This window comes from Nocardia aegles (assembly GCF_052545135.1).
Genome location: NZ_JBQWRI010000005.1, coordinates 339734 through 395668, shown reverse-complemented (window position 1 = coordinate 395668; position 55935 = coordinate 339734). Strand labels below are relative to the sequence as shown.

Sequence of the window (55935 nt, the reverse complement as noted above, 5' to 3'; positions counted from 1 at the left end):
CCGGCGGGATGTACACCGGGTCGGGTTTGCCGACACCTAGATTGCTGAGCGTGACGCCGATCTGCTGATCCACCGACAACCACGTGTTCACGCTGCCGCCGAAGGTGCTCTCCAGCGCCGAGTCGGGGAACGGGTAGGTCGGGATCAACGGAAGGGCGGTGACCAGATCCGGCGCCGACCGACCCAGCTCCTGCAGCGTGGGCCGCAGCGAGGTCAGGTCGCGGATCAGGTCGTCCTTCGCGGTGTTCAGCACGTCGAAGCCGGCTTCGCCGAGCCGGTCCAGCTGGGCGAGCAGGGCGACCAATTGCGGGCGCTGCTGTTCCAGGATCTGGATACCCTTGGGCAGCTCATCGAGGATCTTGCCGATCTGACCGGTCTGCTTGCTCACCCGGCTGCTGAGCACGTCGAGGCCGTCCAGTGCGCGAGTGATGTCGTCGACCTGCTGGTTCAGGCCGTCGATCAGCGTGTTCGCCTGCTCGATCAACGAGCGCACCCGGTCTTCACGACCGCCGAGGGTCTTGTTCAGCTCGGTCACGATCGGCTGCAACTGCGCGACGCCACCGCCGTTGAGCAGCAGCGACAGCGCGCCGAGCACCTGCTCGACCTCGGTGGCGTGCCGGGTTCGGTCGACCGGGATCACCGAGCCGTCGGCCAGCCGCTCGGGTTCCGGATCGGCCGCGGGTTTGGCGAGCTCGATGAACTTCTCACCCAGCAGGTTCGACTGCCGGACCTCGGCCCGCGCGTTCGCGGGCAGGTTCACCGACGAGTTGACCACCGTGCGCACCGTGGCCGTCCACTGATCCTTGCCGATGCTGATCTTCTCGACCCGGCCGACCGGCACGCCCTCGACCTTCACCGCCGACTGCGGCACGAGGTCGAGGACATCGTCGAACTGGATGTCGATGTGCATCGGATGCTCGCCCACGTCGGCGCCACCGGGCAGCGGCACGCTGTAGATGCCGTCGGAGGCGCACGATGTGATCAGCGCGCCGGTCAGGCCGAGCGCCAGCGCCGCGCCGAAACCGCGTGCGAGCGAACGGTTTCGAATGCTCATCGCGGTCCTCCCTGGGACGGCGGAAGCCGGTCCGACGGCGTGCCAGGCACCGTGCCCGGCACCGGGTCACGCTGCTGATTCTCGCCGCTGAGGATGCCGAAGGGCAGGTTCAGGGTCGGGGTCCGCACCCCGGCGGTGATCTGGTCGGTGATCTCCTTGCAGTGGTCGAGGACCGGCCGCAGCTGCCTGCCGAGCGCCTCGAACTCGGGATCGCCCGGCATCAGCTTGGACAGGTCGAGCATCTTGCACACCACGCCGAACGGGTCCTGCAGTTCGGGGAAGTTCGCGCGCATGTCGAGGGTGCCCGATTCGGCGTTGTGCACGTTGATCAGGTTGCTCAACGCCAGCGGCAGGACCGGCAGCAGCGCGGCAACGTCGTTGCGCTGATCGGACAGCGTCTTGGTGAGCTGGGTCAGCTTGTCGGCGTTGCTCGCGATCAGGTCCCGGTTGTCGTCGATGAAACGGGCGACGTCACCCAGCGCGATCGACAGCAGATTCAGCGCCGCGCCCAGATCCTGCCGCTCGGCGGCGAGGAACGTCGACAGGTCGGCCAGCTGAGTATTGAACTGCCGGACCTGCTGGTCGTTCTGGGCCAGCATGGTGATGAAGACCTGCAGGTTCTTGACCGTGTCGAAGATGTCGCCGCGCGCCTCCGACAGATAGCGGGCCGCCCTCGACAGCTGGGTCAGACTGTTGGCCAGCGCCTCGCCGTTGCCCGACAGGTTCGCCGCACCGGTGCGCACCAGTTCGTTCACAGCTCCGTCGGCGTTGGCCCCCTTGGGCCCCAGCGCGTCGGAGAGTTCGGTGATGCTCTTGTACAGCTGGTCGACTTCCACGGGCGTCGCCGTGCGCTCGCGTGGAATGGTCGCGTTGCGCGCCATTTTCGGGCCGCCGGTGTAGACCGGGGTGAGCTGGATGTAGCGGTCCGACACGATGGACGGCGTGATCTGGGCGGCTCGCGCGTCCGCGGGCACGTCGAACTTGCGGTCCACGCTCATCACGATCTTCACCTGATCGCCCTGCGGCTCGACCGACGCCACCGAGCCGACGGGAACGCCGAGAATGCGCACGTCCGAGCCCTCGTAAATGCCGACCGAGCGATCGAAGTACGCGGTGATCTTGGTGGTGGTCAGCCGGTTGAACAGCCACCACAGCACCACCGCCACCAGCACGGCGAGCACGACGACCAGCGCGATGCCCACCTTGGCGCCGCGGCTGGAGCCGCGCACCGCACCATCGCTACGCCAGTTGTCCGCCACGTCAGTTACCTCCCAGGGTGCGGATCGGCTGACGGTAGCCGGGGATTTCGGGCAGTGCGGGCGGCAACACGTTGACGATCACCGCGTCGAACCAGCGTCCGGTACCGAGCACGCTGGCATAGAGGCCGTAGAACGGCGCCGCGAGTTCCAGCGTCTTCGAGACGTTCTGCTGATTGTCGTTGAGCAGATCGATGGCGGCGCGCAGGTTCTTCAGCGCGGGTCCGATCTGCTCCTCGTTGTCGTGCACGAGCGCGCTCAACTCCGCGGAGACCGTCTGGGCGCCCGACAGCAACTGCTTGATGGATTGCTGCCGGATGTTGAGTTCGGCGAGCAACTGGCCGCCGTTGGCGAGCAGCCGCTCGAACTGGGCGTTGCGGTCGGCGAGGATCTGCGTGGTCTGCCTGGTCGCGGCGAACAGCCTCTTCAGCTCCTGATCGCGTTTGGCCAGCGTCTCCGACAGCCGGGCGACGCCGTCGATGGAGCCGCGGATCTCCGGCGGCGTCGTCTCGAAGGCGTCCGACAGCACCTGCATGCTCTTGGCCAGCTGCGTGGTGTCGATCTGATCGATGGTCCGCGCGGCGTCGGTGAACGCGTCCACCACGTCGTACGGGGAAACCGTGCGCGAGAGCGGAATCCGGGAACTGGGATCGGCCGGCCGCGAGCCTCTCGGGTCGAGTGCCAGATACTTCTGGCCGAGCAGCGTCTTGATCTGAATGGACGCGGTGGTCTCGTTGCCGATCCAGGTGTCCTTGGTGCGGAAGTCCACGACCACGCGGTCACCGTCGAGCCGGACATCGGACACCGAACCGACCTTGACGCCCGCCACCCGGACCTCGTTGCCCTTCCTCAGACCGGCCGCCTCGCGGAATTCCGCGGTGTACTTGGTCCCCGCGCCGATGATCGGCAGCCGATCCAGGAAGAACGCCGACACGGTCACCAACAACACGACGGCGATGCCGAGCGCGCCCAGGAACGCCGGGCTGCGCTTGCCGAGCAGAACGCGATCCTCCATCAGCGAGCCTTCCCATGGCAGCGCGGCGCGGCGTTGGTGTACAGCGGCTGGTTGATCGTCGGCAGGCCCGCGGGCAGGTTGAGCTGCGGCGCGTCGACGGCACCCGGCCCGACGACGATGTCGATGCCGCACAGATAGAACTGGAACCAGGAGCCGTAACTCGCGGCGCGCCCGAGCTTCTCCATTTTGAGCGGCAGGTTGGTGAGCGCTTCGTTCACCTCGTCGTGGCGCTCGTCGAGCGTGCCGGTCAACTGGCTCAGACCCGCGATCGACCCTTGCAACGTCGGACGCACCGGGACCAGCAGATCCGAGGTCGCCGAGGTCAGGTCGGCCAGCGAGGTCACCGAGCGGCCGATCGTGTCACGATCGGCGTTGAGGCCGCTGATCAGCGCCTCGGTGTTCACGATCAACTGATCGAACTGGTCGTCGCGCTGGTTGACGGTGTCCAGCACCGCGGTCAGATTGCGGGTCAGCTCACCGATCACGGCGTCCTTGTCGGCGATCTTGTTGGTCAGGTTCGCCGTGGTCGCGACCAGATCGTGGATGGTGCCCTGCTCGCCCTGAAAGACCTGGATGATCTCGAAGGAGAGCCGGTTCACGTCGTCGGCGGTCAAGGTGCGAAACAGCGGCCGGAAGCCGTTGAACAGCGTGGTCAGGTTGAGTGCGGGCCTGGTGCGCTCGAGCGGGATGGTGCCGCCCTCGTTCAGCTTCTTGCCCTGTTCCCCGGTCCCCTGCTCCAGCGCGATGTAGCGCTGGCCGACCAGGTTGCGGTACTTGATCGTCGCGGTGGTCGAGGCCGGCAGCCACTCCCGGTCGGTGAGCTCGAATTTCACCTCGGCCAGGCGCTTGTCGACGATCGATACACCGGTGACCTTGCCGACCCGGACCCCCGCAATCCGGACTTCGTCACCGGGATTGAGCGAGGTGACGTCGGTGAACCTGGCCTTGAACTTCGTGCCGCCACCGCTGTAGTTGGCGATCGAGAGCGCGAGCACCGTGGTCACGAACAAGGTCACCACGACGAAGATGACCAGTTTGGTCAGCGGCCCGCCGAGGCCGCGTAGCTGCTGCCTCACCGCACGCTCACCTCGCTTCCGCGGAACGCGGGCGCGCCGGCCCTGGTCACCCAGCCGGGCACCTGATCAGGGGCGACGCCGTTGGCCGCGCCGTAGATCGCGCCGAGTGACTGCTGCTCCATCGGGGAACCGGCGATCGTCGGCATCTTGCTCGCCGGGTGGACGCCGAACTGCGGCGGCGCCAGATGACCGGTCTGCTGGTCACCGGGGTTGCGACTCGGGACGGCGTAGGAGCCGTCGTTGTTCGGGCCGCCGGTGTACTGGCCGGGATCGACGCCCAACGGCATCTCGGGGATGCACCACGGCCCCCTGGTGTCCAGCCAGCGCGGTTCGTCCTGATTGGGCAGGTATTTGCCGCGGGTGTTGGTCAGCTCGATGCTCACTCGGGAACCCGGGGTATCGGTGCCCTTGCCGAAGAGCCGGTCGATACGTGGCTTCACCTGCGCGAAGTTCGCCAGCGCACACGCGTAGTTCGGCGAGTAGTAGGCCAACGGCTCCAGCGCGGGACGAGAGTCGGCGGCCACATCGATGATGTTGTCCCGGTTGGCGATCAAGAACTCGGTGGTGGTGGCCGAGGTCGGCGTCAACGTCGCGTACAGGGCGTCGATGTCGGTGCGACGCTGCACGATCGTGGCGTTGGTGGTGCGCAGGTTGTCCAAGGCCTCGATCAGCTGCGGCGCCGCGTCGGAGTAGGTGGCCGCCACCTCGGCGAAACTGCGCAGGTCGGCCCGCAGGTCCGGAAGCACTACGTTGACCTGGCGGAAGATGTCGTCGAGCCGGTCCAGGCTCTCGCCGAGAACGGTGCCGCGCCCGGACAGCGCCTGGGACAGCGCGCCCAGGGTGGCCGCGAGATCCTGCGGCGGGATGGCCTGTAGCAACGGCAGCACGTCGTCGAGCAGTTTGCTCAACTCGATGGCGTTCCCGCTGGCGTCCTGGTGCAGGGTCACGCCGTCGGTCAGATGCTGCGGGCTGCGGTTCTCCGGGATCACCAGGGCCACATACCGCTCGCCGAACAGCGTCTTGGGTAGCAGGCGCGCGGTCGCGTTGCTCGGGATCTGCTGCGCCTTGTCGGGGTCGATGGCCAGGTTCAAGGTCACCTCGCCGCCTTCGGAACTGCTCGAGCGCACCTCGCCGACGGTGATGCCGCGCACCTTCACGTCCGCGTTGCGGGTGAGCGCGTTACCCACGCTGTCGGTGATCAGATTTACGTGCACCGTTTTCACGAATTGCTTGTTGTAGATCGCCACGGTGGTCCACAGGAACAGCGCGACCACGACGAAGAACGTGATCCCCAGCGCTCGAGTTCGTAGCTTCGCGGTCGAGCGCCAGGCTTGGGTGCGGCTCATCCGGCCACCCGCACGGTGGTGGTGGTGCCCCAGATCGCGAGGCTGAGGAAGAAATCGAGCACGTTCACCAGGACGATCGCGGCGCGGACCGCGCGACCGACCGCGACGCCGACGCCCGCGGGCCCGCCGGTGGCGTGGAACCCGTAGTAGCAGTGCACCATGATGATCACGAACGCGAAGACCAGCACCTTGAGAAACGAATACAGCACGTCCTGCGGTGGCAGGAACAAACTGAAGTAGTGGTCGTAGGACCCGCTGGATTGCCCGTTGAACCAGATGCTGATCGTGCGCGAGGCGATGAACGTGCCGAGCAACCCGACGATGTAGAGCGGGATCACCGCGAGGAACCCGGCGATCACCCGGCTGGTCACGAGGAACGGCACGCCGGGGACCGCCATCACCTCGAGCGCGTCGATCTCCTCGGAGATCCGCATGGCGCCCAGCTGCGCGGTGAAACCGCAACCGACCGTAGCCGAGAGCGCGAGCGCGGCGACCAACGGCGCGATCTCCCGGGTGTTGATATAGGCGGTGAGGAAGCCGGTGAGCACCGAGCTGCCGAGCGCGTCGAGGGCCTTGAAGCCCTGCAGGCCGACGACGACGCCGACGGAGCCGGACATGAACACGATGACGCCGATGGTGCCACCGATCACCGCCAGCGCGCCGGTGCCGAAGGTGACCTCGGCCAGCAGCCGCATGACTTCCTTGCGGTAGTGCACCGCGGTCCGCGGGATCCATGCGATGGCCCGCGTGTAGAACGACATCTGCTCGCCCGCGCGATCGATGACATCGAGCGGCATCCGAGCGACCCGGCCCGCCCGGCGCATGGACTTGGCGACCGGGCTTCGGTATGACGTGGCCATCCGTCAGGCACCCTTGGCCGGGACGACCTGTAGGTACACCATGGTCAGGATGAGGTTCACGAAGAACAGCACCATGAACGTGATCACCACGGATTGGTTCACCGCGTCACCGACTCCTTTCGGGCCTCCCTTGGGATGCAACCCCTTGTACGCGGCGATGACGCCGGCGAGCAGACCGAAAATCGCCGCCTTGATCTCGCCGATCCACAGGTCGGGCAGCTGGGCGAGGGCGGAGAACGACGCCAGGTAAGCGCCCGGGGTACCGCCCTGCAGCAAGACGTTGAAGAAGTAGCCGCCCGCGATGCCGACCACCGACACCAGGCCGTTGAGCAGCAGTGCCACCAGCATCATGCCGAGTACGCGCGGTACCACCAGCTTTCGCACCGGATCGATGCCGAGCACTTCCATCGCGTCGATCTCCTCACGGATGGTGCGCGAGCCGAGATCGGCGGCCACCGCCGACCCGGCCGCGCCCGCGATGATCAGAGCCGTCACGACGGGAGCCGCCTGCTGGACGGTCGCCAGCACACTGGTCGCGCCGGTGAAGGACTCCGCGCCGAGTTGCTTGATCAACGAGCCCGTCTGCAATGCCACGACCGCGCCGAACGGAATCGCGACCAGAGCGCTGGGCAGGATCGAGACACTCGCGATGAACCACGACTGCTCGATGAATTCCCGCAACTCGAAGGGACGGCGGAATGTCTTCCGCAAAACGTCGAGCAGCAGCGCAAATATGTTGCCGGCCTGGGCAAACCCCGACTCCAGGGGAGTTCGCAATCGCGCCAGGGTCGAATTCACGGTCGCAGACGTTACCCGTTAGTTGTGTTGTGTCGCACGGTGCTTTCGAACGCACCACCTTGATAATTGGCCAGGTCGCCGCCGTTGTATGCCATCACCTGCGTATCGTCGTTGTCGGCAAGTGATTCGCGGATCGCGACCTGCGCGGCGTGCGGCAGCGTGTGCATGATCTCGCGCACCCGTTCCTTACGCCGCAACACCGCCTGACGCACCGGCATCCCCGGGGTCGCGCGCATCTGCGGGATGATGCCCTCCACCTCCTCGGCGCCACCATGATGATGCCCGGCGTCCACCAACGCCTGCTCCCGCGCCATCTGCGCCTCGTCCTTCTCTTCCGACATACCGATCGGCCCGATCATCCGGCCGTTCAGGAACTGCTTGACCACCGGCTCCTCCGAAGTCAACAGCACCTCCCGCGGACCGAACATCACCAACTGACGACGGAACAACATCCCGATGTTGTCCGGCACCGTCCGCGCCAGGTTGATGTTGTGCGTGACGATCAGGATCGTCGCATCGATCTGCGCGTTGATATCGATCAGCAACTGCGACAGATACGAGGTACGCACCGGATCCAGACCCGAGTCCGGCTCATCCACCAGAATGATCTGCGGATCCAGCACCAACGCCCGCGCCAACCCCGCCCGCTTGCGCATACCACCGGAGATCTCACCGGGCAGCTTGCCCTCGGCCCCGAGCAGACCGGTCAACTCCAGCTTCTCCATCACGATCTTCTTGATCTCGGATTCGCTCTTCTTGGTGTGCTCCCGCAGCGGGAAGGCCACGTTGTCGAACAGGTTCATCGACCCGAACAACGCACCATCCTGGAACAACACCCCGAACAGCTTCCGGATCTCGTACAGCTCCTTGTTCGAGCATGTCGTGATATCCGTGCCATCGATGAAGATCGAACCACGTTCCGGACGCAGCAGACCGATCAGCGACTTCAAGAACACCGACTTACCGGTACCCGACGGCCCCAGCAACGCGCTCACCTCACCCGAAGGCAACGTCAACGACACGTCCTGCCAAATGCGCTGGGAACCGAAAGACTTGGTCACACTCTCGGTCCTGACCTCGACGCCCACGCCAACCTCCACGATTCTCCGCGAACTGCCCCACCGGCGAACCACGCGCTCGGTCATCGCGGTCCGTCACGTGTGGGTTCGGTCACTGTAACGCATGGGACAGATCGGGCACACCCCAACTTGACGACGTGGTAACTCCGCAATCCTTTCGGTATCGGCGATAGCGGCGGGTTTGCCAGAAACGCAAACGGGCGATCCCCCATAGGGGATCGCCCGCTCCGCGTGTTCGGTCGTGAATTACTTGACCGAGACCTTGGCGCCGGCCTCTTCCAGCTTCGCCTTGGCGGCCTCGGCGGCCTCCTTGGCGACCTTCTCCAGGATCGGCTTCGGGGCGCTCTCGACCAGGTCCTTGGCTTCCTTCAGGCCCAGGCCGGAGACGATCTCGCGGACCACCTTGATGACCTGGATCTTCTTGTCGCCGGCACCCTCGAGGATGACGTCGAACTCGTCCTGCTCCTCGGCGGCCTCGGCCGGAGCGGCGGCACCGCCGACAGCGGCGACGGCGACCGGAGCAGCCGCGGTGACCTCGAACTTCTCCTCGAACTTCTTCACGAAGTCCGACAGCTCGAGCAGGGTCATGTTGCCGAAGGTCTCGAGCAGTTCGTCAACGTTGGCCATGGTTGTGTTCCTTTCGGTAGTTGATGTCTATGCGGGCGCGTCGTGCCGCCCGGGTATTACTCGGCGGCCGCTGCGCCTTCTTCGGCCTGCTTCTTCTCCTGCAGCGCGGCGGCCAGGCGGGCCACCTGCGAGGCGGGAGCGTTGAACAGACCGGCGGCCTTGGTGAGGTTGCCCTTGAGCGCGCCCGCCAGCTTGGCCAGCAGCACCTCGCGGGTCTCCAGGTCGGCGATCCGCTCGACCTCGGCCACGGACAGCGGAGCGCCGTCCATGTAGCCGCCCTTGATGATGAGCGCCTTGTTGTCCTTCGCGAAGGTCTTCAGGGCCTTGGCCGCGTTGACCGGCTCACCCGTGATGAAGGTGATCGCGGTCGGCCCGACGAACAGATCGTCCAGACCTTCCACGCCCGCCTCAGCGGCGGCACGCTTGACCAGGGTGTTCTTGGCGACGGAGTAGGTGGCGTCGGAGCCGAGCGCACGCCGCAGCTCGGTGAGCTTGCCGACCGACAGGCCACGGTATTCCGTGACGACGGTGGCCGTCGAGCTCTTGAACTGCTCCGTGATCTCCTCGACCGCGGTGACCTTCTCGGGTTTTGCCATACTTCGCCTCCTCTCTGATTGGTCGGTTCGTATACGCGAACTACCGATCAGGGGCCGGCGACAAAACAAACGCCCCGAACGCAGAGCGTTCCGGGGCGCAACAGAAAACCGACCCGGTGCGTACCCGGATCAATTCCCAGCCTCGGCTCTCCCTGCGTGGGCCGCCGGCAATGTCGCCGGACCTTCGACCGAACCCATGCGGGGTCGGCGACCAACGGTCTTCGGTAGAACGGATTGGGTAGCGATCGAACTCGTCGATAACTGACATCCAATGTACCCGCACGGGTTCCCATCTGCCAAAACGGGGCTCGGCCGCAGGCCGGACCGAAACCGTCCGGCCGCCGAATCGTTGTGCGGCGAATGGTATTCGGTATTCCGCTACCCGGCCCAACCACCGAATGGAGGGCGGTCTCGGAGGGCGTTTCTCACGGCGTCGCGCTCTCGGCATGCCGGACGAGCTCGCGCAGCACGGCCACGGCACCGGACCGGAACTCGGCGTCGGCGATCAATCCGTCCGGGCCGACGTCCTCGCGCAACACCGGCAACCGCCGAACGGCAGCGGAAGCGATGTCGGCTCCGACATAGCCGAGCACGCTGCGCAGTGTCTCGGTCGCGCCGTCACCACGCCCGGGATGCGCGACAGTGATCCAGGCGGCCGGTTTGCCATGGAGATCGCCCGCGCCGACGGTCCAGTCCAGCAAGTTCTTCAGGGTGCCCGGCAACGTGCCGGCGTATTCGGGAGTGCAGAACAGCACCGCGGCGGCGCGCGAAAGGTGTTCGCGGAGCGCGGCGACGGATGGATGAGCGGTGCCGTCGTCGTCCGGGTCGAAGGCGGGCAAGTCCGCGAGGCCGTCGTACCAGACCGTTTCGACACCCTCCGGGGCGATAGCCGAGACGGTCCGCAGCGCGGCGGAATTGGTGGAGGCGGCGCGGGTGCTGCCGGAAATCAAGAGAACGACGGTCACATCGAACCCAACCGCGCCACAGGGCGGAATAGTCCGCGAACGCACTACGGCGGGAACGCGTAATGCGTTCCCGCCGTAGTGGTCGGCTCAGCCGCTACTTACGCGTCCTCTTCGAGGAGGTTGCGGGTGCGGTTCGGGTCCACCGGGATGCCCGGTCCGGTGTTCGTCGAGACCGTCACCTTCTTGACGTAGCGGCCCTTGGCGGTCGACGGCTTGACCCGCAGGATCTCGTCCAGCGCGGCGCCGTAGTTCTCCACCAGTTTGCTGTCGTCGAAGGACGCCTTGCCGATGACGAAGTGCAGGTTGGCCTGCTTGTCGACGCGGAAGTTGATCTTGCCGCCCTTGATGTCGTTGACGGCCTTGGTCACATCGGTGGTGACCGTGCCCGTCTTCGGGTTCGGCATCAGGCCGCGCGGGCCGAGAACGCGCGCGATCCGGCCGACCTTGGCCATCTGGTCCGGGGTGGCGATCGCGGCGTCGAAGTCCAGCCAGCCGCCCTGGATCCGCTCGATCAGGTCCTCGGCGCCGACGGCGTCGGCGCCGGCGGCCTCGGCCTCGGCTGCCTTCTCGCCCGCCGCGAACACGATGACGCGGGCGGTCTTACCGGTGCCGTGCGGCAGGTTGACCGTGCCGCGAACCATCTGGTCGGCCTTGCGGGGATCCACACCGAGACGCACGGCGACCTCGACGGTCGCGTCGGTCTTGGTGGTGGCGGTCTCCTTCGCCAGGCGCGCGGCGGCCAGCGGGGAGTAGAGCTTGGTGCGATCGACCTTCTCGGCCGCGGCGAGGTACGCCTTGCTTCGTTTTGCCATGATTCTCTGTCCTGTTCGATCGGCAGCGCGCCCGGGGCTCTCCGTGGTCACGCAGGCTTCCGCCTCCGAGCCCGTCGCTCGCGCCGCTGTGTTGGTAGTTCAGACGTGGTTATCGGGCCTGGCCGGCCCTCCCACCGGGGAGCGATTCCGCTCAGCCCTCGATGGTGATGCCCATCGAACGCGCGGTGCCCGCGATGATCTTGGCCGCCTGATCGATGTCGTTGGCGTTCAGATCTTCCTGCTTGGTCTTGGCGATCTCGCGCACCTGGTCCATGGTCACCTTGGCGACCTTGTTGCGGTGCGGCTCCGCCGAGCCCTTCTGCACGCCTGCGGCCTTGAGCAGCAGCTTGGCGGCGGGCGGGGTCTTCAGCTTGAAGTCGAACGACCGGTCCTCGTACACCGAGATCTCGACCGGGATGACGTTGCCACGCTGCGACTCGGTCGCGGCGTTGTACGCCTTGCAGAACTCCATGATGTTGACGCCGTGCTGACCGAGCGCGGGGCCGACCGGAGGGGCCGGGTTCGCCTGGCCGGCCTGGATCTGGAGCTTGATGATCCCGGCGAGCTTCTTCTTCTTGGGGGGCATCTTTCTTTCCTAGGTGTTGGTGTCCCTTGCTCTTTGCAAGTCTGGTGCCGGCGATCGTCGGCCGCGCGAATTCACCCGGCCGCTGATAGCGCCGGTCTAGATCTTCGCGACCTGAGTGAACGCCAGCTCGACCGGGGTCTCGCGGCCGAAGATCGACACGAGCACCTTCAGTTTCTGCTGTTCGGCGTTGACCTCGGAGATGCTGGCGGGCAGCGTCGCGAACGGTCCGTCCATGACGGTCACCGACTCGCCGACCTCGAAGTCGACCTCGATGACCGGCTTCGGCGCGACCTCGCCCGCCGCGCTCTCGGGGGTCGCGGCGGAGGCCGCCGCTGCGGGCTTCTTCTGCTGCTGCGCGGCCGGAACGAGGAACTTCACCACGTCGTCGATGGACAGCGGAGACGGCCGCGAGGTGGCGCCGACGAAGCCGGTGACACCGGGAGTGTTGCGCACCGCGCCCCACGACTCGTCGTTGAGCTCCATACGGACCAGGATGTAACCGGGCAGCACCTTGCGGTTGACGTGCTTGCGCTGTCCGTTCTTGATCTCGGTGACCTCTTCGGTGGGCACCTCCACCTGGAAGATGTAGTCCTCCAGGTCCAGGTTCTGCACGCGAGTCTCGAGGTTGGCCTTCACCTTGTTCTCATAGCCGGCGTAGGAGTGGATGACGTACCACTCACCGGGGGCGCGCCGCAGCGCTGCCTTCATCTCGGCGACCGGATCGGCGGGCTCGGCATCGACGGCGGCGGCAGGGGCGGGCTCAGCGGGCTCCGATTCCTCGAGCGCGGGCTCGTCGGTCGCGAACTCCTCGACGGAGTCGGTGGGCTCGGCCACCGCGTCGTCGGCCGGGAACTTGTCCTGTGTGTCGTTCTCCGGGGTGCTCACTGGGGCACTCGCTTCCTGTGTCGTCACGTACATCCTCTGCGTGCCGGGCCGGGCGCGCGGCGAAATAACTTCCACCCGTGTCCGCCCCGGGATCGGCTACCGGCGTCGGCGTCGTTCAGCTAGCCGAACAGCCAGTTGACACCCTTGATGAACGCCAGATCCAATCCGCTGATGAACGCGACCATGAAAATCACGAACACCAGAACAACGCCCGTATAGGTGACCATCTGCTTCCGGTTGGGCCAGATCACCTTCCGCAGTTCCGCGATGACCTCACGCAGGAACTTGATCAAACGCTTGAACGGATTACCCGACTTCTTGCGTTCGGCCCGATCGGTCGCCTTGGTTGCCTTCCGCGACGGACGGTCGAGCGTGGCGATAGCGCCCGTGTCGACCTGCGAGGACCCGGTGCGAGTCCGCCGCGCGGACCGCTTTCCGCTCGGCCGTGTCGCTGCGGCGGTGTCATCGCCTTCGTCGGCGGCATGTGCGCCGCGGCGAATGTCCCGCTCGTCGCTCACGCCATCTCCTCGCTACGCTCGGTGCCGTCGTGCGCGATGCGCGCTGTGCCAATGGCTCGCTCGCTACGCTCGCTCACGTCGATCCTCTCTCGTCGCTGGCATCCAGGGCAGGGGCGACAGGACTTGAACCTGCAACCTGCGGTTTTGGAGACCGCTGCTCTGCCAGTTGAGCTACGCCCCTTTGGTCGGACGATGTCGGCCGTCCAACCACTGTTCGATATTCAGTTGTGGTCTGGTGTCACACAACACGCGCGCCGCTCCGGCAGTTGCCGGCCCCGTCGGCGATCCATCCGGACCGCCTGGAACCAGCCTCTCAGAGCAGCGCGCAGCGGCTGGCGACCCCAGAAACCTGAGTGTACGTTACCGTGCGCGCCATTAGCCAATCCGGGTCGCTGTAGCAGGTCAGGCCAGTTGCACCGTCGCGGTGGCGCGGCCGAAGATCTTCCTTCCCCCCGCCTTCGCCACAATGGCCACGACCGCGGTCCTGGTCTCCGGATCGACCGATTTCACCTTACCGGTGTACTCGACTTCGGCGGCCTCGTCGGAGCCGACGTAGACCGGACTGGTGAAGCGGACGTTGTACTCCTTGATCGCACCGGGATCACCGAGCCACGAGGTGACGAAACCACCGCCGAGGCCCATGGTCAGCATGCCGTGCGCGACCACGTTGTCCAGGCCGACCAGCTTCACGACCTCGTCGCTCCAGTGGATCGGGTTGGCGTCACCGGAGACGCCCGCGTAGTTCACCAGATCGCCGCGGGTGAGCCGGACGATGCGTGCGGGCAGCTCGTCGCCCACCGAGACGTCCCCGAACCGGATGGCCTGCTTCGTGCGCACCCCGTTCGCGGGCGGCACGACCGCCACGGGCGCCTGGGTCACCGCGAGCGAGCGCGGGCGGTGCCCCGGCGCGTCCTCGCCGATGCCGTGCATGAGCACGTTGCGGACGGCGGCGTTGAGGTTCGGGTCGATATCACCGCCGCTGCGGCCGACGAGGGTGGTGTAGGTGGTGAGCACCAGTTCGTCGTTCTGCGCGGTGACGATGTTCTTGGTGACGATGATGTCGCCGCCGAAGGCCTGCCGGAACGAGTGCAGGTGGACATCGCAGGTGAGCTGGTCGCCGACCTTGATCGGACGATGGAACTCCAGGATCTGGTCGGTCTGCATGATCTGGCTGAGGTCATAGCCGGTGACGACCTCTTCGAACAATTTGCGCTGGGCCAGAATCCCGACCAGAGAGATGAAGGTGACCGGCGCGAGCAGGTTGTCGTACCCGTACTCCTGTGCCGCGTCCTCGTCCCAGTGCACCGGGTGGTAGTCCTGCACGGCGCGGGCGTATTCACGCACCTTCTCGCGGCCGACCTCGTAGTAGTCGTCGACGCGGTAGTGGTGACCGACCATCGCCGCGGCGTTCGTCGCAGGGTCGAGCGCCTCGCGCGTCTGGACCGCTTCGTCTGTACCGGTGTTGATTGTCACGGGAGGACTGTACCTATCTGACCCCGTCACCCGGAGTCCGCGGAGCGCTCACCACCGCACCCACACCGTGAAATGCGTCAGGGCCGGACAGTTGTCCGGCCCTCGCGGTGCCACGGCCCGAGATACCGGGATGCGACTCCCGGTGCTACATCACGCGGTAGTTCACGCGTGGATGACTAGCGGGATTCGCGATGCGCCCGGTGCGTGCCGCAGTTCGGGCAGAACTTCTTCAGCTCCAAGCGGTCCGGATCGTTGCGCCGGTTCTTCTTGGTGATGTAGTTGCGGTGCTTGCACTGCTCGCAGGCCAAGGTGATCTTTGGCCGGACATCGGTGGACTTCGCGGCCACGATATGCCTTCTTTCCGGTACCTGATGGGCTTGTATCGGTTGTGGTAGCGATGGCCGGACTTGAACCGGCGACACAACGATTATGAGTCGTTTGCTCTACCGACTGAGCTACACCGCCACGGCGTCGCATTGCCATGGTGCCGAGCCCGCACTACGGGAGCGATGCCGAGTCGGTCACCACCGGCAATCCGGCGAGCCCCCTAACGGAATCGAACCGTTGACCTTTTCCTTACCATGGAAACGCTCTGCCGACTGAGCTAAGGGGGCATGACTACTTCCGCACCGGGCCTCGAACGCTCGACCTCAGCGCGGTGAAGTCTTGAACGAGGTTACACACTCACCGCTCTCAGCACCAAACCGCGTGGTCAGAGCCATGTTTTTCACCATAGCGGCCGAGCGATCTCCTACGCGAAGTGACCGAAGCGCACGAGCGACGGCACACATGTGACCGACACACCTGTGATCGACACACACGCCTGGTCCGGCAGTCACGACGCTCGCTGACGCCCAACGAAACTTCCGCACGAACGCAACCACTGAAAGGGGGTCCGGGGGGCGAAGCCCCTCCGGGCGGGGCGTGGGGGGGGTTGCACCCCCACAGGACATTACGAAGCGAGCCCTGTACGCGCTTTCTGCGTACAGGGCTCGCTTGGTGAGCGGAGTGGCAGGTGTAGGATTCGAACCTACGTAGGCTTTCACCGACAGATTTACAGTCTGCTCCCATTGGCCGCTCGGGCAACCTGCCGTTCGCGCTTTATTCGGCGCGCTGAGCAGAATACATCGAACCCGCACCCTGAATGCAAACCGGCTGGCTATCGGCCGTGCGACGGGACTACCCTCGGGTCTCCGGGTAGAACAGACGGGGGCTGGAAGCGTCCGGTTCAGCTCACCCGTCGGACCGTCAGAACAGGAGCGCAGTGTGGCTGATTCGTCTTTCGATGTTGTGAGCAAGGTCGACCGGCAGGAGGTCGACAACGCCCTGCATCAGGCGGAGAAGGAGCTCGACACCCGCTACGACTTCCGCGGCACCGGCGCGTCGATCGAATGGTCCGGCGAGGACAAGATCGTGCTCACCGCGGAGGCGGAGGAGCGGGTCAAGGCCGCGCTGGAGGTGTTCAAGGAGAAGCTGATCCGCCGCGACATCTCGCTGAAGGCGTTCGACGCCGGTGAGCCGGTCTCCTCCGGCAAGGTGTACAAGATCACCGGTTCGCTGGTGCAGGGTATCGACTCCGAGCACGCGAAGAAGATCTCCAAGAAGATCCGGGACGAAGGCCCCAAGGGCGTGAAGGCGCAGATCCAGGGCGATGAGCTGCGGGTGAGCAGCAAGAAGCGCGACGATCTGCAGGCCGTCATCGCCCTGCTGAAGGGCGAGGATTTCGGGATAGCACTGCAGTTCGTCAACTACCGCTGAACGCCTGCGGCAGCGCGACCGGGTCGGTGGCGTGCACCGCGCGCCGCCATCGCGCCTGCGCACGAGCAATCCGTGCACGAGTGGCCGCGGCGCCGCGCTCGTGCCCGGCGCTTACGAAGACCAGCGGGCCTCCGACGACCGAGACCGCCGGACTCAGTACCGGCGCGGACCGCCCGCCATCTCCTCCAGCCGGGCGATGCGTTCGTTCATCGGCGGATGGGTGGCGAACCAGCGCGCGACCCGCTCACCCGGACGGAACGGATTGGCGATCATCAGGTGCGACTGCGACGCCAGTCGCGGTTCGGGCGGAAGCGGTGCGGTGTGGACGCCGCGCTCGATCTTCCGCAGCGCGGAGGCGAGGGCCAGCGGGTCGCCGGTCAGTTCGGCGCCGGATTGGTCGGCCTGGAATTCGCGCGAGCGCGAGACGGCCAGCTTGATCAGCGTGGCCGCGATCGGGCCGAGCAGCGACACCAGCAGCACGGCCAGCACGTTCGGTCCTTCGCCGTTGCGGTTGCCACCGAACATGGTCGCGTAGACGGCGAGGTTCGCCAAGCCCGAGATGACGGCCGCGAGCGCGCCCGCGATCGAGGAGATGAGAATGTCGCGGTTGTAGACGTGCGACAGTTCGTGTCCGAGCACGGCCCGTAATTCCCGCTCATCGAGGATTTGCAGGATGCCGCTGGTGCAGCAGACCGCGGCATGGCGGGGATTGCGTCCGGTGGCGAAGGCGTTGGGGGCGTTCGTGGGGCTGATGTACAGCCGGGGCATCGGCTGGCGCGCGATGGTGGCCAGCTCACGCACGATCCGGTACATGACCGGAGCCTCCAGCTCGCTGACCGGCTGCGCGTGCATGGCCCGCAACGCGATCCTGTCGCTGTTGAAGTACGCGTAGGCGTTCATACCCACAGCGAGCAGGATCGCGACGACGAGGATCGTCGGGTTGCGGAACAACGCACCGATGAACACGATCAGGGCCGACATGCCCACCATCAGCCCGAAGGTCTTCAGACCGTTCGCAAACCCGTGCCCGTGCATACGTCTCCCTTGCCGCTCCCCCGTTCACCGAGTCGTCTTACAGCAGATAAACGATAGAAGCTCCAGGCAAAGTTCCGGTGAATCCGCGCTGGCCGAAATCAGCCACCCACGGCAGCGTGCACTCTTTCCACGGTCTCTCACGCAGTCGCTCCACGGTCCCTCACGCAGTCGCCCCACGGTCCCTCACGCAGTCGCCCCACGGTCCCTCACGCAGTCGCCCCACGGTCCCTCACGCAGTCGCCCCCACGGTCCCTCACGCAGTCCGGTCCCTCACGCAGTCCGGTCCCTCACGCAGTCCGGTCCCTCACGCAGTCCGGTCCCTCACGCAGTCCGGTCCCTCACGCAGTCCGGTCCCTCACGCAGTCCGGTCCCTCACGCAGTCGCTCCCAGCGCACCCCAACCACGTCTTTTCGAGCGCAGCGAGATCGAGCCTGTTTCCGTTCGCGGCCCGGCTCGCGTGTGCGCGGCCGCCGCGTACGCGACGAAGGAGCAAGCGGCGGTCGCGCACACGCGAGCCACCAAGGGGCCGCGAACACGCCGCGACGAAGTCGCGGCCAAACAACCCAGCTCAACCCACGCGTTCGATGGTGTAGCAGACCAGTCGCTCCAGCGCGTCGTTGGCGGGGCCGCCGGGGAGGGCGGACAGCTCGGCGTAGGCGAGGTCGGCGTAGCCCTGGAGCTTCTCCTTGGCCAGCGCCATGCCGCGGGAGTCGGCGAGCAGGTCGAGTGCCTCTTTCACTTCGTCGTCGGTCTCCAGCGGACGCGCGAGCAGCTCGCGCAGCCGGTCGCCTTCGGCGCCCTCCTCGCGCAGCGCGTACAGCACCGGCAGGGTGTGTACCCCTTCGCGCAGGTCGGTGCCGGGGGTCTTGCCGGATTGCTCGGAGGCGGAGGAGATGTCGATGATGTCGTCGGAGATCTGGAAGGCGGTACCGACCGCGTCGCCGAGGCGGGCCAGTCGCTCGACGTGCTCCAGGTCCCCGCCGGAGAAGGTGCCGCCGAAACGTCCGGCGGCGGCGATCAGCGAGCCGGTCTTCTCCCACACCACGCGCAGGTAGTGCTCGACGGGGTCCTGGGATTCTCGGGCTCCCATGGTCTCGCGCATCTGACCGGTGACGAGTTCGGCGAAGGTCTCGGCGATGATGCGCACCGCGCCGGGGCCGAGGGTGGAGGTGAGCCGGGAGGCGTGCGCGAACAAGTAGTCGCCCGCGAGGATGGCGATGTTGTTACCCCAACGGGAGTTGACGCTCGGGGCGCCGCGGCGCATGGGGGCCTCGTCCATCACGTCGTCGTGGTACAGCGTGGCCAGGTGGACGAGCTCCACGACGGTGCCCGCGGTGACCAGAGCGGGATCGGCGGGGCGCGGGCCGAGCTGCCCGGTGAGGATGGTGAAGAGCGGACGGAATCGCTTGCCACCGGCCTTGGCCAGGTGCAGCGCGGCCTCCTGGAGGAATTCCGCGCCGTCGGACAGCTCGTCGACCAGGAGTTTCTCCACGTCCGCCAAGCCGTTGCGCACGACGTCGGCCAGTCCGATGTCACCGAGATCGACCCCGGCCACGACCGTGCCCGCGTCGCTCCCGGCTTCGCTGTGCCCGCCGTGCGCCGTGTCCATGATTCGCTCGCTGCGCTCGCTCATGGCCGATGTGCTCATTTCTTCTCCCAGCGATGCGTCCGACCCCACGGTAGAGAACCTAGCGTGTCCGGGTCGGATGGCCCATGAACACCGTCACTCTGTGTGGATCGGCCACTACCGCACCCGCTTCGCCGGTGAGCGTCCGCAACGCGCGTGGTCGCGTCGACATGGGTGTGACGGCCCTGCGAGTATGGAGCGCATGGGTTCACCCGAAGCGAGTCCCGCGCGCGACCAGGACGCAGTGCCCAGCCGAGCCGAGGTGCTGGTCGTCGGCGCGGGCCCGGCCGGCTCGGCGGCCGCGGCCTGGGCGGCGCGGGCGGGGCGGGACGTGGTGCTGGTCGATTCCGCCGTTTTTCCCAGGGACAAGACCTGTGGTGACGGGCTCACCCCGCGTGCGACCGCCGAACTGGAGCAGCTGGGGCTCGGCGAGTGGGTGCGCGCGCACGTCGTCAACCACGGCCTCCGGATGACCGGCTTCGGCCGCGAGTCGCTGCTGAGCTGGCCGGGCGGTTCCTTCCCGACGTACGGAAGCGCGATTCCCCGAACCGAACTCGACGACAAGCTGCGCGAGACGGCGGTGAAGTCGGGCGCGCGCATGGTGGATGGGACGAAGGTAATCGACGTCACCCGGGATGGTGACCGGGTCACGGGTGTGACGGTGCGGACAGCGGACGGCACCCGCACCATCGCCTGCCGGACGCTGGTGGTCGCCGACGGGGTGCGTTCGCCGATCGGGCGGCTACTCGGCCGCCTCTGGCATCGGCGGTACGCCTACGGCACCGCCGCGCGGGCCTACATCAAGTCCGGCCGCAGCGACGATCAGTGGATCTCCTCGCATCTGGAGTTACGCGACACCTCCGGCGAGCTGGTTCCCGGCTATGGCTGGGTGTTCCCGCTCGGCAACGGCGAGGTGAACATCGGTGTGGGGTCGCTGGCCACCGAACGGCGCCCCTCGCACATCGCGTTGAGGCCCCTGCTGGCGCACTACACCGCGCTGCGCACCGAGGAATGGCAATTCGAGGGCTCACTGCGCGCGGTGGCCTCGGCCCTGCTGCCGATGGGCGGGGCGGTTTCGAACGTGGCGGGGCGCAACTGGGTGCTGATCGGCGACGCCGCGGGCTGTGTGAACCCGCTCAACGGCGAAGGCATCGATTACGGCTTGGAGGGCGGCCACATGCTGGCCGATCTGCTGGACGAGCCGGACTTCACCACGATCTGGCCGCAGACACTGCGGGCTCGCTACGGGCGCACGTTCTCGGTCGCCCGGCGGATCGCGGGCCTGGCCACCCATCCCCGCACGGTGCCGCTGGGCGGCCCTCCGGTGATGCGGTCGAAGTACTTGCAGCGCGCCGCCGTCCGGGTGATGGGCAATCTGGTGACCGACGAGGACGTCGACCTGACCGCGCGGGCGTGGCGGATGGCGGGCCGGGCGTCGCTGCGTGTCGACGAGCGTCCGCCGTTCGCTTAGGGACGGTGACGGCGCGATGGGTGAACAACGAGCTCGGGGCTTGCCCGCGCTGTATCTGCTGCCGCATCTGCGCCGAGCCAGGGACCTGGCGGACCGTCACTACGCCGAGCCGCTGAATCTGGACGAGCTGGCGGCGGCGGCGGGGGTGTCGAAATACCACTTCCTGCGCGCGTTCGCCGCGGTCTACGGCCGCACCCCGGCCGTGTACCTGGCCGAGCGGCGCATCGAACGCGCCCAGGACCTGCTGCGCGCGACCAATCTCACAGTCACCGAGGTGTGCATGCTGGTCGGCTACAGCAGTCTCGGCTCGTTCAGCAGCAAGTTCCGGCAGCTGGTCGGGGTCACGCCGTCGGAGTACCAGGCGAAGTTCGCCGACGGCGCTCCGCGTATCCCCGGCTGTTTCGTCTTCATGCACGGACTCTCCGACCGAAAGCCACCCGCCTGAGCGAACGGCGCAATTTTGGAGAAGCCGACGCCGGTGCGCCCGCCCTAGCCTGGGCCGCATGACGACGATTACGAACGTTTCCCTGGTCACCGTGTATGTCACGGACCAAACCGCCGCGAAAGAGTGGTACGTCGACAAACTCGGCTTCGTCGAGACCGCCGACGTTACCATGGGCGACAACGGTTTTCGCTGGGTCACCGTCGCGCATCCCGCGCACCCCGAGCTGGAGATCACGCTGATGGTTCCCGGCCCGCCGCTGGACGAGAACTACGCCGACGCCGTTCGGCGCGCGCTGGCCAACGGCACGCACGGCGCGCTCGGCCTGCGCACCGAGAACTGCCAGAAGGCCTTCGAAGAACTCACCGCCAAAGGGGTGGAGTTCGTGCAGCCGCCCGCCGAACGACCCTATGGGACCGAGGCGATCATCCGGGACAACTCGGGGAACTGGCTGGTGCTGGTCGAGTCGAAGGAGTTCGCGCCGCGGGACTTCGCCTAGACCGTGCCGACGTGGCCCCGGCTCGCGCCGGGGCCGTGCTCAGGCGGTCGGCTCGGCGGACAGCCAGTCCTCGATGAATTTGCGTTCGCCGTTGAGCACCCGGTGGTGCAACTGCTCGGCGAGCGGCTCGATCGCGCCGCCGACGAGGGGCACCTTCACCCGCACGGCACCGACGACCTCGATCTCGGAACCTTCCGCGGTGGAACGGATCTCATAGGACCCGGACATCTCGGTGTTGATGCCTCCGGTGGAGATCTCGAAGGTGCCTTTGGCGACCTCGCCGACCACCGGCTGCCAATGGTCGATGCGGGAGAAGGTGAGCTCGCTCTTGAGCACCTTGCGGACCAGCGCGGGGACCTTGTCCTCGGGGGCCTTCTCGGTCATGTGGATGCGAATGGTGTCCGCGCCGTCGGGATGCGACAGGTCTACCGCCGCCGTCGGCGATTCGGCGAAGCGGGTCCGCCAGACGTCGTCGGTGATGAGTGCCCGGTGGAGATCTTCGACCGGGACTGTGTACGGCACGGTGAAGCTGAATTTTCGGGACATGGCCGCCACCGTAGCCGAGCCGGTCGGTAGCCTGTGGCGGTGTCGGAAACCAGCCAGTCCACCGGGCGGCCGATCCGCCTGCGACGGGCCGGGATCGGCGTGCTGATCGCCGCGACGGCGGTGAGCGTACTGGTCGGGCTGCTGGTACTGGCCGCGTGGCGCAACGACTATCTGATCAGCTCGGACAAGGGCAGCACCACGGCCGAGGTGCTCTCGGCGGGGCGGCTGCGCTCGGCGGTCATGTACGTCACACCGGACGGCGAGACGCACAATCCGAAGGTCGGCGTGCTGTATCCGACCAACTTGACCGCGGGCGAGCGGATTCGGGTGGAGTACCGCCGCAGCGACCCGGACCTGGTGCGGGTGGAGGGCCGTGACGTGCGGGTCGCCATTCCGCCCGCGTTGTCGGTGATCGTCGTGGTGTGGCTGCTCGCGCTACCGACCCTGTGGCTGCTTTCCCGCGCGGGCAGGCGTGGCCCCGCGCCGGTGGTCAGGCCCGCGCCGCAGGGCTGAGATCCACAATCTCCGAGCGAGCCGCCGAGCGGACCGCCCGTCGAAGGTTCCGATAGTTCGCCGGATCTTTCAGTGCGCTTCACTTCGGCGTGGCGACGTGGCGCGGTGCGGCGGTCAGGCTGAGAGCGTGCGTGTAGCGATCGTCGCGGAGTCGTTCTTGCCGAACATGAACGGCGTCGTCAACTCCGTGCTGCGGGTGCTCGAACACCTGGACCGGAACGGGCACGAAGCGCTGATCATCGCGCCGGACACCCCGCGGGGGCAGCCCGCCGCGCCGCGGCACTACGAGCGCTTCCCGGTTCACCGGGTACCCGCGATCATGGTGCCCAAGATCAGCTCGCTGCCGGTCGGGCTGCCACAGCCGGGCATCGTCTCGGCCATCGAGGACTTCGACGCCGAGGTGGTCCACCTGGCCTCACCGTTCCTGCTCGGCGCGGGTGGCCTCGGCGCGGCATTGCGACTGGATCTGCCCACCGTCGCGGTGTACCAGACCGACGTGGCGGGTTTCGCCAAGAGCTACGGGCTGGGGCTGGCCGGCCGCGCCGCCTGGGGCTGGACCCGGCGCATCCACGAGGGAGCCACCCGCACGCTCGCCCCATCCCGGGCCGCGGCGGAGGACCTGGCCAGACACGGCATCCCGCGCGTGCACCGGTGGGGGCGCGGCGTCGACACCGCGCGGTTCACACCGAGCGTACGGTCCGCCGAATTGCGGGACGCCTGGCTCGCGGGCCGGGACCGCCTGCTGGTCGGCTTCGTGGGGCGGCTCGCCCCGGAGAAGCACGTCGAGCGGCTCGCGGTGCTGAGCGCCGACCCGGATATCCAGCTGGTGATCGTCGGCGACGGACCGGAGCGCCAGCGACTGGCCCGGCTGATGCCGACCGCGGTGTTCACCGGCGAGCTCGGCGGCGACGAGCTGGCGCGGGCGTACGCCAGTCTGGACGTCATGGTGCACGCCGGCGAGCACGAGACCTTCTGCCAGGGCGTGCAAGAGGCGCTGGCCTCGGGTGTCCCGGTGATCGGTCCGGACGCGGGCGGTCCCCGCGACCTGATCGCCCACTGCCGCAACGGCTACCTGCTTCCGGTGGACCGGTTCAGCGAGTTGCTGCCGAGTGCCGTCGGGGCGCTGCACGATCCGGAGCTGCGGACCCGGTTCGCCGGGGCGGCGCGGAAATCGGTGCTGTCGCGGACCTGGCCCGCCATCTGCACTCAGCTGATGGGTCACTACGCCGACGTGACCGGGACGCGGATTCGGTTGCCGCATACGGCGTGAACCCGGCCGGCGTGACGAGGGTATCCACGCGCCGCCCTCGGGTCGTAACAGACCGCGAGTTAGGGTCTTCGCGTGGCGAAAACGCAATCGAACCGTGCCTCGTTGGACAAACAGCCGCGCGAAGTCGCGGCGATGTTCGACGGCGTCGCCCGGCGCTACGACCTGACCAACACGGTCATCTCCGCCGGGCAGGATCGCTACTGGCGCTGGGCGACCCGTAAGGCGCTGGCGGCACGGCCGGGCGAGCGGCTGCTGGATCTCGCGGCAGGCACCGGTGTATCCACCCTGGAGTTGCGGAAGTCCGGCGCGTGGTGTCTGGCGGCCGATTTCTCCAAGGGCATGCTCAGCGCGGGCCGGTTCCGCGACGTGCCGATGGTGGCGGCCGACGCGATGGCGCTGCCGTTCGCCGACGACTCCTTCGACGCGGTGACCATCTCGTTCGGGCTGCGCAACGTGGCCGACACCGATCTGGCCCTGCGCGAGATGCTGCGCGTCACCAAGCCCGGCGGCAGGCTGGTCGTGTGCGAGTTCTCCGCACCGGTTCTGCCGGTGTTCCGCACGGTGTACCTGGAGTACCTGATGAAAGCGCTGCCCAAGGTGGCGCGCGTGGTGAGCAGCAACCCGGAGGCCTACGTCTACCTGGCCGAATCGATCTCGGAGTGGCCCAATCAGCGCAGGCTGGCGATGCGGGTCGCGGCGAACGGGTGGTCGTCGGTGAAATGGCGCAACCTCACCGGGGGCGTGGTGGCCCTGCACCGGGCCTACAAGCTCGGCTGAGCCGGAGATCTCGATCACACCTCACCGCCCGGTCCGGGAGCGGTGAGGGGGAATGTCACCTGGCGCTAACGCGAGGTAAATCCGGCGCAATCGGCGGTCCGCATGATCGGAGACATGACCGATCCAGTGACCGGCCGCGGCGACGGCACCGCCCGAACGGCGTGCTCGTACTGCGGCGTCGGCTGCGGGATAACGGTGTCGACCACCGCCGACGGCGCGGGCAAGCCGGTGATCGCCAAGGTCGGCGGCGACAAACTGCACCCGGCGAACGCGGGCAGGTTGTGCACCAAGGGTGCGACCCACGCGGAGTTGATGCGCACCCCCGGACGGATGGAGACCGCCTACCGGCGCTTCGAGCGCGGTCAGGTGCCGGTGCCGTTCCCCGTCGACGAGGCCGTCCACGAGGCGGCCACCCGGTTGCGCGCGATCCTCGACGAGCACGGTCCGGACGCGATCGCGCTGTATGTCTCCGGGCAGATGTCGCTGGAGGCGCAGTACCTCGCGACCAAACTCGCCAAGGGTTATCTGCGCACGGTGCACATCGAGGCGAACTCGCGGCTGTGCATGGCCAGCGCCGGCACCGGATACAAACAGTCGCTCGGCGCGGACGGGCCGCCCGGCTCCTACGACGACTTCGAGCACGCGGACCTGTTCTTCGTCATCGGCGCGAATATGGCCGACTGCCATCCCATCCTTTTCCTGCGGATGGCCGATCGGCTGAAGGCGGGCGCGAAGCTCATCGTGGTCGATCCGCGCCGCACCGAGACCGCCGCGCGGGCCGACCTGTTCCTGCAGATCGCGCCCGGGACCGATCTCGCGCTGCTGAACGGGCTGCTGCACCTGCTGGTGGCCGGCGGCCACATCGACGCGGAGTTCATCGCCGAGCACACCGAGGGCTGGGACGCGATGCCGGAGTTCCTGGCCGACTATCCGCCGCAGCGGGTGGCCGAGATCACCGGACTGGCCGAAGCCGACATCCGGACCGCCGCCGAATGGATCGGCGCGGCGGGCGAGTGGATGTCGCTGTGGACGATGGGACTCAATCAGTCCACGCACGGCACCTGGAACACCAACGCCCTGTGCAACCTGCACCTGGCCACCGGCGCGATCTGCCGCCCCGGCAGCGGGCCGTTCTCCCTCACCGGGCAGCCGAACGCGATGGGCGGGCGCGAGATGGGCTACATGGGCGCCGGCCTGCCCGGCCAGCGCAGCCTGCTCTCCGCCGCGGACCGCGCGTTCGTGGAGACCGCGTGGGAACTGGCGCCCGGCACGCTGGGCACCGAAGCGGGGCCGGGCACGGTGGAGATGTTCCGCGGACTGGCCGAAGGGACGATCAAAGCGGCCTGGATCATCTGCACCAACCCTGTCGCCACCGTGTCGAACCGGAAGACCGTGATCGCGGGGCTGGAAGCGGCCGAATTGGTGATCGCCCAGGACGCCTACACCGAAACCGCGACCAACGCCTACGCCGACCTGCTGCTTCCCGCCACGCTGTGGGCGGAAGCCGACGCGGTGATGGTGAATTCCGAACGCAACCTCACACTGTTGCAACAGTCGGTCCCGCCCATCGGCGACGCGCGGCCGGACTGGCGGATCATCGCCGACGTCGCCACCGCCATGGGGTTTCCCGGCTTCGACTTCGCCTCCAGCGCCGAGGTGTTCGACGAGATCAAGCGGTTCGCCAATCCCGCCACCGGCTACGACCTGCGCGGCGTGAGTTATGAGGCGCTGCGTGCCGGGCCGATGCAGTGGCCGTGCGCGCGAGCGGACCGCAGGCGCAATCCGATCCGTTATGTGAACGACGGGATCAGCCAGACCCTGTTCGTCGACGAGAACGGCCACCGGCCCCGGCTGGCCTTCGCCACGCCGAGCCGCCGCGCGGTGTTCTGGCCACGGCCGCACCTGCTGCCGGAGGAGATGCCCGACGACGACTACCCGTTCCTGCTGAACACCGGGCGCCTGCAACACCAGTGGCACACGATGACCAAGACCGGCAAGATCGACAAGCTGACCAAGCTGAACGGCACGCCGTTCGTCGAGGTGCATCCGGCCGACGCCGAGCGGCTCGGTCTGCGCGCGGGCGACCAGCTCGAGATCGCCTCCCGCCGTGGCCGTGCCGTGCTGCCGGTGCAGGTCAGCGACCGAGTGCGGCAGGGCGACTGCTTCGTGCCGTTCCATTGGAACGACGAGCAGGGCGAATACCTGACCATCAACGCGGTCACCAACGACGCGGTCGATCCGGCCTCGCTGCAACCGGAGTTCAAGGCGTGCGCGGTGGCGCTGCGCCGGGTGGCTTCCGTGCCGCAGCCGCAGGTTCCCGCCGCGCTGCCCGCGGCCCGGACTGCGCACCCGCTGGCCGCCGTACTCGGCCTCGACAGCGGTACCGCGCCAACGCTCAGCGAGACCGAGCGGATCTACCTCAGCGGCTATTTGGCCGCGCTGCAAGCGCTTCCGGTGACCGGCCAGCCGGTGCTCCCGGATTCGGCGCCGATGTCCGCGCCCACCAGGCTGTGGGTCGACGGTCTGCTGGCCGGGATGTATTCGCGTGCCGCCGCGACCACGGCGGACGCGGGCGCCGCCGCTCGCACGGTCACCGTGCTGTGGGCCTCGCAGACCGGCAACGCCGAAGAGTTCGCCACCGCCGTCGCGGCACACCTCGCCGAACGCGATTTCACACCGCGACTGCTGGACCTGGACTCCTGCGATCCGGGTGCGCTCCAGGGCGACGTCCTGGTGGTCAGCAGCACATTCGGCGACGGAGGACCGCCGGACAACGGAGCGGATTTCTGGGATCGGCTGGCCGACGGCGTCGCGCGGCTGACCGGAATGCGGTACGCCGTATTCGCACTCGGCGACTCTTCCTATGACGACTTCTGTGGTTACGGCCGAAAACTCGACCAGAAATTCGCCGAACTCGGCGCGACCCGATTGCTTCCGCGCGTCGATAGTGAACCCGACTACCAAGACGCGGCGCAGCGCTGGCTGGACGACGTACTCGCCGCCTTGGACGGCGGCCCAGCCGATTCCTCGGTGAGCGGTGCGGCCGCGCCCAGCCGGACTACGCCCCGTGGCGGTGGTGTGGCCACGATGGCCGCGCCGAGTGTCGCCCCGGCGCTCGGCCGCACCCGCACCGCACCGTTCACCCGCACCGCGCCGCTGCGTGCCCCATTGCTGCGCAACGAGTTGCTCTCCGCGGCGGGATCTCCGAAAGAGGTGCGCCGCTTCGCGTTCGATCTGCGCGGCCTGGACGCGGCGTACGAGGTAGGCGATTCGCTGGGCGTCTGGCCGGTGAACGGCACCGCACTGGTCACCGAATGGCTGGCCGCCACCGGGCTGGACGGGCGTCGCGTGGTCGAGGTCGAGGAACGGGAAATCCCGTTGGCCGAAGCACTGCGCACGCACTTCGACATCACCAAGGTCGGACCCGATCTGCTCGGCTTCATCGCCGAGCGCAACCCGAGCGGCAAGCTCGCCAAACTGTTGCGCCGGGACAACCGCAACGAGCTGGCGAATTATCTGTGGGATCGGCAGGTCGTGGACGTGCTGCGCGATTTCCCCGTGCGGGCCGATCTGGTCGAGTGGCTCGGGGTCATGAAGAAGCTACAGCCGCGCCAGTATTCGATCTCGTCGAGTCCGCTGGTCAGCCCGGATGCGGTGGAGCTGACCGTCGGCATCGTGCGCTACGGCGATCCGGCGGCCACCGGCTCGCCGGCGCGGCGCGGCGGAGTGTGCTCGACGTTCCTCGCCGATCGCGCCGAGCTCGCCGACCCGACGGTGCCGATCTTTCTCCAGCGCGCACCGCATTTCCGTCCTCCAGCGGACCCGGCCGCGCCGATGATCATGGTGGGCCCCGGCACCGGCATCGCCCCCTTCCGCGGGTTCTTGCAGGAGCGCAGGGCCCGCGGCTGCACCGGGCGCAACTGGCTGTTCTTCGGCGATCAGCACGCGGCGCACAACTTCTACTACCGCACCGAACTAGAGGACATGTTCCGTTCCGGCTTCCTGACCCGGCTGGACCTGGCCTTCTCCCGCGACCAGCGGGAGCGGATCTACGTGCAGCACCGCATGATCGAGCACGGCGCCGAGCTGTGGTCCTGGCTGCGCGACGGCGCCCACTTCTACGTCTGCGGCGACGCCGGCCGTATGGCCAAGGACGTCGACGACGCGCTCCTGCGGATCGCGCGCATCCACGGCAAGCTCGACGAGGACGGCGCATTGGCATTCAAGAAGCAACTCGTCGCCGAAAAGCGTTACGTCCGCGACGTGTACTGACGGCCTATACCGAGTGCGCCGCTGTACTACCGGCTGCTCGCCAGCGGAGATCCGATCGACGACACCGCGGCGGACCTGGCCGCTCGCGCCGCCGTCGATGCCGTCCAGGCGGGCACGTTCGTGTCTGCCGCCGACTAGCCGAGCACCGCGCCCTTGCCATTCGGAGTCCAGTCGACGCGGCGGCCGGTGAAAGCGAGGACTCGCTCCAAGGCGGTGGCATCGGCCGCGACCGGCACCACCGGCCCGAAGAGACCGGGCACCCCTTCGGCAGGTGTGTCGCGCAGCATCTCGAGCAGGGTCGCCAGATCTCCGGCGGCGCACGAATAGGGCCGGCCGGTGGCCTTCGCGAGATCCCAGCCGTGCACGACCACCTCGTCCAGGGCGATCCTGGCCATCGCCGGGGCGGGCTCGCTGACTCCACCCGCCTCTGTCACGCCGTCCCAGGCCGCGGGCTCGCGCCACGCCGCCACCAAGGCATCGAGCTGGGCCGGAATGCGCTCGCGCCAATCCTCCGGCAAGGCGCGCTCGGCAGGCGCGCCGGGCGCGACGGAACCGCCGACGGCCTCCTTCGTCGCCGCCTGCCGGAACGCCTCCGTCAGATCGACCACGTGCGCGAGCAGATCGCGGACCGTGGTGTCGGCGCACGGCGTCGGCGCCGCGAGTTGTTCGTCGGTGATGCCGCCGACGACGGTCGCCAACGCGTCGGCCGCGGGCTCGAAATCGAACTCGGGGTTCATCTGGCCTCCTCGGGGGTGTGGGACGTCTCCGGAAATGGAGACGGAGTGAGGCCGTGGAATTAAGCGGCGAGTCGTTCCGAGATCGACTCGTAGCGGTGAAAAGCCCTGGAAAAGCGGACAATTGAAGAATGAAGGGTGATCGGGTGGAGATCGTCGTCGACGTCGGCGACGGCTCCAGGAGCTATGAGATCGCGGCTACCCGAGCGGGGCGGCGAGTCGAAGTAAGGATCACGCGGGGCGTGGTCGAAGTCAGCGAAGTGACGCGATCGGGGACGGCCGTGCGGACCGCCCGGTTCATGGCCGGACGCATGCTCGCGCTGGTCGAGCATCCGGCGGACGCGACGGCGGCGCGGGCGGGCGAAACGCGACAAGCCTGAGCGCCGGATGCTTGCCGTACGTCCCGACCGGGGGCATCCTCGTTGCAGTCGGAATTGATCGCCCGCCTCGATTTGCGGCGTGCCACGACGGGTATGCCGATCGAGAGGCCTACGTGGAGAGGAGCGCACGATGTCAGATCCCCTTGCCGACGCGGTCCCGGAGGCCGATCTCGCCGAGCAGTCCGTTCCGGCGTATCCGGAGGAGCCGGTGCTCGCCGACGACAGCCCCGAGCAGGAGGACGCTGTCGCGCGGGCGACTCTGGAGCGCGACATCTTCGAGGCGAATCCGGCGGATGTGATCGAACAGTCCATCGTGGTCCCGATCGATGACGACCCCGAGGAGGAATCCGGCTTCTGACCGCCCGGTCAGGGCTGGATCTTGGCGCGCACCTTCGCGTGCAGTTCCCGCAGGCTGGACCGCTCGGTGGCCACCTCGAGCACCCGCATGCCATGCGCATGTCCGGTCAGTTCGACGGCCAGCTGCTGCGGGTCCACCTGCCGGTGCGGAATGCGGTAGGCGGCGCACAAGGCTGCGAGATCCATGCCGTGCGGGGTGCCGAAGACCCGCTCGAACACGCCCGCGTAGTGCGGGTCGCCCTGTTCGAGCAGTTCGAAGATGCCGCCGCCGTCGTCGTTGGCGACGACGATGGTGAGATTCGCCGGGCGCGGTTCGCCCGGCCCGATCAACAGGCCGGACGCGTCGTGCAGGAAGGTCAGGTCACCGATCAACGCGATGGTGCGCCCATCGTGGTGCAGGGCGGCGCCGACCGCGGTGGACACCGTGCCATCGATACCCGCAACGCCGCGATTCGACAGCACCCTGACCCCCGGACGCGGATGCGACACCAGCGCCGCGTCCCGCACCGGGTTCGAGGCGCCGAGCAGAAGTTGGTCACCGTCGCGCAGCGCGTCCATCACCACCGCGGCGACGTGCAGCCCGGTGGGCTTCGGGTGTCGTGCGAGTTCGGCACGCACCACGTGGTCGGCTTTCGCGTTCAGTTCGCGACAGTGCTCCAGCCATCGCGTCCTCGGGGCGCCGACGGTGACGGCGCGGGTCCCGGTGCCGACCACGTTGCCGGACACATCGGGCCAACGCGGACCGGTGGTCAGCGCGAACACCCGGACGTCCGGGTCGGCGAGCACCTTCGACACCTGCCGGTGCAGGGTCGGGCGGCCGGTGATGATCGCCTGCGTGGGACGCAACAGCGGCAGTACGAGTGGATGCAGCGCGGGGCCGTGCCTGGGGGCGGTGGGCTCGGCGACGGTCGGCAGGTCCGCCAGCTCCGGGCGGTAGCCCGCGCCGTGTCCGGAGATGACGACCGTGTCCGGCGTGAGGTCGAGATCGAGCGGCACGTCCAAGGTGGCGTATTGGGTCTCGGTCCACGCGCACTCCCCCGGACGACCCGACGGAGCCGCCTCACCCGGCGCCAGGTCGGGGACCAAGGGCTCACGCAGCGGGACATCGAAGTGCACCGGCCCCGCATTGCCGGAGCGGGTGCCACGCGCCGCCGCCAATACTCGGCACACCGCCGAGCGCCACTGGCTGTTCTGCTGGCCGTAAGGCGGGTGCTCGCCGTCGCCCGCCTCCTGCTCCGCGAGACCGAGCGAGATGGTGGCGCGGACTTGACTGCCGAACAGACCGAACTGTTCGACGGTCTGGTTGGCGCCGGAGCCGAGCAACTCATAGGGGCGGTTGGCGCTGAGCACCACCAACGGAACCCGCGCGTAGTTCGCCTCCAGCACGGCAGGCCCGAGATTGGCCACCGCGGTGCCCGAGGTCATCACGACCGGGACCGGGAGGCGGCTCGCGATCGCGAGCCCGACGGCGAGGAAACCCGCCGTTCGCTCGTCGATCCGCATGTGTAGGCGCAGTCGCCCGGCGGAATCGGCGGCTTGCAGGGCGAAGGCCAGCGGAGCGTTCCGTGAGCCGGGGCACAGGACGACATCCCGCACGCCCCCGCGCACGAGTTCGTCGACGACGACCTGCGCTTGTGCTGTAGACGGGTTCACGCCTCAAGACTGGCAGACAGTCAACTAGAAGTCCGCGCCGGGCGGTTCGCAATCACATGTGTCGTCGCACACGGGCCCCTCGCGGCGGGCTCACGTCCGATGGCCGCGCGGTCGGGCGCGAAGCTCGCAGGAACGCCAGCACCGGCTGCTGTATCTGGCCACCGCGGTACGGGTCGACGAGCGGCAGTTCCGCACCCTGCACCGTCGTCACAGCCGATCGGGCGCGAGTCGCAACAGTGTGGCCGACAGTGGCAGCGGCCACCACGAAGTCTCAGGGGCGCCATGCCGGCAAGGCCGCCGTGGCAATCACCCGGACACGACACCTAAAGGCAGGGCTCAGATCGCGACCCTGCCTCCGCACGCGACAGCCCAGGCTCGACTACCGGTTTCGATCGAAGCGAAACCGAGCATGTTCCGTTCGCGGCCCGGCTCGCGTCCGAGTGACCGCCGCGTCCGCGACGAAGTCGCAAGCGGCGGACGCTCGGACGCGAGCCACGCAGGGGCCGCGAACACCCAGCGCCGCAGGCGCTGGAAAACAAGCACAGATCAGCCGGCGTGCTTCTGGATCAGGTCGCCGACCCGCGGCAGGGCCTCGATGACGTTCTTCTTCGCCGAGGAACGCATCGAGGAGTAGACCTTCTTCAGGGCAGGGCGGCTGGAGGCCTCGGCCCGGGCGTCGGTGACGGCGAGCAACGCCTCGGCGACCTCGTCGGACTTGGCGACGAGCAGGTCGGCGAACGTGCCGGAGCCCGAAGCCGTGTACTCCTGCCAGAACGGCTCCAGTTGCGCGACCAGCTTGGGCGCCAACGACTCCAGCGCATCGGGCACGATGGACGGGCTGATCTTCTTGACCGCCGCGTAGCCACCCTTCACAGCCAGGCCGGACGCACCACCCTTGTCCGAGACCTCGGCGTCGAGAACCTCGACGGCGTCGGCAAGGAAAGCCGGGCGCTTCGCGTCGTCGAGCAGGGATTCAGACAGTGCTGCAACCACTTTCAGGTTCCTCCGGATCAGTTTCGATGAACGAGCGAGGGCAACTATACGTGCCCGCGCCAGCATTCACCCGGCTACGGCTGCCACGGGAGCGACTCGACCGTCAAACCTTCGCAGTCCGCGAGGAGATCGCCCTGCTCATCGAGCAATTCGGCGGTAATAGAAGTTCTCGGCCTTCGATCCAGTCGACCCGTCCGCGAATCATCAGTTGCGGCTCGAGCGGAGTGATCTCGCGGTGGTCGACGTGAGGTACGGGGTGCGCGCCCGTCGATCGAGGTACCGCAGGCGCGGCGCGGATGTCGAGAGCTGGGCAGACTGCGGGACCCGCGGGTCGGGCACCTCGCGTCGTGACCGCGCGTCCGCCTTACCGGCCCGATCACGGGTTTCGAGTCGAGCGAGACCTAGCATTGCCCGGTGACGTTCAATCCGAAGCTGTGGCGCCCCGTTCCGGGATTCGAGAACCTGACCGACATCACCTATCACCGGCACATCGAGCAGGGCACCGTGCGTGTCGCGTTCGACCGGCCGGAGGTGCGCAACGCGTTCCGCCCGCACACGGTCGACGAACTCTACCGGGCACTCGACCACGCGCGGATGACCCCGGACGTCGGCGCGGTGCTGCTGACCGGCAACGGTCCGAGCCCCAAGGACGGCGGCTGGGCGTTCTGCTCCGGCGGTGATCAGCGTATCCGCGGGCGCAGCGGGTACCAGTACGCCAGCGGCGAGACCGCGGACACGGTCGACCAGGCCCGCGCGGGCCGCCTGCACATCCTGGAGGTGCAGCGGTTGATCCGTTTCATGCCGAAGGTGGTGATCGCGCTGGTGAACGGCTGGGCCGCGGGCGGCGGTCACAGCCTGCATGTGGTCTGCGATCTCACCTTGGCCAGCCGCGAGCACGCCCGGTTCAAGCAGACCGACGCCGACGTGGGCAGCTTCGACGGCGGCTACGGCAGCGCGTACCTGGCCAAGATGGTCGGCCAGAAGTTCGCCCGCGAGATCTTCTTCCTCGGCCGCCCCTACACCGCCGAGGAGATGCACCAGATGGGCGCGGTGAACAAGGTCGTCGACCACGCCGAACTGGAGGACGTCGCGCTGGAGTGGACCGCCGACATCAACGGCAAGTCCCCGCAGGCCCAGCGCATGCTGAAGTACGCGTTCAATTTGCTGGACGATGGTCTGGTGGGCCAGCAACTTTTCGCCGGCGAGGCGACCCGGATGGCCTACATGACCGACGAAGCCGTCGAAGGCCGCGACGCCTTCCTGGAGAAGCGCACACCGGACTGGACCCCCTACCCCTGGTACTTCTGACATGGACATCCTCAGCAGCCGGATCATCCTGCGGCCCGCCGACTACCAGGCCACGCTCGCGTTCTACCGGGACGGGCTGGAACTGGCCATCGCGCGGGAATACCCGGGCGGCACGGTCTTCTTCGCGGGACAGTCGCTGATCGAGGTGGCCGCGCACGGTGGGTCGGGCGAGTCGTCGTCGTTCGAGGGCGCGATCTGGCTCCAGGTGCGCGACGTGTCCGCCGCCGCCGTGGAACTGGCGCTGAAGGGCATCGCGATCGACCGCGCGCCGGTCGAGGAGCCGTGGGGCCTGCACGAGATGTGGGTGCGCGATCCCGACGGTGTGCCGATCGTTCTGGTGGAGGTCCCACCGACCCACCCGATCCGGCGGGATACCCGCTGGCGGGCGTCGTAGCGACGGATCCGTTCGGTAGTACGTGGGGCCGCACCGAGTTGCCAACGCGTCAACTGGCGAGGACGATAACGCTCGGATGGCCACCCGACCGCCGACGTCCGGGCCGGCTGTGTCCGTGTCCCGTCCGACGAATGAATCGCAGTTCCGATGCCTGTCGTACTCGAGCCCCGATCCGACCGGGTGGCCGCGCTATGGATGCGCCACTCCGGCAATCCGACCCGTTCCGCGCACAGCGGCGCGGACATGACACGATCCCTACCGTGAGGGAGTGCAGAGGGCGAGCCATGGGCACAGCGGCTCCGGGCACCGCCGAGCCGGGCGAGCGCCGGGGCGTGGCATGACCAAGAAACTGCGTACCTTGCCGATGCCGACCGGGTCCGGTCTCGGTGACGTCCTGCCCCACCTGCGGGAGGCGCTGGAAGGTAACGGGGCCGCCTGGCTACCGATTCCCACCAGCGATCGGCGCGAGGCGAGGCGCCTGAGCGACGCCTTGTCGCCGGGCGAGCCGATCGATGAGGAAATCGCTCTGGTGGTGACCACCTCCGGCACCACGGGCGTGCCGAAGGGCGCGATGCTCAGCTCGGCGGCCCTGCGCGCGAGCGGCACCGCGACCCACGACCGGCTCGGCGGCCCCGGCAACTGGTTGCTGGCCCTGCCGACCCATCACATCGCCGGTATCCAGGTGCTGTTGCGCAGCATCCTGGCGGGGACCGAACCCACTGTGCTGGACGTGTCGGGCGGATTCCTGCCCGAGGCCCTGGCGGGCGCGATCTCCAGCATGCGCGGGGAGCGGCGCTACACGGCCCTGGTCCCGACCCAGTTGATCAAAGCGCTGGAATCGCCGGTCGCCACCACCGCGCTGGCCGGCCTCGACGGTGTGCTGGTCGGCGGGGCGGCCACGCCGCTGCCGGTCTACGAGCGCGCGCGAGCCGCGGGGATCACCGTGGTTCGCACCTACGGCATGAGCGAGACCTGCGGCGGCTGCGTCTACGACGGTGTGCCGCTGGAGGGCGCGAAGGTTCGTATCGAAGAGGGCCGGGTGGTGCTGGGCGGCGCGATGATCGCCTCGGGCTACCGCAATCAGCCCGATCATCCGGCGTTCGCCGAGCCGGGCTGGTTCCGCACCGAGGACGCGGGCACCTTCGACAACGGCGTTCTGAACATCACCGGGCGGCTGGACGAGGCGATCACGACCGGCGGCCTGCTGGTTATCCCGCAGGTGGTCGAGGCCGTGCTGATCAACCACCCGGCGATCAGCGAGGTCGTCGTCCTCGGTCTGCCCGACGAACGACTCGGCCAGCGCGTCGCCGTCGCGGTGATCCCGGCCCCCGGCGCCACACCCGACCTGGCCGACCTGCGCGAATACGTCACCGACGAACTGGACTCCATCGCCGCTCCCCGCGAACTGGCGGTGCTCGAGGAGTTCCCGCTCCGCGGCCCTGGCAAGCCCGACCGAGCCAAGCTGCGCGAATACCTCTTGGCCAAGTCGACCCACTAGCGATCACGGGCGTCTCGCCGGGCAACCCTGCCAGCGCTGTGCAAGAGCCGTGCAAGTCCGGCGATCCACAGTTGTCCACATGACTTCTTTCGCACCAACTTCACCGCTCGCCGTCGAGGCGGACGGCCTGGTCAAGGTGTTCGGGGAACAGCGGGCCGTGGACGGCGTGAGCCTGGCGGTGCCGCAGGGCTCGGTGTACGGCGTGCTCGGACCGAACGGCGCAGGCAAGACCACGACCATCCGCATGCTCGCGACCCTGTTGCGACCGGACGGCGGCAGCGGACGCATCTTCGGCCACGACGTGGTCGCCGAGCCGACGGCCGTCCGCTCGCTCATCGGTGTAACGGGGCAGTACGCCTCGGTCGACGAGGACCTCAGCGCCACCGAGAACCTGATCGTCTTCTCTCGCCTGCTGGGTCTCGGTCGCGCCGACGCCCGGCGCAAGGCGGCCGAGCTGCTGGAGGAGTTCGATCTCACCGAGGCGGCGAACAAGCCGCTGCGGCATTTCTCCGGCGGTATGCGACGCCGCCTCGACCTGGCGGCCAGCCTGATCGCGAGGCCGCCGCTGCTGTTCCTCGACGAGCCGACCACCGGGCTCGACCCGCGTACCCGCGCCCAGATGTGGGAGACGATTCGCCGCCTCGTCCGCGAGGGCGCGACCGTGCTGCTCACCACGCAGTATCTGGACGAGGCCGACCAGCTGGCCGACCGGATCGCGGTGATCGACCGCGGCAAGGTGATCGCCGACGGCACGGCCGACGAACTGAAGGCCTCCGTGGGCGGTTCCTCGCTGCACCTGACCCTGGTCGATCGCGGTCAGCTCGACGAGGCGCGCCGCGTCATCGGCGATTTCCTCGGCGCCGAAGCGCAGATCACTCCGGAGGCGGGGCGGCTCACCGCGCCGTTGACCGATGCGGGCGTCACCGCTGATCTGCTGATCCGGCTGCGCGAGTGGGAGATCGGCGTCGACGAGATCACCGTGACCAAGCCGAGCCTCGACGAGGTCTTCCTCACCATCACCGGCCACCCCGCCGAGGACACCACCGACGATTCCGCGAAGAGCGCGGCATGAGCGTCCGGCCCGCAGGCTCCAGCCTGCGTGCCCACGCCGATGCCCGCGCCCGCCGAGAAGGAGCACAACGATGACCACTGTCACCGCGACCGAAACGCGCCGATCGGCGCCGATCGGAATTCCCGAAGTGAGCAACCGCGTTCCGCTGGTCCAGGCGGCTGCGAACTCGTTCACCATGGCCTACCGCGGCCTGCTGAAGATCAAGCACAAACCCGAGCAGCTGTTCGACGTGACGATTCAGCCGATCCTGTTCACCGCTCTGTTCGCCTACATCTTCGGTGGCGCCATCGGCGGCAGCGTGCACGACTACCTGCCGGTCCTGATCCCCGGCATTCTGGTGCAGACCGTGGTGCTGACCTCGGTCGTCACCGGCACCCAGTTGCGCGAGGACATGGACAAGGGCGTCTTCGACCGGTTCAAATCCCTGCCGATCGCCCGCATCTCGGCGCTGGCCGGTGCGCTGCTGGCGGATATGGTCCGCTACGCCCTGGCCACCGTGCTCACCATCGTCGTCGGCATCGCCATCGGTTACCGCCCGGCGGGCGGTGTGCTCGGGGTCGTCGCGGCGGGTCTGGTCATCGTCTTCTGCTCGTTCGCGATCAGCTGGATCTGGGCGCTGGTCGGGGTCACCGGCAAGAGCGCGGCGGGTGTGCAGGGCATCTCGATGATGATCATGTTTCCGCTGACCTTCATGTCCGGCGCCTTCGCCCTGGTGAGCACGATGCCGGGCTGGATGCAGGGCCTCAATCACGTGAACCCGGTGTATTACATGGTCAACACGTGCCGCGGGTTGATGAACGGCGCCGCGTTCGGCAGCGATCTGGCGTGGTCGCTGATCGGCTCGCTGGTCGTCATCGCGATCTTCGCCCCGCTGACCGTCAAGGCGTACATGCGGCGGGCCTGACCCGTCACCGAACAAGAGCGGGCCGGGTGACCATCGCCACCCGGCCCGTTCACGCTGTCCTCCGCACGACCGAAACGAAATGGTTGGACGTCAGGCGATGCCGAGGCTTCGAAGCATGCCCATGATGCGGTCCGCGGACTCGTTCCGGCGCAGATGGCCGAGGCGGCGGCGGGCTTCGTCGACGCGCGCCGCGCCGAGCTTCGCGATCGCCGCGTCCAGATGCGGTTGCCACCGCATCGAGGGGTAGTCCTGTCGGCAGAAGACGTTCGGAGCCAGCATCAGCAAGTCGAGCCCCACGGTCACCTCATGGTCGACGGCAATGAGGTAGGACCCGATCGCGCACGCCACGCCGCCGATCTGCGGCAGGTCTCGGTACCTGGCCATCGTCGGCACGGCGAGCTCGATGAGGTTTGCGGGCAGATCCCGGCCCGGGTCGGCGCCGTGGATCACGTGCGCGGCGAGCGCCGACGCGGCCAGCATCAGAGCGCCCGGCCCGGGACCGAGGGCGTTGTTCGGCCAGCCGAACAGTTCGAGCGCACGCTGGTAGCGAGCGAAACCGTCCGCGAGGTCACCCCTCGCCAAAGCCATTTCGGCCGAACTGTGCATCACGGCGGACCGCAGCTGGTTCTGTCCGAGATCCGAGCTGTCGATGTCCGGCGTGACCGACGCGAGGTCGAGTTCCCGTTCGGCCTGCTCCAGCTCGCCGACCCCGACCAGCGCGGCCACCAGCAGGCTGCGGATTTCCACGGTGTCCTCGTAGGCGCCGAGCCGCTGCAGCATGTCGAGCGCGCGGCGGTAATAGGTCACCGACTTGTCGTATTGGGCGAGTTGTCCACAGACCTGTCCGAGGTGTCTGCACACCATGGCGGTGCTCCAGACGTGCTCGTGTCCGAGGAGCTCCAGCGCCTTGACCGCGTCGACGGTGGACCCGCGCACGTCACCGAGGTTCTCCCGGATGTTGGCCCGTAACAGCAGCGCGCCGGCACTGGTCTCCAGGTCGGCCGAGCGCGTCGCCTCGGCCAGCAGCCGGCCGAGCCCGCGACCGTCCGGGCGGATGAGCACGACCTGGGCGACGAACCGGCTGCTCTCCGCGAGATCCGGACAGTGACGTAGCAGACGGCGCACCCGCAGGCGCAGCTCGGCGAGCTTTCTCGCACCGCCGTTCGTATACGCCAGATGCAGATACGCCATCTGGTAGGTGGCGAGCACGAGATCCGGGCGCACGCCGTCCGGGCCGAAGTCGACCGTCTCCAATTCGATGACGCGCTCGGCCCACGCGATGACTTCCAAGTGCGAGCCGCGGACCACCCACAGCGTGCCGACGACGGGAAAGATCGTGTATGCCGTTGCGGCGTCCCGGCGTTCGATCGCGCAGCGCAGCGCGGCGAGCACATTGTCCAGCTCGGCCGCCACGGAGAGCGCGAGATGGACCTGATCGCCGGTCATATACCGGCTCGCGGTGTCATCGGCGTAGTGCTTGGCCCACCGCATCATTCGGCTGTCGACGGCTTCGGATTCACCCACCGTGGCCACCAACTGCTCGTCACCGAACTCCCGCACCGTCTCGAGCATCCGGTAGCGGGTGCCGAGCACCTCGTCGTCCAGCACGGTGAGCAGCGACTGGTTGACCAGTCCGTCGACGGCGGCGGCGACATCGGTCACGTCGGTTCCGCCCGCGACCGCCTCGGCGGCCGCCAGCGTGAAGCCGGCGGGAAATCGGCACATCCGGCGCAGCGTCGCCTGCTGCTCGGAGTCCAGCAGATTCCAGCTCCAGTCGATCACGGCGTGCAAGGTGCGGTGCCGCTCGGGCGAACTGCGATCGCCGTGGCGCAGCAGAGCGAACCGATCGGCCAGTCGCTCGTTGATCTCCTCGACGCTCATCGTCCGGACTCGCGCGGCGGCCAGCTCGATGGCCAGCGGCAGGCCATCGAGCGTGTGGCACAGCTGAGCGACGAGGTCCGGATCCAGCCGGACGCCGGGCCGCACCGCCCTCGCACGCGCGGCGAACAGCTCGGTAGCGGGCGAGCCCGCCGGATCGACGGTCAGCGGCGGCAAGGGATACACGATCTCGGCGGTGGTCGTCAGCGGCGAGCGGCTCGTGGTCAGCACGGTCAGCCGGGGTGCGACGCCGATCAGATCCGCGACCACCACGGCGACGGCGTCGATCAGATGCTCGCAATTGTCCAGGATCAGCAGCATGGAGCGCGCCGACACCGCGTCGTGCAGCCGCCTGCGCAGATCGACGCTCCGACCCCAGCGCAAGGTGGCCGAGTCGAAGGTGACCTCGCTGAGCCCGAGCACAGCGGCGATCGCCGCCTCGACCTCGACCCTGGCGTCGTCGCCTTCGGCGCGCACCGAGGCCAGCTCGACCAGCGCCACCGGACCGGTGGCCGCCATCTGCCACCCGATCTCGTTGGCGACCCTGGTCTTGCCCGCGCCGCCGGGACCGAGCACGGTCACCACCCGGGCATCGCGGAGCAGCTCGGTCAGTGCGGTGATGTCGGCGGCCCGGCCGAGCAGGGCGTTGGGCGCGGCGCGCAGGCCGATCGCGGCGAGGTGCGGGGTCGGCGCAGGGGCGTCGGCCGGGGGCGTCGTCTCGACCGCGCTTCGGCGAGTGCCGTCATCGGTCGCGGCGCTACCCGAACGCGGTAGCCCGGCGCGTCCGACCAGCTCTCCACGCAAGATCGCCGTATGGGTCCCGGCCAGCGCGGGCCCCGGATCGGTTCCGAGCTCCTCGGCCAGTCTGGAGCGGAAGGCGGCGAACGATTCCACCGCCTCGTTGGGTCGCCCCGCCGCCGCCAACAGGCGCATCAGGGTCTGCTGCGCGGGCTCGTCCAGCGGTTCGGCGGCGGCCCGCAGCCGAGCGAGGCCCAACGCTCCGTCGATGTCCCCGCCGTCCTCACGTGCGGCGAGTTCGATCTGGTCCAGTTCCGCCAGGCGCCGCCCGGCCGCGGCCCGCAGCTCGTCGGCGAGCTCGCCCGGCGGCAGATCGGCGCCGGGATCCCCGCGCCACAGCGCCCGCGCCCGCGCGATCTCCGCCAGGCATCCTGGAAGGTCGCCCGCGGCGTACAGCCCACGCGCCCGCGCGGCGCGCTCGCCCGCCGAGGACAAGTCGACGTGGTCGGCGCCGAGGGTCAACCGGTAGCCGGCCGGACCGATTTCCAGGGCACCGTCCGGCAACGCCGACCGCAGCCGGGAGACCTGGGTATGCAGCGCGTTCATCGGCGAGCGCGGCGGCTGTTCGCCCCAGACCTCCTCGATCAGGGCCTGCGCGCCGCGACTGCGGCCGGGGCGCAGGGCCAGCGCGGTGAGCAGGAGCCGGGAGCGCGCACCGGGCAGCGGTGTCAGCAGGCCGTCACGGCGCAGCGCGACCTCGCCCAGCAAGGCCACCACGACCGATTCGCCTGCGGGCGTCGTCACTGCTCGACTGTGGCCGTGCGGGCCGCTGTGCTCCGGAAACATCCCGCGGTCATCGTAGGCGAGCAGGCCGGAGAAGCTCGACACGAATTCTTTGCCGCGACTGCGAGCGGTCGGTCGCATAGTGTGACCCCCATGGCTGAGTTCGAGGTGGTCCGATCGGCCGTGATCACGGCCGCCCCCGCGCGTGTGCACGGGCTGATCAACGATTTCCACAAGTGGGTCGAGTGGTCGCCGTGGGAGGACCTCGACCCGAAGCTGCAGCGCAGCTATTCCGGTGCCGAATCCGGGGTCGGCGCGCGCTACGCCTGGAGCGGCAACCGCAAGGCCGGAGCGGGCAGCATGGAGATCATCCGCAGCGCGGAACAAGAGATCGCCGTGCGCCTGGAGTTCCTGAAGCCCATGAAGGCCACCAACATGGTGACCTTCATCCTGGATCCGGTCGAGACCGGCACCGAAGTGACCTGGCGGATGACCGGCAGGCAGACCGGGCTGATGGCGGTCATCGGCAAGATCATCCCGATGGACAAGTTCGTCGGCCGGGATTTCGAGAAGGGACTCGCGCGGATGCAGGAGGCGGTGATGGCCGAAACGGCCTGATCGCCGTGCGCGGGCTGAGGACGGACTACGTCCGGCTGTGCCAACTATGCGTACCTCCGCCTTCGCTGCGGCCGTGCGCGGGCTGAGGGCGGACTACGTCCGGCTGTGCCAACTATGCTGCGAGCATGGCTACTGCAGCGCAATGGATCGAGGGCGCGCGACCACGTACCCTGCCGAACGCGATCGCCCCGGTGCTCGCCGGGACCGGTGCCGCCGCGGCGGTCGACGGTGCGGTGTGGTGGAAAGCGATTCTCGCGCTGGTCGTTTCGCTGGCGCTGATCGTCGGCGTGAACTACGCCAACGACTACTCCGACGGCATCCGCGGCACCGACGACGTCCGCGTCGGTCCGTTGCGCCTGGTCGGGCAGAAGCTGGCCTCGCCCACCGCGGTGAGAACCGCCGCGATCGGCAGTTTGGTCGTCGGCGCGGTCTTCGGATTGGTGCTGGTATTCACCAGCGCCTGGTGGCTGCTGCTCGTCGGCGCGGCCTGCCTGGTCGGCGCCTGGTACTACACCGGCGGCAGCAAGCCGTACGGGTACAGCGGATTCGGCGAAGTGGCGGTGTTCGTCTTCTTCGGCCTGATCGCCGTGCTCGGCACCCAGTTCGTGCAGGCGGGCCGGATCGACTGGGTCGGTGCGGTGCTCGCGATCGCCGTGGGCGCGTTCTCCAGCGCCGTGCTCGTCGCGAACAACCTGCGCGACATCCCCACCGACAGCGGCTCCGGAAAAGTCACGCTGGCGGTGAAACTCGGTGACCCACGCACTCGCACGCTGCACCTCGCCCTGCTCACCGTGCCGTTCCTCGCGACGTTGGCGCTGGTCGCCCGCACGCCGTGGGCACTGGCCGGGCTGCTGGTGATACCGCTCGCCGTGCGCGCCAACGCGCCGGTGCGCGGCGGCAAGAGCGGCCTGGAACTGATTCCCGCACTGCGGGATTCCGGCCTGGCGCTGCTGGCCTGGTCGGCGGTCACCGCCCTGGCGGTCGGGCTGGGTTAGCCCGTCGCCGGGCCGGGCGGTGGCGGAGCGCGCCGACCAGGCGCACCCGATGATCCGATGCGCGACCGAGCGTCGTACGTCCGCGTCGCTGCGGGTTAATCCTGGGCTAATCCTCGTCCGGAACGACGATGCCGAGCACCCAGTTCACGATCGAGACGATGATGCCGCCGAACACCGCGGCCCAGAAACCCTCGACGCGCAGGCCGTAATCGGTGAACGCCTCGGTGATCTCGGCGGTCAGCCACAGCATGAGCGCGTTGATCAGAAGCAGGAACAGGCCGAGCGTCACGATCACCAACGGCAGTGACAGCAATTTCACGATCGGCTTGACCAGGGCGTTCACCGCCGTGAACACCGCGGCCACCGCGAGCACCACACCGATCTTGGCGCCGTTGCCGCCTTCGGGAGCGAGAATGTCGATCTTGTCGACCCAGAAGGCGGCCAACCAGATGGCCACCGCGTTGATGATCAACCGAATCACGAGCTGCATGGCCCAATGCTAGGCCGCGGATGCGGGCGCGCGCCGCTGGAAAACCCGAACTCCCACAGCGCAAGTGCGCCTGCTCACGCCGCACGGTCGAGCAGGGCGTGCACCTTGGGCCGCAATTCGTGGATCGCGGCGGAACCGCCGAACAGGCGCACCGTCGTCTCGTTCGGGGCGCGCAGTATGCCGAGCAGCATGTGTCCCGACTCGATGGTCTTCTCCTTGCGGCTGAGCGCCTCGCGCAGAGCGAGCTCGAGCACTTTCTTCGCTTCCTTCGTGAACGGAATGTGCCCGTAGTAGCCACCGCGGCTCCAGAGGAACGGTCCGCGGCGCGGGTCCGGTGCGGCACGGTCGAGCGCGTCTTCGCCGAAATGCGTTTCCAGCGACTCCCGGACGGCGTCCAGATCGATGCCGATGGACTTCAAGGCCTCGGCGTCCTCGGGGCCGAGCGGCATCCCGCGGCCCTGTTCGGCCAGCGCGCGGCGCACACCATCGCGAGTGAGTCCCACTTCCGCGAGCAACGCGGTCAACTCCGGCTCGGCATGCGCGAGCACGCCGAGCAACACGTGCTCTACCTCGATATTCGACGCGTGGAGTGCGCGCGCGTCCTCCTGGGCGACGACGATCGCCGTGCGCGCAGATCTGCTGAACCGCTCGAACATCAGCGAATCCTGCCTTTCCGGTTGTACTTCTGGTGGACTGCCTGCCTGCTGACCTCGAGCGCCTCCGCGATCGCCTGCCACGACCAGCCCTGAGCACGGGCGTTGGCCACCTGGATCGCCTCGAGACGTTCGAGCAGCCTGCGTAGCGCGAGCACCGCGCGCAGCCCGACCTTCGGATCGGGGCTGCCCGCGGCCGCCGCGAGTGTGGTTGCTTCCGTCATGACGTCAATTTTGATTGACACCGGAGCGCGTTGTCAATCAAAATTGACAACGGAGCACGCGACAGAGCGCGGTTCCGCTCCAAGCGAACAATGAACCCCCGAGCCGGGGCACGAACCGATCAGGCGTCCCAGATTCCGGTCGCCACGAACTTCTCCAAGACCGCGGTGGGCTCCGCGAGTTCCATCCCCTGGGACGCCACCCAGGCATCGTCGAAATACGTTCCGGCGTAGCGATCTCCGCCGTCGCACAGCAGGGTGACGACGCTACCGCCGCGCCCGTCGGACAGCATCTCGGCGATCAAGGCGAAAACGCCCCACAGGTTGGTGCCGGTGGATCCGCCGACCCGGCGGCCGAGCCGCGCGCTCGCGAACCGCGCCGCCGCGATGGACGCCGCGTCGGGCACCTGGAACATGCGGTCCACCACTTGCCCGACGAACGAGGGCTCTACGCGTGGGCGGCCGATGCCTTCGATCCGGGAGGGCATACCGGTCTGGTAACCGGCGTCCCCGGTCTCGTAACCGCCGTAGAAGGCCGAGTTCTCCGGGTCCACCACGGCCAGCTTGGTCGCATGCCTGCGGTACCGGATGTAGCGGCCGATCGTGGCGCTGGTGCCGCCCGTGCCCGCGCCGACCACGATCCATTCCGGCACCGGATTGGTCTCCAACGCCAGCTGCTGGAAGATCGACTCGGCGATGTTGTTGTTGCCGCGCCAGTCGGTCGCGCGCTCGGCGTGGGTGAACTGGTCCATGTAGTGGCCGCCGCATTCGGCCGCCAGCCGCGCCGCCTCGGTGTACATGTCCGGCGGGTGCCGCACGAAATGGCAGCGACCACCCTGCGCCTCGATCAGCGCGATCTTCTGCGGAGAGGTGCTCGCGGGCATCACCGCGACGAAGTCCAGGCCGACCAGCTTCGCGAAATAGGCCTCGCTGACCGCCGTCGAACCGGAGGACGCCTCCACCACGGTTGTGCCCTCGGCGACCCAGCCGTTGCAGATGGCGTACAAGAACAGCGAGCGGGCCAGGCGGTGCTTGAGGCTGCCGGTGATGTGGGTGGACTCGTCCTTGAGATAGAGCTGGATGTTCCACTCGGCGGGCAGCGGGTAGCGCAGCAGGTGGGTGTCCGCGCTGCGCTGGGTGTCGGCGTCGATCAGCCGCACCGCGTTGTCGGCCCAGTCGCGCGGCGCGGTGTGATCGCAGGACCTCACGAAGACGGCCCCGACTCCGGCGGCGCGGGCGGCTCGTCGCCGCGCAACCGCGCCCGTAGCTCGGCCTTGTCGCGGCGCCTGCGCTCGTCGACCATGGCGATATCCTCGTTCACCTTGGCCCGCAGCCGCTTGAACAACACCAGCGACAGCGGCATCGCGATGATCAACGCGAACAGGGCCGCGACCACCCAGGGGATGTCCACCGACACCACCTGCGCGGCCAGCACGATCAGCGCGGTGAGCAGTACCACGAGACCCAACCTGGCGACGGTGTAGAGGGCCAGATTGCGGGCCAGACGACGGCCTGCGCCAGCCGTTTGCTGTCCGGAAGCACCTTTTGGTGGAGTTGCGTCACGCACATCCCTCAGCCTATGCGAAGCTGTTGCCCGCCCCCGGTGCACGCCCAAACAGCCGGGGGTGGGGCGCGCATCCGTTTTGTCTATTACCTCCCCTTTACCAACTGTAGGTGGTTCGAGTACCTAGGGGTTTCAGTGCGACGATGGCGCCATCTGATGAGGGAACTGTCGAGAACGGAGAGGTTTGCTATGACTGCGATCACCGTCGGCGGCCAGGACACCCTGCTGACTCCGGGCCAGGTTGCTGCCCTGTTCCACGTCGACCCCAAGACCGTGACGCGCTGGGCCCACGCCGGGCGCCTCGGGTCGCTGCGCACACCGGGCGGACACCGCCGGTTCCGCGAATCGGAAGTACTCCAGCTGCTCAAGTCGCTGACCACCGAGGCGACCGCGGCACGCTGATCGCAGGGCGCGCGGACCTGTCGTGCTCGGGTCCGCGCTCGCCCGCAGACCATTTTCGCGTCTGCGGTGTGCTGGAGTCTCGTCCGCGGCTACCCTCGTAACCAGGAGGTGAGCGACGTGACGTACCTGTTGGCACTCATCGCGGTGGTGGCAATAGCGGTGTTGTGCTGGAAGGCGTTCGGCCCCGAGCGGACTGGACCCCATGCTCCGCACACGCGTTCACCACAGCGCAAGCGCGCCATCGGCCCCGACGACGACCCGGAGTTTCTCTGGCGACTATCTCGTCAGCACCGTGACGGCGAGTCCGGTTCCGCCGAGCGCTGATCTTCGCATCACCCGCGCGATAGCACGCGTCCAGCGATATCCGGCGTTCGCGCGTTCTCGTCACCGTGCCGTGGCGCCGTCCGGCGGGGCCGAAACTCGCCCCGGCGAGCGCCACGGCGATCACCACCCGGTCCGGGTGCGGCAGGCGCGCTGCGGTGCGCCTGCCGCACCCGATCCGCGGCATCTATCAGGGTTCGCCGTTGACGACCGCCATCAGCGCGTCCGTGAACGGCTGCCCGCCTTGAATGGCTCCGCCCGCGATCGCACCGACCACCAGGCCGATCGGGCCGGTGATGATGCTGAAGAAGCCCAGGCCGAGCAGCGCCCCGAGCAGTCCGCCGAGCAGCGCGCCGCCGACCACGCCGACCACGTTCTGATTCAGTTCGGCGATGAGCCGGTTCATCGAGCTGATCGGCTGCATCTCACCGATCTCCTTGGCGCCTGCCACCGGGGTGAGCGCGAGACGCCGTCCCCCGTCGCTGATTTCCTGCGCGACCGACAGTTTGCTGCCGGAAACCCGGAAGCTCAGCGGCACTTCGGCCACCACGGCTCCGGTATCGGAGGTCAGCTTGATCTTGGTGCCGTCGTCGGCCACCGCGAAGGTGCCGTGCTCGACGGTGGTGGTGATCGCTCCGGTCTCGCGCGAGACCGTGGTGTGGTAGTCGACCCCCTGCTCGACACCGGTTGTCGTGATCGCACGCTCCGGTTCGACGGGTTTCGCGTTCGCGGCCCCCGCAGTGATGCCCACTGCGGCAACCGCACCGAGCGTTATGACGGCAATAGTGCCGAACTTCATTGTGGAATTCCTTCTCACCGAGACGCCCGGCTCCGGAAGCCGGATGGCGTGTGACTGTACAGCGCCCGTGACTTGTTTCCAGATTCGGCGACCGGCACACATGATCGTGAAGTTCGTTATCCGATCGTGATCAGTCCTGGCCTGGACACCGGCACGCAAGTGAATTCCCAGCGCGGATCGCTACCCGCGGGAAGGAAAACTCGACGCGGACGTGCCGCGTAGTGTAAGCATGGCGTGGTCTTCAATCCGCAAGATTCACAACTTCGGGTCGCTAGGTGGGTTCGAAGGGTTCACAGCTCTGGAGGACGTACGTGTCGCGCCAACGTGTCCGCGCCGGTATCACCCTGGCCGCCTTCATGATCGGGACCGGACTGGCGGCCACCATCGTGGTCGTCGCCGCGCTGTCGCTGTCCGGCCCCGCCGACGAGCCGACGAAGGCCGCCGCTCAGAACGCTGCCGCGGCAACCACCTCGGCTCCCCCGCCGACTACCGAGGAGCCGCTGCCGACCACCACCGAAGCGCTGCCGACCACGTCGGCGATGCGCGGCGCATCGAACAAGAACGCCACCAGCATGCAGGTGAACATCGGCGACTGCGTGCAGTTCGGCGGCGCCGGCGCGATCGACAAAACCGCTTGTGGCAGCCCGAACTCCGTCTACAAGGTCATCGAGAAGGCACGGGCCAACGCCACGTGTCCGACCGACGCCGACCACACCTACGACGAAACCCTGCACGGGGCGACGCAGGCCGCGCTGTGCCTGGACATCGACTGGGTCGTCGGCGGCTGTATGGAACTGACCCCCGGCAACCCCAAGCGACTCGACTGCGCCGCCCGCACTCCGGGCGCGGTTCGCGTGATCGACATCAAGCAGCACACCGTCGACGTCAACGCCTGCGGCTCGGCCGACAGCGGAATCGTCTACCGACAGCGGCATTTCGTCGTCTGCGTGGCCCGCCTGTAGGCAGCCCTGCGCGTCCGCTGTACGGACTGCCGTCCCACAAGGGGGCCGCGCCTCGCAGCCGATTAACAGACATGCGAAGTCTTGTGTCTCCGCAGGACCAGACTCGAAATTATTCGTCCCGCCGCTGGATAATTCACTCGGCGCGGGCTCCCGCGTTACGCGAATCGGGAACCGAAGGCATCGCACACTATTCGGGCTGCACAGTCTGAAACATCCGCATTCAATTATTTGGCGCAATCGCACGAATAAAGACCCTACTTTTCCGCGAAATGCTCCATGCGCTCATCGAGCCGTAGCGTCAAGTGACAGACCCATGACCAAAGGCCGTGCTGGTTCGTGGCGTCATGCCGACACGGCCTGACGGGAATCGGAAGCTCCCTAACCTCGGGCCATGAGCACAGAGCTCGGGGAACGCTTGCGATCTCTTCTGCGATTGGAGTACTGAGACTTCGACTCTCGATGGCACTTTCGTCAGTATTCGAGTTCGGTCCATGGGATTGCGATCGGGAACGGGCGGGCGAACTCGATACCGTCCCGGTTCTGGGGAGTCCATTCGGCCGCGAGGATGTAGTTGGCGGCACGGAGCGGATGCACTCCGTCCGGGAGTTTCGCATGGCCGATGTCGAGACCGTATGCGCGAACGGTGGCGATCGCGCTGACCTCACGGGCCAACGTCACTTCCCAGTACCAAGGAATGCCAGCGCTGGCGTACCGACTTTTCTTGGCCTCGATGTCCGTCTGCGTGTTGGACGGGGACAAGACTTCGCCGACCAGAAGAACATCGCCTCCCCGTACGTCCTGATAGGGCGATTCGAGACAGCGGTGAACAAGGAAGTCCGGCGTCAGGAAGTTGGACTTGCCGGTGCGTCCCAGGAAGACGTTGGTTTCGAAGTTGACACGCCAGCAGTGTTCCGGCCGGTCCGACATCGACTTTCGCGCACAGCGCTCGAGGGAGTTGGTCAGCCGACGGGTGAAGACCTGGTGTTCGCCGGGCCCGCGTCGTACCCAGACCACGCGACCGTCCCACAACTCGACCTGCTCCGCGATCTCCTCGGGAAGTCGCTCCAACTCCTCCCAAGTCATGAACTCTGGGAGGTCCGGCCGTTCGGCATGCGGCACCGACATGCCGCCATGGTAACGGCCGCTGCGGGCGGTCAGGACGCCTTAGTTCAACCCAGCATACGAATGCAACCCGCTGATCACCATGTTGATGATGAACAGATTGAACAGCATCGCGACGAAGGCGGCGATGTTGATCCAGGCGGCCTTGGTGTCGCGCCAGCCGGAGGTGGCACGGGCGTGGAGGTAGGCGGCGTAGAGGACCCAGGCGATGAAGGAGCAGGTTTCCTTCGGGTCCCAGCCCCAGAAGCGGCCCCAGGCGGCTTCGGCCCAGATGGCGCCGAGGATGACGCCCGCGCCGAACAGCGGGAAGCCGATGATGGTGGCCTTGTAGGCGAGCCGGTCGAGGGTGCGGGCGTCGGGCAGGCGGCGGGCGATGGCGCCGAGGACGTTGGCCGACTCCTGGCCGTCCGGCTGACGCAGGCGGTAGAGGAAGAGCATGCTCGCCACGCCCGCGAACAGGAACACGCCGCTGCCCACGCTGACGATGGTGACGTGCACCGGCAGCCAGAACGACTTCAAGGCGGGCACCACGGGCGCGGCGTCGGCGTAGAGCACCGTGCCGGCGAGGAACAGCAGAATCAGCACCGGCACCAGCAGGAACACCCACATGGCGCGGTAGCGCTGCTCGCGCAGGAGGGCGATCCCGACCAAGACCGCGGCCGCCGTCGCCATGGTCACGAACTCGTACATGTTGCCGAGCGGGAAGCGGTGGGTCGCGAAACCGCGCAGCACGATCGCGCCCACGTGCAGCGCGATGGCCACCATGAGCACCGAGAACGCCATGTTGCCCAGCCGCTCCGACAGCGGCCGCCCGGCGGGCTCGGCGACCCGTCCCGGTCCCTGCGGTGTCGATCCGCCGCCCACCGTCACCAGCTCGCGCTCGGACACCTCGCGGCTGCGCGCCGTCGCGTACTGCCAGATCAGCAGCACCAGCACCAGCGCGTACACCACGATCGCCGTCTTGAAGGCGAAATCGCTGTACCTGGCGAGGGTCTCGTCGATCGGCATCGTCACTCTCCCGTGGTCTCGGCGTGCTCTTCGAGCAGGCGCGTGCGCAGCCGGTCGAACTCGCCGCCCCAACCCGCCTGATCGGTCCTGGCGAGCCCGCCCATCTCTACTACAGTGCGTCGTTGATCCACGGTACCGGCTGCGTCCTCGACCGGGTAGGCCCGCACCCAGATCCGCCTGCGCTTGATCAGCAGCGAGACCAGCAGACCCGCCATCATCAGCAGTGCGCTCACCAGCACCCACTGCTGGGCGGGGTCGTGCGAGACCTGCAGGTTCACGAACTCGCGCGCGCCATCGAAGCTGACTTTGGTGCCGTTCGGCAGCGTCGTCGACTCGCCGGGGCGGAGATTGACCCTGGCCTCCTTCGTCAGCCTGCCCTGCTTGACCTGCTCGGGATCGAGAGCGAACAGCGACTGCGGCTTACCGGTGTCCAAACCGGTGTCGCCGCGATAGATGTCGACCGCGACAGCGGGATCATTCATCGCGGGGAAGGCCGAACTGAGCAACGATCCGTGGAACATCGCGGTGGGCGCGAACAGCCCTTCGATCGCGATCTGGTTCTTGCGGCGCTCCTCCTCGGTGGCGTACAACCCACCGGGCGGGTCGATCCGCAGCACGCCGCTGGACAGGAACGTCGAGGCGTCGTCGGGGCGCCACTGGATCGACTCGGTACGGGTCTGCCCATTGGGGAAGGTCACCGTGAAGGTCGGCGCGTAGCCGTGTCCTTGCAGGTAGAGCCGGTCACCGGCGACGCGGAGCGGATGGTTGACCTGCACCCGGGTGTCGCGCCAGGTGTTCGTCCGCAGGTCGTCGCCCGCCTGGTAGGAGAGGTCCGCGGTGAACATCTCCGCTTGCCCGTTGGTCAGGTAATCGGCCTGGAAATCCTTCACCCGCACGCACACCGGGGTCATGCCGGTGCCGTCGTTGACATTGCCCGCCTTGAACGAGTCGAACACCGCGGGCGAGGTGGTGCAGAAACCGGGGCCGTTGTCGGCCAGGACGATGACGCTGCCCTCGTAGCCGAACAGCTTGCCCGCCGCGATGGCGATCAGCAGCCCGACCAGCGCGAGATGAAAAACGAGGTTGCCGAGTTCGCGGGTGTAGCCCTTCTCCGCGGACAGCGCCAGTTCACCGTCACGGGGGCCGGGGCGGACTTCCGTGCGCCAGCCGCGCAGCTGGGCACGGGCATGGTCGATCACATCCTGGGGCGACCGATCGACCCGGCCCGCATAGTGGTGCGGGAGCCTGGTCAAATTGCGCGGCGCCCGCACCGGCGGTGTGCGCAGAGCGCGGTAGTGATCGAGCGTGCGCGGCAGGATGCAACCGACCAGTGAGATGAACAGCAGCACGTAGACGGCCGTGAACCAGAAACTGGAGAACACGTCGAACAGCTCGAGACGGTCCATCCACGGGCCCAGCGTGGGCCGGTCGGCGATGTACTGCTCGACCTTCTGCTCGTTGAGGTTCCGCTGCGGCAGCAGTGCACCGGGAATCGCGGCCAGGGCGAGCAGGAACAGCAGCACCAGGGCGGTGCGCATGCTGGTGAGCCCGCGCCAGGTGTTGCGCAGGAACGCCCAGGCCCGCCCGATCGCGGATTGGCGCGGCGGACGTTCGGGGCTTTCGATCGCGGGGTGGTCGGTCACGGTCATATCGGCAAGGTCACCTCGGAGACGAACGCGTCGCGCACCCAGGCGACGAACTGGTCCCACGCACCGGTGACCAGTGCGGCGCCGACCGCGACGAGCAACATGCCCCCGACGATCTGGATGGTGCGGGAATTACGGCGCAGCCAGCCGACCCCCCGCAACGCGCTCGCCGATCCGAACGCCAGCACCACGAACGGCAGACCAAGGCCGAGACAGTAGGCGATGATCAGCGCGACCCCACGTACCGCCGTCGTCCCATCGGTGCCAGCGGCCACTGCCATGACGCCCGACAGCGTCGGGCCGAGGCACGGCGTCCATCCCAGCGCGAACACCCCGCCCAGCAGCGGCGCGCCCATGATGCTGGTGAGCCTGCGCGGCTCCATCCGGGTGTCGCGCTGCAACGCGGGCACCAGGCCGATGAAGACCAGACCCATCAGGATCGTCACCACACCGCCGACGCGTTGCAGCAGCTCCCGATTCACGTTGAGGGTCTGGATGACGCCGAACACGGTCGCGGTGGCGAGCACGAAGACCACGGTGAAACCGGCGACGAACAATCCGGCCGCACCCGCCACCCGGATCCGTCCCGAGCGAGGCGGCCGCGCGACGGTCGCGACGCGACTGCCGGTGGCCTCCGCCACGGTGGCGGGCGGCGCCTCAGCGCCGACCAGTCCGGCCAGATAGGACAGGTATCCCGGCACGAGGGGCACCACGCACGGCGAGGCGAACGACACCAAACCCGCGAGCAGGCACGCGCCGAGCGCCAGCAGCAGCGGCCCGGAGGCCGCCGTCTGCTGGAACGAATCACCGACTCCGGCGAGCACCATCACAGGTCCTCCCCGGTACGCGGCGCGGTGCGCGCGAGGGTCACACCGAATCCTCCCGCGTGTCCTGCTGGGCTCGTCCGGCGCCGCGCAGCGGCGCGACCGTCCGCTCGGTGGCCGTGGGTTCCTCGGCCGCGTCGAACGCCGGGAAGTCCAGCAACGACTCGGCCGCGACGCTGCGCGGCACGGTGGCGATACCCGCCCACCGGTCGTCGACGGCCCATCCGCCGCCGATACGTCGGGCGCCCTGCCGTGGCCGACAGGCGCGCAGGTGGCGGGTACGACGGTCGCGATTCACTGTGATTCCTCCGCGATACTTTCGACCACTGGCTGTAGATCCTCGGCGAGCAAGGACCGCAGGAAGACCGCTGCGACCCGGTGTTGTCGGTCGAGGACGAGCGTGGTGGGGATGACACTGGTAGGGAAATTCCCGCCGAGCGCCAAGAGCGTGCGCATCGACGGGTCGTAGATGGACGGGTAGCCGACCTTGTTGTCGACCACGAAATCTTGGGCCTTGTCCTGTCGCGCATCGCGGACGTTGATGCCGAGGAAGGCGACGCCCTTGCCTTTGGTCGCTTCGTAGACCTTCTCCAGTGCGGGCGCCTCGGCGCGGCACGGACCGCACCACTGGCCCCACAGGTTGAGTACCACGACCTTGCCCGCGTAGTCCTCGACCGCGGCGGTCTTGCCCGCGGTCATCAGATCCGGACCGGAGAGCTTGCCGATGGTGCCGCGCGCGGCGGGCGGGTCGTAGCGGATGTCGGTCTTACCGCCGGGCGAGACGAATTCGAAGGTGCCGCCCGAGGCCACCGCGTCCGAACCGGTCGAACAACCCGCGAGCGCGGCGATCAGCGCCACGCACGCAAGTAGCACCGGCAGCACCCGCCCGGCGCGCGCCGAGGGCGGGATGGGGAACGCGGTGGGGTGTGTCATGCGCCGTGTACCGAGGGGTTCGAGCCGCCCGCGGGCTCGGAGTAGACGATGTCGACCAGGGTGTCGCCGTGATAGACCAGCGAGGTCAGCGAAGCGAGCGAGCACTGCCGGTTGCGTGGGTCGTGCCAGAGACGCTGCCCCTGCAGGAACCGCCGTAGTGTCCACACCGGCAGCTGATGGGAGACGAGCACCGCCTCCCGTCCGGCCGCTTCGACCCGCGCTTTGTTCACGGCCGCCAGCATGCGATGCGCGATCTGCAGGTAAGGCTCCCCCCAGGACGGAGTGAAGGGGTCGCGCAGCTTCCACCAGTGCCGCGGCTTGCGCAGCGCGCCGTCGCCGACCGAGACGCGCAGGCCCTCGAAGGTGTTGCCCGCCTCGATGAGGTTCTCGTCGGTGCGCACGATCACGTCGTGCTGCGCGGCGATCGGCCCGGCGGTCTCCTGCGCCCGCTGCAACGGCGAGGCGATGACCACGGCGATGTCGTGATCGGCCAGCGTCCGCGCGACCGCGGCGGCCTGCGCGCGCCCCGTCACCGACAGGCTGAAGCCGGGCAGGCGACCGTAGAGGATGCCGTTCGGATTGTGCACCTCGCCGTGACGCAGCACGTGCACGATCGTCTCGATCGCGGCGCCGCCGTCGTGCACCCGATCGGTGGCGCGGGTCCGCGTCTCGGCGCCCTCCGCCGCCGCGGTCGCGGTGCCCTCGGTCTCGGCCGAAGCCGGCTCGTCCTTTTCGCGCGCCGCGACCTGCGCGTCCGACGACGCGGCAGCCGCTGCGAACTGAGCGCCCGCGTCGACCAGGCTCGATTCGTCGGATTCGGGCTGGGCGGTCGCTGTCTGCCCCTCGGCGCCCGCGGCGGCGAACTGCTCACCGGCGTGGATCACGGTCGCTTCGTCGACCGGATCGACGGCCACGGCGGTCGCGTCATGCGTCGCGGTCGCCTCCGGCTCGGCGGACGGCTTGGCCGGCTCCCGCCGGTCGGCATCGGGCTGATCGAGGTCGGAGGTCACGCGCGGGATCCTTCAGGGGTGGCGGCCGCCGCCGCGTGCGCGGCGGCGGGCAGGGCGGCAGCGATACGGTCGAACGCGTCCTCGTCGAGCGCCGCGGAGACGAACCACGCTTCGAACGCGCTCGGCGGCGCGTATACGCCACCGTCGAGCAGGGCGTGGAAGAACTCTGGGTAGCGCCAGGTCTCGCTCGCCTTGGCGGCGGCGTAGTCGGTGACCGGGCGTTCGGCGAAGAACACGCTCACCATATTGCCCGCGAACTGGACCTGATGCCCGACACCCGCTGCGGTCAGCGCCGAGCTGAACAGCTCGCCCAGCCGTCGCGCGTTGCGGTCCAGCGCGGCGTACACCGCGTCGTCGGCCGCGCGCAGCGTGGCAAGGCCCGCGGCCACCGCCACCGGGTTACCGGACAGCGTCCCCGCCTGGTAGACCGGCCCGAGCGGCGCGAGGTGGTTCATGATCTCGGCGCGGCCGCCGAACGCGGCCGCGGGCAAGCCGCCGCTCATCACCTTGCCGAAGGTG

General features: G+C 68.1%; 58 protein-coding genes and 4 tRNA genes (2 of these 62 only partly in view). 20 read left to right on the top strand and 42 right to left on the bottom strand.

From position 1 onward, the window contains the following. From ACT89H_RS17660 to ACT89H_RS17560, 21 genes are all read right to left on the bottom strand, one after another. On the bottom strand, positions 1 to 1054 hold the 5' portion of the coding sequence (locus ACT89H_RS17660; protein ID WP_445109702.1) for an MCE family protein. It extends 185 nt beyond the left edge of the window; only the first 1054 of its 1239 coding nucleotides appear in the window; it begins with the start codon at positions 1052 to 1054; the stop codon falls past the left edge of the window. Next, positions 1051 to 2313, bottom strand: coding sequence for an MCE family protein (locus tag ACT89H_RS17655; RefSeq protein ID WP_445109701.1), 1263 nt, complete (start codon positions 2311 to 2313; stop codon positions 1051 to 1053). Before ACT89H_RS17655 ends, ACT89H_RS17660 begins: the two co-directional genes overlap by 4 nt. Before the next feature lies 1 nt (position 2314). Beyond that, positions 2315 to 3325, bottom strand: coding sequence for an MCE family protein (locus tag ACT89H_RS17650; protein WP_445109700.1), 1011 nt, complete (start codon positions 3323 to 3325; stop codon positions 2315 to 2317). Further along, positions 3325 to 4401: an MCE family protein gene (locus tag ACT89H_RS17645; protein ID WP_445109699.1), complete on the bottom strand. Its 1077-nt coding sequence runs from the start codon at positions 4399 to 4401 to the stop codon at positions 3325 to 3327. Before ACT89H_RS17645 ends, ACT89H_RS17650 begins: the two co-directional genes overlap by 1 nt. Then, the gene (locus tag ACT89H_RS17640; protein ID WP_445109698.1) at positions 4398 to 5747 is read right to left on the bottom strand and encodes an MCE family protein; all 1350 of its coding nucleotides are present in this window, start codon (positions 5745 to 5747) and stop codon (positions 4398 to 4400) included. The genes ACT89H_RS17645 and ACT89H_RS17640 overlap by 4 nt, the downstream gene beginning before the upstream one ends. Continuing rightward, positions 5744 to 6607: an MlaE family ABC transporter permease gene (locus tag ACT89H_RS17635; RefSeq protein WP_445109697.1), complete on the bottom strand. Its 864-nt coding sequence runs from the start codon at positions 6605 to 6607 to the stop codon at positions 5744 to 5746. Before ACT89H_RS17635 ends, ACT89H_RS17640 begins: the two co-directional genes overlap by 4 nt. Positions 6608 to 6610: 3 nt before the next feature. After that, positions 6611 to 7405 (bottom strand): MlaE family ABC transporter permease, encoded by a 795-nt coding sequence (locus ACT89H_RS17630; RefSeq protein WP_445109696.1) that lies wholly within the window; start codon positions 7403 to 7405, stop codon positions 6611 to 6613. 11 nt (positions 7406 to 7416) lie between these two features. Next, positions 7417 to 8550, bottom strand: a complete 1134-nt coding sequence (locus ACT89H_RS17625) for an ABC transporter ATP-binding protein (protein ID WP_445109695.1) — start codon at positions 8548 to 8550, stop codon at positions 7417 to 7419. Between the two features lie 180 nt (positions 8551 to 8730). Next, on the bottom strand, positions 8731 to 9111 hold the full coding sequence (gene rplL, locus ACT89H_RS17620) for a 50S ribosomal protein L7/L12 (RefSeq protein WP_062983816.1): 381 nt from the start codon (positions 9109 to 9111) through the stop codon (positions 8731 to 8733). Between the two features lie 56 nt (positions 9112 to 9167). Further along, positions 9168 to 9707 carry a 50S ribosomal protein L10 gene (rplJ, locus tag ACT89H_RS17615; protein ID WP_445109694.1) on the bottom strand — a complete coding sequence of 180 codons (540 nt, stop codon included), beginning with the start codon at positions 9705 to 9707 and terminating at the stop codon, positions 9168 to 9170. A 425-nt stretch (positions 9708 to 10132) separates the two neighbouring features. Beyond that, the gene (locus ACT89H_RS17610; RefSeq protein ID WP_445109693.1) at positions 10133 to 10672 is read right to left on the bottom strand and encodes an NADPH-dependent FMN reductase; all 540 of its coding nucleotides are present in this window, start codon (positions 10670 to 10672) and stop codon (positions 10133 to 10135) included. Positions 10673 to 10770: 98 nt separating this feature from the next. Continuing rightward, positions 10771 to 11484, bottom strand: coding sequence for a 50S ribosomal protein L1 (gene rplA, locus ACT89H_RS17605; protein ID WP_039802007.1), 714 nt, complete (start codon positions 11482 to 11484; stop codon positions 10771 to 10773). Between the two features lie 151 nt (positions 11485 to 11635). Beyond that, positions 11636 to 12070: a 50S ribosomal protein L11 gene (rplK, locus tag ACT89H_RS17600; protein WP_357734485.1), complete on the bottom strand. Its 435-nt coding sequence runs from the start codon at positions 12068 to 12070 to the stop codon at positions 11636 to 11638. Positions 12071 to 12166: 96 nt separating this feature from the next. After that, a complete protein-coding gene (nusG, locus tag ACT89H_RS17595) occupies positions 12167 to 12955 on the bottom strand; it encodes a transcription termination/antitermination protein NusG (protein WP_445109782.1) in 789 nt (262 codons plus the stop codon). A 119-nt stretch (positions 12956 to 13074) separates the two neighbouring features. Next, complete coding sequence (secE, locus tag ACT89H_RS17590; protein WP_445109692.1) at positions 13075 to 13473, bottom strand: preprotein translocase subunit SecE; 399 nt, start codon at positions 13471 to 13473, stop codon at positions 13075 to 13077. 108 nt (positions 13474 to 13581) lie between these two features. Continuing rightward, a tRNA-Trp gene (locus ACT89H_RS17585) sits at positions 13582 to 13654 on the bottom strand. 221 nt (positions 13655 to 13875) lie between these two features. Next, positions 13876 to 14940, bottom strand: a complete 1065-nt coding sequence (locus ACT89H_RS17580; protein WP_445109781.1) for a fused (3R)-hydroxyacyl-ACP dehydratase subunits HadA/HadB — start codon at positions 14938 to 14940, stop codon at positions 13876 to 13878. Between the two features lie 182 nt (positions 14941 to 15122). Further along, positions 15123 to 15293 (bottom strand): 50S ribosomal protein L33, encoded by a 171-nt coding sequence (gene rpmG / locus ACT89H_RS17575; RefSeq protein ID WP_011211653.1) that lies wholly within the window; start codon positions 15291 to 15293, stop codon positions 15123 to 15125. Between the two features lie 42 nt (positions 15294 to 15335). Next, positions 15336 to 15411 (bottom strand) — tRNA-Met (locus ACT89H_RS17570). 76 nt (positions 15412 to 15487) lie between these two features. After that, positions 15488 to 15560 (bottom strand) — tRNA-Thr (locus ACT89H_RS17565). A gap of 395 nt (positions 15561 to 15955) precedes the next feature. Further along, positions 15956 to 16038 (bottom strand) — tRNA-Tyr (locus ACT89H_RS17560). Between the two features lie 174 nt (positions 16039 to 16212). Here ACT89H_RS17560 and ACT89H_RS17555 point away from each other — a divergent pair. Further along, positions 16213 to 16704, top strand: a complete 492-nt coding sequence (locus tag ACT89H_RS17555) for a YajQ family cyclic di-GMP-binding protein (protein WP_445109691.1) — start codon at positions 16213 to 16215, stop codon at positions 16702 to 16704. A 153-nt stretch (positions 16705 to 16857) separates the two neighbouring features. Here ACT89H_RS17555 and htpX read toward each other — a convergent pair whose 3' ends face one another. Both htpX and ACT89H_RS17545 read right to left on the bottom strand, forming a co-directional pair. Then, positions 16858 to 17739, bottom strand: coding sequence for a zinc metalloprotease HtpX (gene htpX, locus ACT89H_RS17550; protein WP_445109690.1), 882 nt, complete (start codon positions 17737 to 17739; stop codon positions 16858 to 16860). A gap of 568 nt (positions 17740 to 18307) precedes the next feature. Further along, complete coding sequence (locus ACT89H_RS17545) at positions 18308 to 19348, bottom strand: polyprenyl synthetase family protein (protein ID WP_445109780.1); 1041 nt, start codon at positions 19346 to 19348, stop codon at positions 18308 to 18310. A gap of 220 nt (positions 19349 to 19568) precedes the next feature. On the opposite strand from ACT89H_RS17545, the gene ACT89H_RS17540 reads away from it, so the two are divergent. From ACT89H_RS17540 to ACT89H_RS17530, 3 genes are read left to right on the top strand one after another with little or no spacing between them, the layout of a single operon-like run. Beyond that, a complete protein-coding gene (locus ACT89H_RS17540; protein ID WP_445109689.1) occupies positions 19569 to 20837 on the top strand; it encodes a geranylgeranyl reductase family protein in 1269 nt (422 codons plus the stop codon). A gap of 16 nt (positions 20838 to 20853) precedes the next feature. Then, positions 20854 to 21282, top strand: coding sequence for a helix-turn-helix domain-containing protein (locus ACT89H_RS17535; protein WP_445109688.1), 429 nt, complete (start codon positions 20854 to 20856; stop codon positions 21280 to 21282). 58 nt (positions 21283 to 21340) lie between these two features. Continuing rightward, positions 21341 to 21778 carry a VOC family protein gene (locus ACT89H_RS17530; protein ID WP_445109687.1) on the top strand — a complete coding sequence of 146 codons (438 nt, stop codon included), beginning with the start codon at positions 21341 to 21343 and terminating at the stop codon, positions 21776 to 21778. Between the two features lie 39 nt (positions 21779 to 21817). Here the strand turns inward: ACT89H_RS17530 and ACT89H_RS17525 are convergent, their stop codons facing one another. Then, entirely contained in the window at positions 21818 to 22324 is a 507-nt protein-coding gene (locus ACT89H_RS17525) for a DUF2505 domain-containing protein (protein WP_445109686.1), read from the bottom strand. A 39-nt stretch (positions 22325 to 22363) separates the two neighbouring features. Here ACT89H_RS17525 and ACT89H_RS17520 point away from each other — a divergent pair, with 39 nt between their 5' ends. The 4 genes from ACT89H_RS17520 (at position 22364) to ACT89H_RS17505 (ending at position 29156) form a co-directional block, all read left to right on the top strand. Beyond that, positions 22364 to 22837, top strand: a complete 474-nt coding sequence (locus tag ACT89H_RS17520) for a DUF3592 domain-containing protein (RefSeq protein ID WP_445109685.1) — start codon at positions 22364 to 22366, stop codon at positions 22835 to 22837. A 127-nt stretch (positions 22838 to 22964) separates the two neighbouring features. Then, a complete protein-coding gene (locus tag ACT89H_RS17515; protein ID WP_445109684.1) occupies positions 22965 to 24107 on the top strand; it encodes a glycosyltransferase family 4 protein in 1143 nt (380 codons plus the stop codon). 72 nt (positions 24108 to 24179) lie between these two features. Continuing rightward, the gene (locus ACT89H_RS17510) at positions 24180 to 24884 is read left to right on the top strand and encodes a demethylmenaquinone methyltransferase (RefSeq protein ID WP_445109683.1); all 705 of its coding nucleotides are present in this window, start codon (positions 24180 to 24182) and stop codon (positions 24882 to 24884) included. A 114-nt stretch (positions 24885 to 24998) separates the two neighbouring features. Then, on the top strand, positions 24999 to 29156 hold the full coding sequence (locus ACT89H_RS17505) for a bifunctional nitrate reductase/sulfite reductase flavoprotein subunit alpha (RefSeq protein WP_445109682.1): 4158 nt from the start codon (positions 24999 to 25001) through the stop codon (positions 29154 to 29156). A gap of 134 nt (positions 29157 to 29290) precedes the next feature. On the opposite strand, the gene ACT89H_RS17500 is transcribed toward ACT89H_RS17505, so the two are convergent. Then, entirely contained in the window at positions 29291 to 29893 is a 603-nt protein-coding gene (locus tag ACT89H_RS17500; RefSeq protein WP_445109681.1) for a TIGR03086 family metal-binding protein, read from the bottom strand. Between the two features lie 128 nt (positions 29894 to 30021). On the opposite strand from ACT89H_RS17500, the gene ACT89H_RS17495 reads away from it, so the two are divergent. Next, positions 30022 to 30270, top strand: a complete 249-nt coding sequence (locus ACT89H_RS17495; protein ID WP_445109680.1) for a DUF8836 family protein — start codon at positions 30022 to 30024, stop codon at positions 30268 to 30270. A gap of 130 nt (positions 30271 to 30400) precedes the next feature. Continuing rightward, complete coding sequence (locus tag ACT89H_RS17490; protein WP_445109679.1) at positions 30401 to 30628, top strand: Rv3202a family protein; 228 nt, start codon at positions 30401 to 30403, stop codon at positions 30626 to 30628. A gap of 8 nt (positions 30629 to 30636) precedes the next feature. Here the strand turns inward: ACT89H_RS17490 and menD are convergent, their stop codons facing one another. Both menD and ACT89H_RS17480 read right to left on the bottom strand, forming a co-directional pair. Beyond that, positions 30637 to 32280 (bottom strand): 2-succinyl-5-enolpyruvyl-6-hydroxy-3-cyclohexene-1-carboxylic-acid synthase, encoded by a 1644-nt coding sequence (gene menD / locus ACT89H_RS17485; protein WP_445109678.1) that lies wholly within the window; start codon positions 32278 to 32280, stop codon positions 30637 to 30639. 546 nt (positions 32281 to 32826) lie between these two features. After that, positions 32827 to 33273 (bottom strand): DUF6918 family protein, encoded by a 447-nt coding sequence (locus ACT89H_RS17480; RefSeq protein ID WP_445109677.1) that lies wholly within the window; start codon positions 33271 to 33273, stop codon positions 32827 to 32829. 414 nt (positions 33274 to 33687) lie between these two features. Between ACT89H_RS17480 and ACT89H_RS17475 the strand changes: the two genes are divergently transcribed. From ACT89H_RS17475 to ACT89H_RS17455, 5 genes are all read left to right on the top strand, one after another. Then, entirely contained in the window at positions 33688 to 34581 is an 894-nt protein-coding gene (locus ACT89H_RS17475; protein ID WP_445109676.1) for a 1,4-dihydroxy-2-naphthoyl-CoA synthase, read from the top strand. A gap of 1 nt (position 34582) precedes the next feature. After that, complete coding sequence (locus tag ACT89H_RS17470) at positions 34583 to 34975, top strand: VOC family protein (RefSeq protein ID WP_445109675.1); 393 nt, start codon at positions 34583 to 34585, stop codon at positions 34973 to 34975. A 337-nt stretch (positions 34976 to 35312) separates the two neighbouring features. Beyond that, the gene (menE, locus tag ACT89H_RS17465; RefSeq protein ID WP_445109674.1) at positions 35313 to 36473 is read left to right on the top strand and encodes an o-succinylbenzoate--CoA ligase; all 1161 of its coding nucleotides are present in this window, start codon (positions 35313 to 35315) and stop codon (positions 36471 to 36473) included. A 79-nt stretch (positions 36474 to 36552) separates the two neighbouring features. Next, complete coding sequence (locus ACT89H_RS17460) at positions 36553 to 37545, top strand: ATP-binding cassette domain-containing protein (RefSeq protein ID WP_445109673.1); 993 nt, start codon at positions 36553 to 36555, stop codon at positions 37543 to 37545. A gap of 70 nt (positions 37546 to 37615) precedes the next feature. After that, a complete protein-coding gene (locus ACT89H_RS17455) occupies positions 37616 to 38449 on the top strand; it encodes an ABC transporter permease (RefSeq protein ID WP_445109672.1) in 834 nt (277 codons plus the stop codon). Positions 38450 to 38539: 90 nt separating this feature from the next. Here the strand turns inward: ACT89H_RS17455 and ACT89H_RS17450 are convergent, their stop codons facing one another. Then, positions 38540 to 41869, bottom strand: coding sequence for an AfsR/SARP family transcriptional regulator (locus ACT89H_RS17450; protein ID WP_445109671.1), 3330 nt, complete (start codon positions 41867 to 41869; stop codon positions 38540 to 38542). Positions 41870 to 42001: 132 nt separating this feature from the next. On the opposite strand from ACT89H_RS17450, the gene ACT89H_RS17445 reads away from it, so the two are divergent. Together ACT89H_RS17445 and ACT89H_RS17440 are read left to right on the top strand one after the other, a co-directional pair. Continuing rightward, entirely contained in the window at positions 42002 to 42466 is a 465-nt protein-coding gene (locus ACT89H_RS17445) for an SRPBCC family protein (protein WP_445109670.1), read from the top strand. Positions 42467 to 42591: 125 nt separating this feature from the next. Beyond that, on the top strand, positions 42592 to 43461 hold the full coding sequence (locus tag ACT89H_RS17440; protein WP_445109669.1) for a 1,4-dihydroxy-2-naphthoate polyprenyltransferase: 870 nt from the start codon (positions 42592 to 42594) through the stop codon (positions 43459 to 43461). Between the two features lie 106 nt (positions 43462 to 43567). Here the strand turns inward: ACT89H_RS17440 and ACT89H_RS17435 are convergent, their stop codons facing one another. The 5 genes from ACT89H_RS17435 to ACT89H_RS17415 form a co-directional block, all read right to left on the bottom strand. Beyond that, positions 43568 to 43951: a phage holin family protein gene (locus ACT89H_RS17435; RefSeq protein WP_445109668.1), complete on the bottom strand. Its 384-nt coding sequence runs from the start codon at positions 43949 to 43951 to the stop codon at positions 43568 to 43570. A 74-nt stretch (positions 43952 to 44025) separates the two neighbouring features. Beyond that, positions 44026 to 44607 carry a Clp protease N-terminal domain-containing protein gene (locus ACT89H_RS17430; RefSeq protein ID WP_445109667.1) on the bottom strand — a complete coding sequence of 194 codons (582 nt, stop codon included), beginning with the start codon at positions 44605 to 44607 and terminating at the stop codon, positions 44026 to 44028. Beyond that, positions 44607 to 44828, bottom strand: a complete 222-nt coding sequence (locus ACT89H_RS17425) for a helix-turn-helix domain-containing protein (RefSeq protein WP_039802098.1) — start codon at positions 44826 to 44828, stop codon at positions 44607 to 44609. Before ACT89H_RS17425 ends, ACT89H_RS17430 begins: the two co-directional genes overlap by 1 nt. A gap of 119 nt (positions 44829 to 44947) precedes the next feature. Next, on the bottom strand, positions 44948 to 46033 hold the full coding sequence (cds1, locus tag ACT89H_RS17420) for an L-cysteine desulfhydrase Cds1 (protein WP_445109666.1): 1086 nt from the start codon (positions 46031 to 46033) through the stop codon (positions 44948 to 44950). Next, positions 46030 to 46392 (bottom strand): DUF4229 domain-containing protein, encoded by a 363-nt coding sequence (locus ACT89H_RS17415; RefSeq protein WP_445109665.1) that lies wholly within the window; start codon positions 46390 to 46392, stop codon positions 46030 to 46032. The genes cds1 and ACT89H_RS17415 overlap by 4 nt, the downstream gene beginning before the upstream one ends. Positions 46393 to 46578: 186 nt before the next feature. Here ACT89H_RS17415 and ACT89H_RS17410 point away from each other — a divergent pair, with 186 nt between their 5' ends. Together ACT89H_RS17410 and ACT89H_RS17405 are read left to right on the top strand one after the other, a co-directional pair. Then, positions 46579 to 46791, top strand: a complete 213-nt coding sequence (locus ACT89H_RS17410; RefSeq protein WP_039802103.1) for a BldC family transcriptional regulator — start codon at positions 46579 to 46581, stop codon at positions 46789 to 46791. Between the two features lie 117 nt (positions 46792 to 46908). Next, positions 46909 to 47115: a hypothetical protein gene (locus ACT89H_RS17405; RefSeq protein WP_445109664.1), complete on the top strand. Its 207-nt coding sequence runs from the start codon at positions 46909 to 46911 to the stop codon at positions 47113 to 47115. A gap of 187 nt (positions 47116 to 47302) precedes the next feature. On the opposite strand, the gene ACT89H_RS17400 is transcribed toward ACT89H_RS17405, so the two are convergent. After that, entirely contained in the window at positions 47303 to 47911 is a 609-nt protein-coding gene (locus ACT89H_RS17400) for a DUF8020 domain-containing protein (RefSeq protein ID WP_445109663.1), read from the bottom strand. Between the two features lie 311 nt (positions 47912 to 48222). Between ACT89H_RS17400 and lppU the strand changes: the two genes are divergently transcribed. After that, the gene (gene lppU, locus ACT89H_RS17395; RefSeq protein ID WP_445109662.1) at positions 48223 to 48873 is read left to right on the top strand and encodes an LppU family putative lipoprotein; all 651 of its coding nucleotides are present in this window, start codon (positions 48223 to 48225) and stop codon (positions 48871 to 48873) included. Positions 48874 to 49344: 471 nt separating this feature from the next. Here lppU and ACT89H_RS17390 read toward each other — a convergent pair whose 3' ends face one another. The 8 genes from ACT89H_RS17390 to hemL form a co-directional block, all read right to left on the bottom strand. After that, a complete protein-coding gene (locus tag ACT89H_RS17390; RefSeq protein WP_445109661.1) occupies positions 49345 to 49998 on the bottom strand; it encodes a Uma2 family endonuclease in 654 nt (217 codons plus the stop codon). A 39-nt stretch (positions 49999 to 50037) separates the two neighbouring features. Then, positions 50038 to 51003 (bottom strand): c-type cytochrome biogenesis protein CcsB, encoded by a 966-nt coding sequence (ccsB, locus tag ACT89H_RS17385; protein ID WP_445109660.1) that lies wholly within the window; start codon positions 51001 to 51003, stop codon positions 50038 to 50040. Between the two features lie 2 nt (positions 51004 to 51005). Beyond that, positions 51006 to 52652, bottom strand: a complete 1647-nt coding sequence (gene resB, locus ACT89H_RS17380) for a cytochrome c biogenesis protein ResB (protein WP_445109659.1) — start codon at positions 52650 to 52652, stop codon at positions 51006 to 51008. Next, a complete protein-coding gene (locus tag ACT89H_RS17375) occupies positions 52649 to 53476 on the bottom strand; it encodes a cytochrome c biogenesis CcdA family protein (RefSeq protein ID WP_445109658.1) in 828 nt (275 codons plus the stop codon). The genes resB and ACT89H_RS17375 overlap by 4 nt, the downstream gene beginning before the upstream one ends. A 40-nt stretch (positions 53477 to 53516) precedes the next feature. Then, a complete protein-coding gene (locus ACT89H_RS17370; RefSeq protein ID WP_445109657.1) occupies positions 53517 to 53771 on the bottom strand; it encodes a hypothetical protein in 255 nt (84 codons plus the stop codon). Then, a complete protein-coding gene (locus tag ACT89H_RS17365) occupies positions 53768 to 54406 on the bottom strand; it encodes a TlpA disulfide reductase family protein (protein ID WP_445109656.1) in 639 nt (212 codons plus the stop codon). Before ACT89H_RS17365 ends, ACT89H_RS17370 begins: the two co-directional genes overlap by 4 nt. Next, positions 54403 to 55050: a histidine phosphatase family protein gene (locus tag ACT89H_RS17360; RefSeq protein ID WP_445109779.1), complete on the bottom strand. Its 648-nt coding sequence runs from the start codon at positions 55048 to 55050 to the stop codon at positions 54403 to 54405. The genes ACT89H_RS17365 and ACT89H_RS17360 overlap by 4 nt, the downstream gene beginning before the upstream one ends. Before the next feature lie 362 nt (positions 55051 to 55412). Continuing rightward, positions 55413 to 55935, bottom strand: the 3' portion of a protein-coding gene (hemL, locus tag ACT89H_RS17355; RefSeq protein WP_445109655.1) for a glutamate-1-semialdehyde 2,1-aminomutase. 797 nt of this gene lie beyond the right edge of the window; the window shows 523 of its 1320 coding nt (coding positions 798-1320); its start codon lies off the right edge, out of view — the gene reads right to left on this strand; its stop codon occupies positions 55413 to 55415.

Excerpts from the sequence above, each read along its gene's own strand:
- ACT89H_RS17650 (WP_445109700.1), bottom strand. The coding sequence starts at position 3,325 with ATGGAGGATCGCGTTCTGCTCGGCAAGCGCAGCCCGGCGTTCCTGGGC.
- ACT89H_RS17640 (WP_445109698.1), bottom strand. The coding sequence starts at position 5,747 with ATGAGCCGCACCCAAGCCTGGCGCTCGACCGCGAAGCTACGAACTCGA.
- ACT89H_RS17635 (WP_445109697.1), bottom strand. The coding sequence starts at position 6,607 with ATGGCCACGTCATACCGAAGCCCGGTCGCCAAGTCCATGCGCCGGGCG.
- ACT89H_RS17625 (WP_445109695.1), bottom strand. The coding sequence starts at position 8,550 with ATGACCGAGCGCGTGGTTCGCCGGTGGGGCAGTTCGCGGAGAATCGTG.
- rplL (WP_062983816.1), bottom strand. The coding sequence starts at position 9,111 with ATGGCCAACGTTGACGAACTGCTCGAGACCTTCGGCAACATGACCCTG.
- rplJ (WP_445109694.1), bottom strand. The coding sequence starts at position 9,707 with ATGGCAAAACCCGAGAAGGTCACCGCGGTCGAGGAGATCACGGAGCAG.
- rplA (WP_039802007.1), bottom strand. The coding sequence starts at position 11,484 with ATGGCAAAACGAAGCAAGGCGTACCTCGCCGCGGCCGAGAAGGTCGAT.
- rplK (WP_357734485.1), bottom strand. The coding sequence starts at position 12,070 with ATGCCCCCCAAGAAGAAGAAGCTCGCCGGGATCATCAAGCTCCAGATC.
- htpX (WP_445109690.1), bottom strand. The coding sequence starts at position 17,739 with ATGCACGGGCACGGGTTTGCGAACGGTCTGAAGACCTTCGGGCTGATG.
- ACT89H_RS17545 (WP_445109780.1), bottom strand. The coding sequence starts at position 19,348 with ATGGACACGGCGCACGGCGGGCACAGCGAAGCCGGGAGCGACGCGGGC.
- ACT89H_RS17540 (WP_445109689.1), top strand. The coding sequence starts at position 19,569 with ATGGGTTCACCCGAAGCGAGTCCCGCGCGCGACCAGGACGCAGTGCCC.
- ACT89H_RS17535 (WP_445109688.1), top strand. The coding sequence starts at position 20,854 with ATGGGTGAACAACGAGCTCGGGGCTTGCCCGCGCTGTATCTGCTGCCG.
- ACT89H_RS17530 (WP_445109687.1), top strand. The coding sequence starts at position 21,341 with ATGACGACGATTACGAACGTTTCCCTGGTCACCGTGTATGTCACGGAC.
- ACT89H_RS17525 (WP_445109686.1), bottom strand. The coding sequence starts at position 22,324 with ATGTCCCGAAAATTCAGCTTCACCGTGCCGTACACAGTCCCGGTCGAA.
- ACT89H_RS17505 (WP_445109682.1), top strand. The coding sequence starts at position 24,999 with ATGACCGATCCAGTGACCGGCCGCGGCGACGGCACCGCCCGAACGGCG.
- ACT89H_RS17500 (WP_445109681.1), bottom strand. The coding sequence starts at position 29,893 with ATGAACCCCGAGTTCGATTTCGAGCCCGCGGCCGACGCGTTGGCGACC.
- ACT89H_RS17495 (WP_445109680.1), top strand. The coding sequence starts at position 30,022 with ATGAAGGGTGATCGGGTGGAGATCGTCGTCGACGTCGGCGACGGCTCC.
- ACT89H_RS17490 (WP_445109679.1), top strand. The coding sequence starts at position 30,401 with ATGTCAGATCCCCTTGCCGACGCGGTCCCGGAGGCCGATCTCGCCGAG.
- ACT89H_RS17470 (WP_445109675.1), top strand. The coding sequence starts at position 34,583 with ATGGACATCCTCAGCAGCCGGATCATCCTGCGGCCCGCCGACTACCAG.
- menE (WP_445109674.1), top strand. The coding sequence starts at position 35,313 with ATGACCAAGAAACTGCGTACCTTGCCGATGCCGACCGGGTCCGGTCTC.
- ACT89H_RS17460 (WP_445109673.1), top strand. The coding sequence starts at position 36,553 with ATGACTTCTTTCGCACCAACTTCACCGCTCGCCGTCGAGGCGGACGGC.
- ACT89H_RS17455 (WP_445109672.1), top strand. The coding sequence starts at position 37,616 with ATGACCACTGTCACCGCGACCGAAACGCGCCGATCGGCGCCGATCGGA.
- ACT89H_RS17445 (WP_445109670.1), top strand. The coding sequence starts at position 42,002 with ATGGCTGAGTTCGAGGTGGTCCGATCGGCCGTGATCACGGCCGCCCCC.
- ACT89H_RS17440 (WP_445109669.1), top strand. The coding sequence starts at position 42,592 with ATGGCTACTGCAGCGCAATGGATCGAGGGCGCGCGACCACGTACCCTG.
- ACT89H_RS17435 (WP_445109668.1), bottom strand. The coding sequence starts at position 43,951 with ATGCAGCTCGTGATTCGGTTGATCATCAACGCGGTGGCCATCTGGTTG.
- ACT89H_RS17430 (WP_445109667.1), bottom strand. The coding sequence starts at position 44,607 with ATGTTCGAGCGGTTCAGCAGATCTGCGCGCACGGCGATCGTCGTCGCC.
- ACT89H_RS17425 (WP_039802098.1), bottom strand. The coding sequence starts at position 44,828 with ATGACGGAAGCAACCACACTCGCGGCGGCCGCGGGCAGCCCCGATCCG.
- ACT89H_RS17410 (WP_039802103.1), top strand. The coding sequence starts at position 46,579 with ATGACTGCGATCACCGTCGGCGGCCAGGACACCCTGCTGACTCCGGGC.
- ACT89H_RS17400 (WP_445109663.1), bottom strand. The coding sequence starts at position 47,911 with ATGAAGTTCGGCACTATTGCCGTCATAACGCTCGGTGCGGTTGCCGCA.
- ACT89H_RS17390 (WP_445109661.1), bottom strand. The coding sequence starts at position 49,998 with ATGTCGGTGCCGCATGCCGAACGGCCGGACCTCCCAGAGTTCATGACT.
- ccsB (WP_445109660.1), bottom strand. The coding sequence starts at position 51,003 with ATGCCGATCGACGAGACCCTCGCCAGGTACAGCGATTTCGCCTTCAAG.
- resB (WP_445109659.1), bottom strand. The coding sequence starts at position 52,652 with ATGACCGTGACCGACCACCCCGCGATCGAAAGCCCCGAACGTCCGCCG.
- ACT89H_RS17375 (WP_445109658.1), bottom strand. The coding sequence starts at position 53,476 with ATGGTGCTCGCCGGAGTCGGTGATTCGTTCCAGCAGACGGCGGCCTCC.
- ACT89H_RS17365 (WP_445109656.1), bottom strand. The coding sequence starts at position 54,406 with ATGACACACCCCACCGCGTTCCCCATCCCGCCCTCGGCGCGCGCCGGG.